This window comes from Bacillus sp. CH_48 (genome assembly GCF_038008465.1).
In the GTDB taxonomy this organism is placed as follows: Bacteria; Bacillota; Bacilli; order Bacillales; family Bacillaceae_G; genus Bacillus_A; species Bacillus_A thuringiensis_S.
Window position 1 is genome coordinate 1,370,001 of sequence record NZ_JBBOZF010000001.1, and the last position, 56,724, is coordinate 1,426,724.

Genomic DNA, 56,724 nt, shown 5'->3' on the forward strand with positions numbered 1-56,724 from the left:
ATTCAACTAGCACTTGTTCTTCCCTAACAACAGAGTTTTACGACCCGAAAGCCTTCATCACTCACGCGGCGTTGCTCCGTCAGACTTTCGTCCATTGCGGAAGATTCCCTACTGCTGCCTCCCGTAGGAGTCTGGGCCGTGTCTCAGTCCCAGTGTGGCCGATCACCCTCTCAGGTCGGCTACGCATCGTTGCCTTGGTGAGCCGTTACCTCACCAACTAGCTAATGCGACGCGGGTCCATCCATAAGTGACAGCCGAAGCCGCCTTTCAATTTCGAACCATGCAGTTCAAAATGTTATCCGGTATTAGCCCCGGTTTCCCGGAGTTATCCCAGTCTTATGGGCAGGTTACCCACGTGTTACTCACCCGTCCGCCGCTAACTTCATAAGAGCAAGCTCTTAATCCATTCGCTCGACTTGCATGTATTAGGCACGCCGCCAGCGTTCATCCTGAGCCAGGATCAAACTCTCCAATAAAGTTAGTTTGTCTAGCATCTAAAAATAAAAATTGACGTTTCACGTTGTTTGTTTCGTTCAGTTTTCAAAGAACTACTTGGTCGCTCATTTGCGACTTCCTTATGTTAACATCTTCATTTTTCAATGTCAACTAAGTTTTTCAATTTCTTTTTTGTCGTTTTCTGCGTTTCCGCATCAGCGACGTTTATTAATTTACCATATACAAACTATTAACGTCAATACTTTTTAATAAAAAGTTCTTCTTCTTACATAACGAATACATTCCTCTGCGTTAGCAACTCTCCGAAACAAACAAAAAATGATTTTATATCTTTCTTCCATCGCCTTTTTTACAACTTCATGAATACGCTCATCTTCAAAATCAAATAAAAGTTCCTCTAACTCTCTCTTTAATATGTATTCCATCTCTTTTCTCTCTTCTTTTGTCAACATCAGCCCAAGCAAATGATCACCTCAATAATTCCTTACGTAACAATAAACGTTCCGCTCATTTTCACTTATTACAATCCTATCATTCATTATATCCACTACTTACGATATTAATCCTTTGTTCTCTTTTTTATATTTCCAGCATATATGTAACTGAAAAGGATTGGACAAAGGGGCGTAATATTATGTTTTTCTTTTTTATTACGAGTAAAAGAACTTTTAAACACATTAGCTTAATAGTGATACTTTCCTTATTTACAGCATGGCTACTCTTTTTAAAAACATATTCACATGAATCTGCTTTTTCAACTGCTACAGGCCCTAAAGTAATTTACAAAGGAGATACCGCTAAAAAGCAAGTTGCATTTACGTTTGATATTAGTTGGGGAGACAAAAAAGCAATTCCAATCCTTGATACTCTTAAAGAAAGAGAAATTAAGAATGCAACCTTCTTCCTTTCTGCTGCATGGGCCGAAAGACACCCCGATATTGTAGAGCGCATCATGAAAGATGGACACGAAATCGGTAGTATGGGTTACAATTACACATCTTATACTTCTCTAGAGACGAATGAAATAAGACGAGACCTTTTACGAGCACAAGATGTTTTTACAAAACTTGGTGTAAAACAAGTCAAACTGTTACGTCCACCTAGTGGCGAATTTAACAAGGCAACCCTTAAAATTGCAGAATCACTTGGATACACCGTCGTGCATTGGAGTAATAATTCAAACGATTGGAAAAACCCAGGTGTAAACCACATCGTTTCCACCGTCTCTAATAATTTGAAAGGTGGAGATATTGTCTTATTACACGCATCCGATTCTGCCCTTCAAACAAATAGAGCTTTACCGCTGCTCCTGCAAAAATTAAAAAGTGATGGATATGAGCAAATATCCGTATCACAACTTATTTCCAACACAAGTACGAAAAGTGAAGATGTGAAATAGCTTCGTCCCTACTACTCTTCACGTATAAAAAGCTCTACTACCTTTCAAGAAGGTGGTAGAGCTTTTTTAATCACACCATTTCCAGTAATATAACTGCCGGTGTATAAAACCTCTCTCTATTAAGCAGGTTTACTCGTTTTTCCGATTAAACGATGTAATACAAGTAATTGATATGCATTACATAACAATAGCGGTATAACCATTAAATATAACCAATCTGTATCATTAATCCGAAGCGCCGGTACCCATTCAAGAATTGTTACAACAACCATAAAGAACAGAGCTGGCACAAATGCTTTTTTATTTGTTTCTTTACTTTTTACATAAGCAACAATTGCTCCAAACACAAATAAAATTCCAGCAACAAGTATGTTATTCCCCAATGAGACTTCCCCATTTGCAATAAGTACAGACCTTAAATACACAAAATCAAATAATACGAATGCAATAAAGAAGAGCTGGACTGCATTCCATAAAGACGATGAGCGAAACATCCCTAGTCCAAAACGATGGATTGTTAAATATGCAAAGAATCCCATTTGACTTATAACGCTAAAAATAAATCCTACACCCATCAACCAGAAAGATACCGCTAAAATCTCCTTAACGTCGAAATTTTGAAAAAATTCATTGTACCTGTCCCACTCCAAAACAAAACCAATAATAACTGTGCTAATCCCACCAAGAAACAACGTCGTTAAAAATAGTCGTACCCACTTGCGGCTATTCACAACACATCCCCCATTATCCTTATATTTCTAATTAAATTGTATCAATGACAATTTCAAAAAGCTAGCCATGTTCATGTATAAATTCCTTAAAGATATTTATATTAAAAAGAGAGAACTGTGCTGAAAGGAGTTCCAACTTATGAAACGGATACTATTCATTTTCGTTTCTTCTTTTCTACTTATCGCACTTGTAGCATGCGCACAAGGAAAAGAAACGAAATCCGAACTAGATTACGATCAAACAAAGAAAATGATTGTTGATATTTTAAAAACAGATCAAGGTAAGAAAGCTATTCAAGATGTATTAACTGATGAAAAAATGAAACAAGCACTCATACTAGATGAAACAGTAGTAAAGAAAACGATTGAAGATGCAATGGTATCCGATAAAGGGCAACAATTCTGGGAAAAGCTCTTTAAAGATCCTGAGTTCTCATCGAAGTTCGCTAAAAGTATGGGGAAAGAACAAACCCAATTAATGAAAACCTTATTAAAAGACCCTGAATACCAAGCAGGCGTTATAGAAATCATGAAAAATCCTGAAGTAGAAAAAATGATGTTACAAACAATGAAGAGTAAAGAATACCGTCAATATCTACAACAAGTACTAACAGAAACTGCTGAAAGTCCACTCTTCCAATCCAAGATGATTGATATCATTAGTAAAGGTGTACAAAAGGCTGAAAAAGGTGGATCTGATAAGAAAGAAGCAGGCGGTGACGGTGGTTCTCAAGGCGAGAAGAAGGAAGAACAGTGAAAATAATAACTATAATAACGAGTGGACAATGTATAAATTGTCCACTCGTTATTACTTTATCTTGCTATTAACAGACAAAATGGCCCTCTAGTTAAGCGAAAAGTTTACTAGTAACAAAACCCTTATTGTTGCCAGTAACAGATGAACTCCACTGATTAAAGTTTCACTTTATTTTTGTGTAACAGCTGTTTTATCAATTACCACTTCGGCTATTTTACTATAAATAATGCCGGTTGTATGTGTATCTTCATATACTGAAGGAGCAAAGTCTTCTTTATTCCAATCAGGTTGTTGCAGCGGAATACGACCAAGAACATTCGTTTGTAGTTCGGTAGCCAACTTATCTCCCCCGCCTCTTCCAAATACATATTCTTTCTCACCAGTTACCTTACTTTCAAAATATGCCATGTTCTCAACAACACCGAGAATACTATGTTCAGTGCGTAATGCCATCGCTCCAGCACGCGCTGCTACAAACGCAGCTGTTGGATGAGGCGTCGTTACAATAATCTCTTTGCAAGATGGCAACATTGAGTGCACATCTAACGCAACATCACCTGTTCCTGGTGGTAAATCTAGTACTAAATAATCTAAATCGCCCCATTCCACTTCTGTGAAGAAGTGGTTTAACATTTTCCCAAGCATAGGTCCTCTCCAAATAACTGGTGCATTATCCTCTACAAAGAAGCCCATTGAGATTACCTTTACACCTAAACGTTCCACCGGAATTATCTTGTCACCTCTTACGATGGGACGTTTTTCTATCCCCATCATGTCTGGCACACTAAAACCGTAAATGTCCGCATCAATAATACCAACTTTTTTTCCTAAACGAGCTAAAGCAACTGCAAGGTTAACGGAAACGGTTGATTTTCCCACGCCACCTTTTCCACTCGCTACTGCTAAGAATGTCGTTTTTGAATTTGGTGACAATAAAGATTCACTTTGCTCTGCTTCTTGTTCTGGTGCAAACTGAGCTAATTCCTCTTCTGTAAATTCTGCAAAACGAAGTCCAACTGTTGCTGCTCCAAGTTCTTTTACTAACTTTACAATTCCAGACTGCAACTGCATTTGTTCCGCTGTACCAGTTTTTACGATTGCAATTTTGACACTCACATGTTCCTTCTCAGGCTTGACTGTTACCTCTTTAATTGCACTTGTTTCTTTTAATGTTTTATGTAAAAACGGATCTACAATCCCTTCTAACGCTTCAACCACTTGTTCTTTCGTTACCATAATTAACCCAGCCCCCTGTATGAAAAATAACGTAATGTTAATTGAATTCATCTTTGTTTATTCTTCAAATTAATGCGTTTACATTTCCAGTATAACATATTTTCCGAAAACTTCGTTAACGAGAGAAACTCAAAAAAATCCTCCTTATTCTGGAGGATTTCCTTTTTCCGTGAAATAACGCAATATACCACGGTATATTGCAGCTGCTACCTTCTGTTGATATTTCTCCGAATTTAACATATACCTTTCGTTCACATTCGATAAAAAGCCGGCTTCAATTAAAGCACCTGGTGTTTTCGCATACTTCAATAAGTATACGTGAGAAATTGTTTTAGCAGAACGATTCGTATTTTCTAAACTCGTTCTCAATTCAGCCTGTATAAATTTAGCAGCACGTTCATTTTCAATTGAAGAGCGATAGTAGAATGTTTGTGCGCCTTTCGATCCACTACTAGTTAAAGCATTTAAATGAATGCTTGCAAAAAAGTCTATATCTGGTTTATTGATGATTTCTACACGTTTTTTTAAATCCTCCGCTTTACGTCTACTATATGACTTTGTATCTTTGTTAGCTAAATCATAATCTCCCTCACGCGTTAAAATAACTAGTGCACCTTGTTCTTGTAAATAGTCTTGTACCTTTTTTGTAATTTCAAGCGTAATATCCTTTTCTATAATATCCTTTCCACCAACAGCCCCTCCATCTGGTCCACCATGCCCAGCATCTAATACGATTACTTTCCCTGATAAGGGTAAATTCCAAGCTCGCCACGATTTTGTGATTTGAAATTCTTGTTTGACTAAAAAAAACAAAACAACCGCAGCGAGTGCAAAAGAGATAATTCGAATTCTCTTCATACCTTTCCTCCTCCAGCTAGTCCCTCTAATTACTTATATGGGACAAGAGGAAAGTTTATGCTTGTCTTAATGAAGCTTTAATCGATATCTTCTTTCACCTTTTTCATACCCTTCTTGCCACCACAATCCTATAAACTGCTGACAAGATTCAAAAAGTAATTCCTCATCTTTCAACTTTATTTCTCGCATAGTCATACTCGTTAAAAATTGAAATAGCGTTTCAGTTAATTGTTGTTCTTCTTCTAAAGCTCTATATTTCACATCAAAAAACGATTCACCATAATAACCAAATTTACTATATCTCGCTCCTAATAAATAAGATTCTATCCCTAATTCAATACAGTAATCTTCATACTGACGATGAAGCTCTTGCATTTGAAAGGCATCACGAATATTTGAGCGCAATGTTTTTAATGATAATTCTCGCAGCATCTTCCGCTCGTATTTTAACTGCTTTTCTTTTTGTTTTTCTTGTAAGCTGACAATGACATTCATAGTACTTATAAACCTCCCTAATACGTATTAGTCTAAACTTCTAAAGAAGAAGCATACGCGAGGCCGTAGCACTAAAATATTCCAAGCTAAAAAAATTGTAAAAGAGGAATGAAACACAAAAAAACCCCAACCAAAATGGTTGGGGTTTGTAGTTCGCAAAAATTAACGTTTTGAGAACTGAGGTGCACGACGTGCGCCTTTAAGACCGTATTTTTTACGCTCTTTCATACGTGCGTCACGAGTTAATAGACCTGCACGTTTTAGTGTTAGACGGTATTCTGGATCAGCTTTTAATAAAGCGCGAGAAATACCGTGACGAATAGCACCAGCTTGACCAGTGTATCCACCACCATTTACGTTTACAAGTACATCGTAGTTACCTAAAGTTTCTGTTGCAACTAGAGGTTGTTTCACTACTTCACGTAATGCAGCAAATGGGATATAGTTTTCAAAATCACGACCGTTAATGATAACGCGTCCTTCGCCTGGAACTAGGCGTACGCGCGCTACTGAACTCTTACGACGTCCAGTGCCATAGTATTGAACCTGTGCCAAAGTAAGCCCTCCTTTAATTAATTATCCGCGAAGTTCGTAAACTTCTGGTTTTTGTGCTTGGTGTGGATGCTCTGCTCCAGCATACACGTTAAGTTTCTTAGAAACTTGACGGCCTAAGCGTCCTTTTGGAAGCATGCCTTTAATTGCAAGCTCTAACATTTGTACAGGGTAGTTTGTACGCATTTCAAGAGCTGTTCTTTGCTTAAGTCCACCTGGGTGGTTAGTGTGACGGTAGTAAATTTTATCGTTTAATTTATTACCTGTTAAATGAATTTTCTCAGCGTTAATAATAATTACATGATCACCCGTGTCAACGTGTGGTGTAAATGTAGGTTTGTTTTTACCACGTAAAATGGATGCTACTTCAGTAGATAGGCGACCTAAAGTTTGACCTTCAGCATCAACCACATACCATTTACGCTCAACTTCGTTAGCTTTTGCCATAAAAGTCGTACGCATGTGTTTCCCTCCTCGTTATCTTTTCCATAGAAAAAATCTATTGTTTATCTTAAACACGATTTCCTTCCGGGGCTAATCGTGGTTTTAGAAACAATACCATATGTTATGATATACTTTTGAGTTTCTAATGTCAAGCAAATGTTACACCAGGATTAGTTGTTATAGTTTACCTCCCATAGGTAAAGCCCATGACCTGGAGCCATCTTTCCAGCAAACTGACGATTTTGTTTCGCTAAAATCTCTGGAATGCTATCAGGATCAAGCTTTCCTTGCCCTACGTTAAGTAACGTACCAACAATAATTCTGACCATATTATATAAAAATCCATTACCTACAAAACGAAAAATTAATTCATCATCTTGCTCAATTAACTCGATTTCATAAATTGTTCGCACTTTATCTTTTTTGTCAGTTTTTGCCGAGCAAAAAGAAGTGAAATCATGCGTTCCAATAAAATAAGGAATTGCTTTTCTTATAGAATTGATTTCGAGCGGATATGGATATTGATATACGTAATTTCTACGGAATACATCCGCAGTCTTTGATAATAATACACGATAACGATATTCTTTTTTCTCAACACCGTAACGTGCATGAAATTCTTCTGTTTTTTTCTCTACTCGCCTAATAACAATATCATCTGGCAACATTGTATTTAAAGCGTTATTCCATTGCCACTCCTCAAGAGACAAAGGAGTATCAAAGTGTATTACTTGCCCTTTTGCATGAACCGTAGAATCTGTTCTACCAGACGCCTGAACACGAACAAGTTCTCCCTTATGCAATTTCTGTAATGCTTTTTCTATCTCCTGTTGAACAGTACGATGCTTCGGCTGAATTTGATAACCACAAAAATGCATACCATCATATGCAACCGTACATTTTATTCTATCCATTTCTCTATTCTCCATTACGATCGCACCCATGCCAAAATACAAGCTAAACAAAATAAGCTTACAATCGTTACTGTATCGCTTGTTTTCCAGCGTAGTTGCCTAAATTTAGTACGTCCTTCACCACTTTGATATCCACGAGCTTCCATCGCAATAGCTAAGTCCTCTGCACGCTTAAAAGCACTGATAAACAGAGGAACGAGCAGTGAGATAATAGCTTTCATTCTATCTTTTATCGGTCCACCAGCGAAATCAATACCACGTGATGCTTGTGCTTTCATTATTTTACTCGTTTCATCCATTAATGTCGGGATAAAACGAAGAGAAATTGACATCATTAATGCGATTTCATGAACAGGAACCTTTATACGCTTCAATGGCTTTAATAACGTCTCCAAACCATCTGTAATTTCAATAGGTGTCGTCGTTAACGTTAATAATGTCGTCATTAAAATAATAACGAAGAACCGTACAGAAATGTATATCCCTTGCTCTAATCCTTTTTCATGTATCGAAAACCAACCAAGCTGGAGTAGTACATCCCCCTCTTTATTTGTAAAAATATGCAGGAAAAATGTAAAAAGAAAAATCCATAAAATTGGTTTTAAGCCCGAAAGTACATAACGAATCGGCACTTTTGCAAAAAATAAAGCAATGAGTGCATATAAAAATAAAAATCCATATGAAATCGCATTATTTGCTAAGAAAACAACAAATACATATAAAAAGACAATCAGCAGCTTCGTACGTGGATCAAGTTGATGAATAAGTGAATTCCCCGGGATATATCTCCCAATAATCAACTGCTGCATGATTCATGACCACCTTTTCGTAACACCTGCACAACTTCATGAGTAAGATCCTCTAAAGATAAGGTAGCCTTTGGAATTGAAATACCAAACTTCTCTTCAATTGCACGTTTATACTTTAATGACATAGGAAGATCCACACCAATTTTCTCTAGTTCATCAGCATGTGAAAATACTTCCTCTGCACTTCCTTGCAAAAAGACCGTTCCTTTATGCATAACTACAATTTGTTCCGCATACTGAGCAGCATCTTCCATATTATGCGTTACAAGGATAACTGTAAGCCCTTTCTCCTTATGCAACTTATAAAACATCTGCATAAGTTCGTTCTGCCCTTTTGGATCTAGACCTGCTGTAGGTTCATCTAATACAAGCACTTCAGGTTCCATTGCCAGTACACCCGCTATAGCAACACGTCTCATTTGTCCACCACTTAATTCGAACGGAGAACATGTTAACAGTTCCGGTTCTAGCCCTACAAGTTCTATTGCCTCTCTAGCCTTTTGCTTCGCTTCGTCTCCAGATACCCCGAAATTAGTAGGTCCGAAGCAAATATCTTTCTCCACAGTTTCTTCAAACAACTGATGTTCCGGGAATTGAAAGACAACCCCTACTTTTTTACGTAGTGGCTTTAGCTTTTTTTCTTTCTTTCCTGCCGAAATCAAATGTTCACCAATTTGAACTGTACCATTTGTCGGCTGCAATAAACCATTTAAATGTTGAATCATCGTCGACTTACCTGAACCAGTATGACCGATAATGGCATAATAGCCCCCACTTGGAAACGACACGTCTACATCATAAAGTGCGCGTCTTTCAAATGGAGTTTTATATTGATAACGATGTTCTACTTTTTGGAATGTAATCTCCAAAGTTCGTTCACCAAGCTTTCCATTGTAAGATGCGTATTTTGCAAAAGAATTTCATTTCTTTTTAATAATTCTGCTATTTTCACCGAAAACGGTACATCTAAGCCAATTTCTTGGAGCATATGAGAGGACTTGAAAATTTTCTCTGGAGTCCCTTCCTCTAATATTTCTCCCTTATTTAAAATAATGACACGATCTGACTGCGCCGCTTCTTCTAAATCGTGCGTAATTGATAACACGGTAATACCTTTTTGATTAACAAGTTGTCTAACCGTTTCTACTACTTCACGTCTTCCTTGAGGATCTAACATTGACGTTGCTTCATCTAATATTAAAATAGATGGCTGAAGTGCTAAAACGCCCGCTATTGCCACTCGCTGTTTTTGCCCACCAGATAAGGAATGAGGCTCATCATTAAGAAAATCTTCCATACGGACAAGTCGTAAGGCCTGTTCTAATCTTTCAATCATTTGTTCTCTTGGCATTCCGATATTCTCTAAACCAAATACAACATCATCTTGCACTGTTGTTCCAACAAATTGATTATCTGGATTTTGAAATACCATTCCAATTTGTTTTCGAACATCCCATACCGTTTCCTCTGATAAAACCATTGAATCATTTACTGTAATAGTCCCTGCTTCCGGCAAAAACAAACCATTCAATAATTTTGCAAGTGTAGACTTTCCTGAACCGTTTTGTCCAATAATAGATACCCATTCTCCCTCATATAAGGAAAATGAAACATCTTTTAATGCATACGTGGCTGCCCCAGGATATTGAAATGATATATTTCCTATCCGAAGTTTCTCTTTTTTCAATAGAAGGCACCCTTTCCTTCGCCAAGCTCGCCTATTTTTATATTTAAAAAAAAGGGCCATGACCAGTTTCTTGAAAAGAACTGTCCTGCCCTTTTAATTATCATTATACTAACTCGATAATTACCATTGGTGCTGCGTCTCCGCGACGTGGACCAATTTTTGCAATACGAGTGTATCCGCCTTGGCGCTCAGCATAGCGTGGAGCTACATCAGCGAATAATTTTTGAAGTGCATCTTGACCAGTCTCAGCGTTAGCTACTTCATTGCGAATGAAAGCTGCTGCTTGACGACGAGCATGAAGATCTCCGCGTTTACCTAAAGTGATCATTTTTTCCACTACAGAACGAAGTTCTTTTGCACGAGTTTCTGTCGTTTGGATGCGCTCGTTGATAATTAAATCAGTAGCTAAGTCACGTAACATAGCTTTACGTTGCGCACTTGTACGGCCTAATTTTCTGTATGCCATTCGTAGTTCCCTCCTTTGTTCATGGGTTTAAATCCTCAGTCGTCTTTACGTAAACCTAAACCTAATTCCTCAAGTTTATGTTTAACTTCTTCTAAGGATTTACGTCCTAAGTTACGAACTTTCATCATATCTTCTTCTGTTTTGTTCGCAAGCTCTTGTACAGTATTAATTCCTGCACGTTTTAGGCAATTATAAGAACGAACAGAAAGGTCTAGTTCTTCGATAGTCATCTCAAGAACTTTCTCTTTTTGATCTTCTTCCTTCTCGACCATAATCTCAGCATTTTGTGCTTCATCAGTTAAACCAACAAAGATATTTAAATGCTCAGTTAAGATTTTGGCACCTAAAGAGATAGCTTCTTTTGGCCCGATGCTTCCATCCGTCCATACATCAAGCGTAAGCTTATCATAATTAGCCACTTGTCCGACACGTGTCTTTTCCACTTGGTAAGTCACACGTGATACTGGAGTATAAATAGAATCAATAGGAATTACTCCTATTGGTTGATCTTCGCTTTTATTTGCATCAGCTGGCGTATACCCACGGCCACGCTTTGCAGTTAAACGCACGCGGAAATGCGCATCTTTTGCTAACGTTGCAATGTGTAAATCTGGATTTAAGATTTCTACATCACTATCGTGAGTAATATCAGCAGCTGTGACAATACCTTCGCCCTGCACATCAATTTCCAACGTCTTCTCTTCTTCAGAGTAGATTTTAAGAGCTAACTTTTTCAAGTTTAAGATGATCGTCGTAACGTCTTCTACTACGCCCTCAACTGTTGAAAATTCATGTAATACGCCATCGATTTGGATAGCAGTAACAGCGGCACCAGGGAGTGAGGATAAAAGAATACGACGTAAGGAGTTACCCAAAGTAGTACCATATCCACGCTCAAGCGGTTCAATTACGAATTTACCATATTTAGCATCTTCGTTAAGTTCAACCGTTTCGATTTTCGGCTTTTCGATTTCAATCATTAACTAAACCCTCCTTCAAAACGTCGAAACCCCGGTTAAACAAAGGTATAACCCCTGTCTAACCGAAAGTCCCCCTTAGGCAGTTCCCGATTGTGCACAACAAGCGATGTTTCTGTACGAAATTTCTCGATAATGCATCATATCCATTATAGACAAAAGGGAAAATTCTATACAGAAAAATTACACACGACGACGTTTTGGCGGACGACATCCATTATGAGGAACTGGAGTAACATCTCTAATTGCTGTTACTTCTAGACCTGCAGCTTGAAGAGCACGAATTGCAGCTTCACGACCAGCACCAGGACCTTTAACAGTAACCTCTAAAGTTTTTAAACCGTGCTCCATTGCAACTTTAGCAGCAGCTTCAGCAGCCATTTGCGCAGCGAATGGAGTAGATTTACGAGATCCACGGAAACCAAGTGCACCAGCACTAGACCAAGAAAGTGCGTTACCGTGAGTATCTGTAAGTGTTACGATTGTGTTGTTGAAAGTAGAACGAATATGAGCTATACCAGCTTCGATATTCTTTTTCACACGTTTTTTACGAGTGTTTGTTTTACGTGCCATTGTTAGTTCAACCTCCTTTACTTATTATTTCTTTTTATTTGCTACTGTACGACGTGGACCTTTACGTGTACGAGCATTGTTTTTAGAATTTTGACCACGAACTGGTAAACCACGACGGTGACGAAGACCACGGTAAGAACCGATCTCCATTAGACGTTTAATGTTAAGAGATACTTCACGACGAAGGTCTCCCTCAACTTTAATACGATCGATAACATCACGGATACGTCCTAATTCGTCTTCCGTTAAATCACGAACTCGTGTTTCTGAAGAAATACCAGCTTCAGTAAGAATTTTTTCAGCAGTTGTGCGACCAATGCCGAATACGTAAGTTAAAGAAATAACAACGCGTTTGTCTCGAGGAATATCTACACCTGCGATACGTGCCATTCTGAATGCACCTCCTTCTGATTAACCTTGTTTTTGTTTATGTTTAGGGTTTTCACAAATAACCATTACTTTTCCACGTCTACGAATAACTTTACATTTTTCGCAGATTGGTTTAACTGACGGTCTTACTTTCATGTCTCGAACCTCCTTAAAGATTACGGAGTGCTATATTATTTAAAACGGTACGTAATACGACCACGATTTAAATCGTACGGAGATAATTCTACCGTAACTTTGTCTCCTGGTAAAATACGAATGAAGTTCATACGGATTTTACCAGAAACGTGAGCCAATACGACATGCCCATTCTCTAATTCTACTTTGAACATAGCATTTGGCAACGTTTCAAGAACGGTACCTTCGACTTCAATTACATCATCTTTAGCCATTCAATAGTTCTCCCTTCTTCAAATCAGTAACATTTTACACTGCTCTGAAATCCCGGAGAGCCAGCTACTTATAAAGTGGTAAGGATTTCGTATCCTGCTTCTGTAAGAGCAATCGTGTGCTCAAAATGGGCACACCATTTACCATCTACCGTTACCACTGTCCAGTCATCAGATAGTGTTTTTACATATCGTCTTCCTTGATTCACCATCGGCTCAACACAGATGACCATTCCCGGCTTTAATCTAGGGCCTCTATTTGGTGGACCATAGTGCGGGATTTGAGGGTCCTCATGTAAGTCTTGCCCGATTCCGTGACCAACATACTCCCTAACGATCGAGAATCCATTCTCTTCAGCATGGGTTTGAACCGCATGTGAGATATTTGATAATCTCTCGCCTGGTTTTACTTGTTCTAGACCAAGATACAACGATTTTTCTGTGACATCAAGTAGCTTTTGAACAGATTCAGAAATGTTTCCAACTGGATACGTCCATGCAGAATCTCCATGGTACCCATTGTATTTCGCACCAATATCGATACTGATGATATCGCCCTCTTTGAGCTTGCGCTTTCCTGGAATTCCGTGTACAAGCTCTTCATTTACAGAAGCACATATGCTCCCCGGAAATCCGTTGTATCCTTTAAAAGATGGCGTAGCACCATATTTTTGAATCGTCTTTTCCGCTATTTGATCGAGCTCTTTCGTTGTAATTCCTGGAGTAATGTGCTGTTTCAACTCTTGATGAGTTAAAGCAACGATTCTGCCAGCTTCTCGCATGATTTCTATCTCGCGAGGAGTTTTGCAGATGATCATTACGCTAAGCCTCCGATGAGAACATCGATATCAGCAAATACTTTATTGATATCTTGCTCACCATTAATGCTTTTTAAGTAACCAAGCTCGTCGTAGAAATCAAGCAAAGGTTTTGTTTGCTTAATATTTACATCTAAACGATTTGCTACAGTTTCTTCATTGTCATCAGAACGTTGGTATAATTCGCCACCACATTTATCGCACACATCAGCTTTTGCTGGTGGATTGAATTCTAAGTGGTAAGTCGCACCGCACTCTTTACAAATGCGACGGCCTGTAAGGCGTTTTAATAACAACCCTGAATCCACATTAATGTTTAAAACATAGTCGATTTTTTTGCCAAGATCTTTCATAATCTCTTCAAGAGCTGATGCTTGTGCAACAGTTCGTGGGAAACCGTCTAGTAAGAAACCTCTTACGCAGTCTTCTTGACTTAAACGTTCACGAACAATTCCGATTGTAACTTCATCTGGAACAAGTGCACCTTTATCAATAAAAGATTTTGCTTGTAGACCCATTTCAGTTTCAGCCTTCATAGCTGCACGGAACATATCTCCTGTTGAAATGTGAGGGATGTTATACTTGGCTACAATCTGTTCGGCTTGTGTACCTTTACCAGCACCAGGAAGCCCCATTAAAATTAAGTTCATCCTTGTTCCCCCTCAGTACATGAGCATGTAGGGAAGATAGTTCTTCCCACTTACTCACTGCTTGATAAACCCTTTGTAATGGCGTTTTACCAGTTGGCTTTCTAGCTGCTTCATTGTTTCTAAAGCAACGCCGACAACGATTAACATACTCGTTCCACCAATCTGTGCAGATGGAGGAAGATTTCCCAATTTCGTAAAAATAACTGGTAAGATTGCAATCGCTGCTAGGAAAATTGATCCTACAAAGGTCAAACGATACAAGATTTTTGTTAGATATTGTTCTGTATTCTTACCCGGACGAATACCTGGAACATATCCACCTTGCTTGTTTAGATTCTCTGACATTTGCTCTGGATTAACCTGAACAAATGCATAGAAATATGTGAAGGCTACAATGAGCGCAACATATATGATCATTCCCACTGGGTGAGAATAGTTAAAGTTTGCAATAATCCACTGCGATACATCATGTTTCGGGAAGAACTGTGCAATAGTTGGAGGCGTAATTAAGAATGAAACAGCAAAAATGACTGGAATAACACCCGCACTATTTACCTTAAGCGGTAAATGTGTGTTTTGTGCTCCAGCATGATTCCCATTCCCTCCTGTTACACGCTTCGCGTATTGAATTGGGATCTTTCTAACAGCTTGTTGAATGAAAATAACACCAACAATAACTGCTAGCACAGCTAGTAAAATCAATGCAACTTTAACGATACTCATGAACAATTGATCTCCGATATTTTGAAACTGTTGTTGATACACTTGAGATATAACACTTGGGATCGCTGCAGCAATACCGCCAAAGATAAGGATGGAAATACCATTACCTACACCTTTAGCTGTAATCTGTTCGCCTAACCACATTAAAAATGCAGTACCAGCAGTCAGTACCGTAGCAATGTATAAATAAGTGCTCCAACCAGGATTCAAAATTAATTGCCCACCTACCATACCGTTAAAACCGATTGACATACCAAACCCCTGAATAAACGCAAGAACAATTGTAAAGTAACGCGTGAATTGCGTTAGTTTACGACGGCCCATTTCACCTTGCTTCGACCATTCCGAAAATTTAGGAACAACATCCATCTGCAATAATTGCACGATGATGGATGCTGTAATATACGGCATGATTCCCATCGCGAAGATGGAGAAGTTTTTCAAGGCGCCACCGCCAAATGTATTTAGGATGCCTAAAGCATTTAATTGGTCTTGTGCTTTCAGTACGTCTCCATTTGTAAATGGCACTGGGATAAACGTGCCAATCCTGAATACGATTAACATCGCTAAAGTGAATAATATTTTACGTCTTATCTCAGCAACGCGCATAAAGTTGGAGATTGTACGAAACATTAGATCACCTCAACTGATCCGCCAGCTGCTTCAATTGCTTCTTTAGCACTTGAAGAGAACTTGTGCGCTTTAACAGTTAGTTTTTTCTCTACTGCTCCGCTTGCAAGAATTTTAACACCGTCGTTTAACTTGCTGATAACGCCAGTTTCCAGCAATAATTCAGGTGTTACTTCTGTACCATCTTCAAAACGATTTAACGTTGATAAGTTTACAATAGTAAACTCTTTACGGTTAATGTTTGTGAAGCCGCGTTTTGGTAAACGACGGAATAATGGAGTTTGACCACCTTCGAAGCCAAGACGAACACCGCCACCAGAACGTGCGTTTTGTCCTTTATGACCTTTACCAGCAGTTTTACCGTTACCAGAACCGATACCACGACCGACACGGTTACGTACTTTACGAGAACCTTCTGCAGGTTTTAATTCATGAAGTTTCATTCCCAGGCACCTCCTTATATTAATGAGTTATCCTTAAGCTTCTTTTACAGTTAAAAGGTGAGAAACTTTGTTGATCATACCAAGAATAGCAGGAGTTTCTTCCTTAACTACAGTTGAATTCAACTTTTTAAGACCTAAAGCTTCTACCGTCGCACGTTGATCTTGTGGACGACCAATTACACTACGAGTGAGGGTAATTTCTAACTTTTTCGCCATTTGTTTTCCCTCCTTAACCTAGTAGCTCTTCTACAGATTTACCGCGTAATTTTGCAACATCTTCAGCGCGCTTAAGTTCGCTTAATCCGTTCACAGTAGCGCGAATCATGTTGATTGGTGTGTTAGAACCAAGAGATTTCGAAAGAATATCTTGTACACCAGCTAATTCAAGAACCGCACGAACAGGTCCACCAGCAATAACACCAGTACCCTCAGCAGCAGGTTTTAAGAATACTTCACCAGCTCCAAAGTGACCGTTGATTGTGTGTGGAATTGTTGTACCAACTAATGGTACAGCGATTAAATTTTTCTTAGCGTCTTCGATAGCTTTGCGAATTGCGTCTGGTACCTCTTGTGCTTTACCAGTACCGAATCCAACATGACCGTTTTTATCGCCAACTACAACTAGTGCAGCAAAGCGGAAACGACGACCACCCTTAACAACTTTCGCGACACGATTTATCGTAACTACACGTTCTTCAAGTTCTAATTTACTTGGGTCAATGCGATGCATCAATTTTCCCTCCTTTGACCATTAAAATTGTAATCCAGCCTCACGAGCAGCTTCAGCTAGAGCTTTAACACGGCCATGGTATAAGTAACCACCGCGATCGAATACTACTTCTTTAACGCCTTTCTCTACAGCACGCTTAGCAACTGATTCTCCAACTTTCGTAGCAGCTTCAGTATTGCTAGTACCGTTAAGAGCAAGGTCTTTATCAAGAGTAGATGCACTTACTAACGTTACACCATTCACATCATCAATAACTTGAGCGTAAATATGTTGGTTAGAACGGAACACGTTTAAACGTGGACGCTCTGCAGTACCAGTAAGTTTAGCACGTACACGTGCATGTCTTTTCTTACGAGTCGCATTTTTATCAGCTTTAGTGATCATTTTCTTGTCACTCCTTTCTCTCACCTAACGGGTTTACTTAGCAGTTTTACCTTCTTTACGACGAACAACTTCGCCTTCGTAACGAATACCTTTACCTTTGTAAGGCTCAGGAGCACGTACAGCACGGATGTTAGCAGCAAATTCGCCAACACGTTGCTTGTCGATACCTTTAATTACGATTTTAGTTGGTGCAGGTACTTCAACTTCAAGACCTGCTTCCGGAGTCATTTCTACTGGATGAGAATAACCTACGCTTAAAACAAGTTTATCTCCTTGTTTTTGAGCACGGTAACCAACACCGACTAATTCAAGTCCGCGTGCGAAACCTGCAGTTACACCTTCAACCATGTTTCCGATTAAAGCACGAGTTGTACCGTGTAATGCACGGTGTTCCTTCTGTTCAGATGGACGCTCAACTGTTAGTGTATTTTCTTCAATTTTGATAGACATATCAGCATTGAATTTACGAGTTAATTCACCTTTAGGGCCTTTTACTGTTACAGTATTGTCTTCTGCAATTGTAATAGTAACACCTGCAGGGATTTCAAGAATCTTTTTACCAATACGAGACATGTGGTCACACCTCCGTTCGTTTTAAATATATATTACCAAACGTATGCTACTACTTCTCCACCAGTTTGTAATTGACGAGCGTCTTTGTCTGTCATTACTCCCTTAGATGTAGAAACAAGAGCGATACCTAATCCGTTAAGTACACGTGGTACTTCGTCAGCTTTAGCGTAAACGCGTAAGCCAGGTTTACTGATACGTTTTAATCCAGTGATTACACGTTCATTGTTTGCACCATATTTCAGGAAAATACGAAGGATACCTTGTTTGTTATCCTCGATGTATTCTACATCACGAATGAAACCTTCACGTTTTAAAAGTTCAGCGATCTCTTTTTTGATTTTAGAAGCAGGAACCTCTAATTTCTCATGACGTACCATGTTCGCATTACGGATGCGAGTAAGCATGTCTGCAATTGGATCTGTCATCACCATGTGTTTTACCTCCTTCCCATTTGTGGGTTTTACCAACTAGCTTTTTTAACACCAGGAATTTGACCTTTATATGCAAGTTCACGGAAACAAATACGGCAAAGTTTAAATTTGCGGTATACAGAATGCGGACGACCGCAGCGTTCGCAACGTGTATACTCTTGTACTTTAAACTTAGGAGTACGCTTTTGTTTCGCTATCATAGATTTTTTAGCCACGTTTTCGCCTCCTCTACTTAGCGTTGGCTTCCATTATTTTTGGAATGGCATACCGAATTGTGTTAAAAGTTCACGAGCTTCTTCATCAGTTTTCGCTGTAGTAACGATTACGATGTCCATACCGCGTACTTTGCTTACTTTATCATAATCAATCTCAGGGAAGATAAGTTGCTCTTTAACACCTAATGTGTAGTTCCCACGACCATCGAATGATTTCTTAGAAACACCACGGAAATCACGTACACGTGGTAAAGAAACCGATACTAATTTGTCGAAGAACTCATACATTTGCTCGCCGCGTAAAGTTACTTTCGCACCGATTGGCATACCTTCACGAAGACGGAAACCAGCGATTGATTTTTTAGCACGAGTTACAACAGGTTTTTGACCTGCGATTTGTGTTAATTCTTCTACTGCATTGTCTAAAGCTTTTGAGTTAGATACCGCGTCACCAACACCAGTGTTGATTACGATCTTTTCGATTTTCGGTACTTCCATCACAGATTTATAGTTAAACTTGCTCACTAGAGCAGGAGTAATTTCCTTTTGGAACTTCTCTTTAAGGCGATTCAATGAAGTGACCTCCTTTCTTAAGAAAATTATTTATCTAATAATTCACCAGATTTTTTTGCAATACGAACTTTTTTACCATCTTCTACTTTGAAGCCTACGCGAGTAGGTTCACCTGTTTTCGGATCTAAAATCATAACGTTAGAAACGTGAATAGGTGCTTCTTTAGTAATAATTCCACCTTGTGGATTTAATTGAGATGGCTTAGAGTGTTTTTTAACGATGTTAACACCCTCAACGATAACACGGTTTTGCTTTGGGAAAGCCACAAGGATAACGCCTTGTTTTCCTTTGTCTTTACCAGTGATTACCTGTACTTTATCACCTTTTTTTACATGCATCTTAATTCTGCACCTCCTTAGCAAGGCAATACCTTAAATTATAGAACTTCTGGAGCTAAAGAAACGATCTTCATGAAGTTGCTATCACGTAATTCACGAGCTACTGGTCCGAAGATACGAGTACCACGTGGGCTCTTATCGTCTTTAATGATAACCGCTGCGTTTTCATCAAATTTGATGTAAGAACCGTCCGGACGACGAGCTCCGCTCTTCGTACGTACTACTACTGCTTTAACAACGTCACCTTTTTTAACAACGCCACCTGGTGTTGCTTGTTTTACCGTAGCAACGATAATGTCACCAATGTTAGCATATTTACGACCAGAGCCGCCTAATACTTTAATTGTTAAAAGTTCACGTGCACCAGAGTTGTCAGCAACTTTCAAACGAGATTCTTGTTGGATCATGTTATGAAACCTCCCTTCGGACTAAAAATTCCGATTCGTCTATTTAGATAATAACCGCTTCTTCAACGATTTCAACTAAACGGAAACGCTTAGTAGCAGAAAGCGGGCGAGTTTCCATGATTTTAACGATATCGCCAAGTTTCGCTTGGTTTTGCTCATCATGGGCTTTGTACTTCTTAGAATACTTAACACGTTTTCCGTACAAGGAATGAGTTTTGTAAGTTTCAACTAAAACTGTAATCGTTTTGTCCATTTTGTCAGACACTACACGACCAGTATAAACTTTGCGTTGGTTACGTTCGCTCACTATGCAAACCTCCCCTCAATTTATCGATTAATTCCGATCTCTCTTTCACGAACTACAGTTTTCATACGAGCAATTGCTTTACGCACTTCACGAATGCGAGTTGGATTCTCTAATTGTCCTGTAGCAAGTTGGAAGCGAAGATTAAACAACTCTTCCTTTAAAGCTTTAACTTTTGTTTCGATTTCGGCAGTGGTTAATTCACGAATATCATTAGTTTTCATTAGATTCACCACCATTTTCTTCACGTTTTACGAATTTACATTTCACAGGTAACTTGTGAGCTGCAAGACGTAATGCTTCGCGTGCTACCTCTTCAGATACACCCGCGATTTCGAACATAATTTTCCCAGGTTTTACTACTGCTACCCAGCCTTCTGGTGCCCCTTTACCGGAACCCATACGTACTTCTAGAGGTTTTGCAGTGTAAGGTTTAGAAGGGAAAATTTTAATCCATACTTTACCGCCACGTTTCATGTAACGAGTCATTGCACGACGAGCAGCTTCGATTTGACGGTTTGTAATCCATGAAGCAGCTTGTGCTTGTAAACCGAATTCACCGAAAGCAATTTCAGTTCCACCTTTAGCACGACCACGCATTTTACCACGATGCTCTCTACGATATTTTACGCGTTTTGGCATTAACATATTATTTTCCTCCTTCCTCAGAAGCTTTCTTTTTTGTAGGAAGGACTTCTCCACGGTAGATCCATACTTTTACGCCTAATTTACCGTATGTTGTATCAGCTTCAACTGCTGCATAGTCAATATCAGCGCGAAGTGTATGAAGTGGAACAGTTCCTTCACTGTAAGATTCTGCACGAGCGATATCAGCTCCGCCAAGACGACCAGAAACCTGTGTTTTAATACCTTTAGCACCTGCACGCATAGCACGTTGAATAACTTGCTTTTGTGCACGACGGAATGATACACGGTTTTCTAATTGACGAGCGATGTTTTCGCCTACTAATTTAGCGTTAAGATCAGCTCTCTTAACTTCTAAAATGTTGATGTGTACACGCTTGCCTGTTAATTGGTTAAGAGCTTTACGAAGTGCTTCAACTTCAGTACCACCTTTACCAATTACCATACCAGGTTTTGCAGTGTGAATTGTAACATTTACACGATTTGCTGCACGTTCGATTTCTACTTTAGCAACAGCAGAATCTTTTAAGCGTACATTAATGTACTCACGGATTTTGATGTCTTCATGTAATAATGTAGCGTAATCTTTCTCAGCGAACCAACGAGATTCCCAGTCACGGATAACACCGACACGAAGACCAATTGGATTAACCTTTTGACCCATCGATTATCCCTCCTTCTTTTCTGATACCACAACTGTGATGTGGCTTGTGCGTTTGTTAATTTGGCTTGCACGACCCATTGCACGTGGACGGAAACGTTTCAACGTTGGACCTTCGTCAACGAAGACTTTTTCAACAACTAGGTTGTTAATATCCATCTCATAATTGTGCTCTGCATTTGCGATTGCAGATTTTAAAACTTTTTCTACAACTGGAGAAGCAGTTTTTGGTGTGTGGTTAAGGATAGCAATCGCTTCACCCACTTGCTTACCTCGGATTAAGTCTACTACTAAACGAACTTTACGAGGAGCAATACGAACTGTTCTCGCTACTGCTTTAGCTTGCATTGAAGTGCCTCCTCTCATTATCTTCTAGTTTTCTTATCGTCAGCAAGGTGACCTTTATACGTACGAGTTGGTGCGAATTCACCTAACTTATGGCCAACCATATCCTCAGTGATGTACACAGGTACGTGTTTACGACCATCATATACAGCGATTGTGTGTCCGATGAACTGAGGGAAGATTGTTGAACGGCGAGACCAAGTTTTAACAACTTGTTTTTGCTCAGATGCAACTAATTTTTCCATTTTGCTCATTAAGTGATCATCGACAAATGGTCCTTTTTTTAAGCTACGAGCCATTTTGGTGCCTCCCTTCGTGATTGGCGTACGGTTCTAGAAATGAACCGTACTACAATCCCATTATTTTTTACGACGACGAACGATAAATTTGTCAGACGCTTTGTTTTTCTTACGAGTCTTGAATCCAAGAGTTGGTTTACCCCATGGAGACATTGGAGACTTACGTCCGATTGGAGAACGACCTTCACCACCACCGTGTGGGTGATCAACCGGGTTCATTACAGAACCACGAACTGTTGGGCGTTTACCTAACCAGCGAGAGCGACCTGCTTTACCGATTTTGATAAGTTCATGTTGTTCGTTACCTACTTGACCGATTGAAGCGCGACAAGCAGATAATACAAGACGTACTTCACCAGAAGTTAAACGTACAAGTACGTATTTACCTTCTTTACCAAGTACTTGAGCAGATGTACCAGCAGAACGAACTAATTGTCCGCCACGACCAGGCTTAAGCTCGATGTTATGAACAACAGTACCTACTGGAATGTTGATTAATGGTAATGCGTTACCGATTTTGATGTCAGCTTCTGGGCCAGACATAACTTCCATACCTACTTCTAAAGATTTAGGAGCAAGAATGTAACGTTTTTCACCGTCAACGTAGTTAATTAATGCGATATTCGCAGAGCGGTTTGGATCGTATTCGATCGTAGCAACGCGTCCTGGAATTCCATCTTTGTTACGCTTAAAGTCGATGATACGGTATTGACGCTTATGTCCGCCACCTTGATGACGTACAGTAATTTTACCTTGGTTATTACGACCAGCCTTCTTGCTTAAAGGAGCAAGTAAAGACTTTTCGGGTCTGTCAGTCGTGATTTCAGCGAAATCATTCGTAGTCATATTACGACGACCGTTAGTAGTTGGATTATACTTTTTAATTCCCATCTCAATTTCCCTCCTTCTTTAGTAAGAATTAAACACCTTGGAAGATTTCGATTTCTTTGCTGTCAGCAGTTAGCTTAACGATTGCTTTACGACGACGGCTAGTAAAACCAGCGTGACGACCAACGCGTTTTGCTTTCGGCTTGTAGTTCATGATGTTCACTTTTTCTACTTTAACACCAAAGATCGCTTCAAGAGCATCTTTAACTTCTGTTTTATTAGATTTAACGTCCACATCGAACGTGTATTTTTTTTCAGCCATCATTTCCATAGAACGTTCAGTGATAACTGGGCGCTTAATGATATCACGAGGATCTCTCATTATGCAAGCACCTCCTCTACTTTTTCCACTGCCGCTTTTGTCATGATTAGCTTATCATGATGAAGCACGTCTAAAACGTTTACGCCATCAGCAGTGATTACTGTTACTCCAGGGATATTGCGAGCAGATAACTCTACAGATTCGTTTGCATCAGCAGTTACGATAAGAGCTTTCTTCTCAACAGTTAATCCTTTAAGTACTGCTAGCATGTCTTTTGTTTTTGGTGCATTTAATACTAGGTCTTCAAGAACTAAAATGTTGTTCTCAACTACTTTAGTAGCTAATGCAGATTTAATTGCTAAACGACGAACCTTCTTAGGAAGTTTGTACGCATAGCTTCTTGGTGTAGGTCCGAATACCGTACCACCACCACGCCATTGAGGAGAACGGATAGACCCTTGACGAGCACGTCCAGTTCCTTTTTGACGCCATGGTTTACGACCACCACCGCGAACTTCAGAACGAGTTTTTACTTTGTGTGTACCTTGACGTAAAGATGCACGTTGCATCATTACAGCTTCGAAAAGTACAGCTTCATTTGGTTCGATACCGAAAATAGCTTCAGCTAATTCGATTTCACCAACCTGTGAACCAGTTTGGTTATATACAGTAACTTTTGGCATTGGAATTCCTCCTTCCTATTGTGAATTATTTGCTAACCTTCACAGCGCCTTGAACAACTACAAGAGATTTCTTAGCACCTGGAACGTTACCTTTTACTAGTAATAAGTTGCGCTCAGTGTCAACTTGAACGATTTCTAAGTTTTGGATAGTAACTTGGTCTCCACCCATACGTCCAGCAAGTTTTTTGCCTTTGAATACACGGTTCGGAGCAACTGGGCCCATTGAACCTGGACGACGGTGATAGCGAGAACCATGAGACATAGGTCCGCGAGATTGTCCGTGGCGTTTGATAACACCTTGGAAACCTTTACCTTTAGAAATTCCTGTTACGTCAACGATTTCACCTGCAGCGAAAACTTCAACTTTTACCTCTTGACCAACCTCTAATCCGTCCACGTCTGCATCGCGGATTTCGCGAATGAAGCGCTTAGGAGTTGTAGATGCTTTAGCAGTGTGGCCTTGTTCAGGTTTGTTAGTTAACTTTTCACGTTTATCTTCAAATCCTAACTGGATTGCATTGTAGCCATCAGTTTCAGTTGTTTTCTTTTGAAGAACAACGTTTGGATTAGCAGCGATAACTGTTACTGGGATTAACTCACCGTTCTCAGCAAATACTTGAGTCATACCGATCTTTCTTCCTAAGATTCCTTTGGTCATGAGTTACACCTCCTACATTTTTAAGTTATATAATTTATAGTTTAATTTCGATATCTACACCAGACGGTAAGTCTAAACGCATTAATGAATCTACTGTTTGTGGAGTAGGACTCACGATATCGATTAAACGTTTGTGTGTGCGCATTTCGAATTGCTCACGAGAATCTTTGTACTTATGAACAGCACGAAGAATTGTGTAAATAGTCTTCTCAGTTGGTAATGGGATCGGACCAGAAACTGTTGCCCCAGAACGCTTAGCTGTTTCTACAATTTTCTCAGCTGATTGATCAAGAATACGGTGATCATAAGCTTTTAAACGGATACGAATTTTTTCTTTTGCCATTATTTTCCCTCCTTCGTTCGCCTATTTCTAAAATAGACCTTCTCCATGGAAATTTCCCCACACCATGCCATGGCAAAGCGGCCGGGTGTGTCAGCAACCTTCCACTTCATCGCAGTCAAAGACCAACATTGTCTATTATACAATGTTATTAGTCTAGATGCAAGCATCTTTTTGTTTGCATCTGCTTTTCTCTACTTTTGCTATTATACATGGCACTTTAAAGAATTTCAAGTTTTCATCTACTAGAATTCATTTTACAGTTTTTGGGTTTCGTTTTAATGTTTTTATATACTATAGAAGAAACTCGTCAAAACATAAAGATATCATCCAATTCATTATATAAACACAAACAAAACCCCCCAAGGGAAATCCCTTGGGGGGGTTTTATATCAGTTAAGATTACTCAACGATAGTAGCAACTACACCGTAACCTACTGTACGTCCACCTTCACGAATAGAGAATTTAGTTCCCTCTTCGATAGCGATTGGAGCGATAAGTTCGATAGTCATTTCGATGTTGTCACCAGGCATTACCATTTCAGTACCTTCTGGTAATTGGATGATACCAGTTACATCAGTTGTACGGAAGTAGAACTGAGGACGGTAGTTAGCGAAGAATGGAGTGTGACGTCCACCTTCTTCTTTAGATAATACGAAAACTTCAGCTTTGAATTTAGCGTGTGCTTTTACAGAGCCAGTTTTAGCAAGAACTTGTCCACGTTGGATGTCTTCACGAGCAACCCCACGAAGAAGAGCACCGATGTTGTCTCCAGCTTGAGCTTGGTCAAGAAGTTTACGGAACATTTCTACACCAGTTACAGTTGTAGAAGCATTCTCTTCAGCAAGACCGATGATTTCTACTACGTCACCAACTTTAACGATTCCGCGCTCTACACGACCAGTTGCAACTGTACCACGACCTGTGATAGAGAATACATCCTCGATAGGCATTAAGAATGGTTTGTCAGTTTCACGTTCTGGAGTTGGGATGTAAGCATCAACTTCAGTCATTAATTCAATGATTTTTGCTTCCCAATCAGCTTCTCCTTGAAGAGCTTTAAGAGCAGAACCTTTGATTACAGGAATGTCGTCGCCTGGGAATCCGTATTCAGATAATAGGTCACGAACTTCCATTTCTACTAATTCTAATAATTCTTCGTCGTCAACCATGTCGCATTTGTTTAAGAATACAACGATGTAAGGAACACCTACTTGACGAGAAAGAAGGATGTGCTCACGTGTTTGAGGCATTGGGCCATCAGCAGCAGATACTACTAAGATACCGCCGTCCATTTGAGCAGCACCAGTGATCATGTTTTTAACATAGTCAGCGTGACCTGGGCAGTCAACGTGTGCATAGTGACGAGTTTCAGTTTCGTACTCAACGTGTGCAGTTGAGATTGTGATTCCGCGCTCTCTTTCTTCTGGAGCAGCGTCGATTTGATCGTATCCGCGTGCTTCAGCACCACCAGCTTTTGCAAGAACTGTAGTGATCGCAGCAGTTAATGTAGTTTTACCATGGTCAACGTGGCCGATTGTACCGATGTTAACATGGGGTTTAGAACGTTCGAATTTAGCTTTAGCCATTCTAAATTCCTCCTTAGTTTATATAGGTTATTTTATATTTAGACTAGAAAGCGAAACTTACGTCCCACTTTCTAAGCTTACATAAGTAGTTATACTCGAACAATTGATAAAAATCAATTATTCGCCTTTATTTTTTTTAATAATTTCTTCTGAAACAGACTTCGGTACTTCTTCATAATGATCAAATGTCATTGAGAATGTTCCGCGTCCTTGAGTGTTAGAACGTAATGCTGTCGCATAACCGAACATTTCAGAAAGCGGAACCATAGCGCGAACAACTTGTGCGTTACCGCGAGCTTCCATACCTTCTACACGTCCACGACGAGATGTTACGTCACCCATGATGTCTCCCATGTATTCTTCAGGGATTACAACTTCAACTTTCATCATTGGCTCAAGAATTACTGGGTTACATTTAGAAACCGCAGCTTTAAGTGCCATAGATGCAGCGATTTTGAACGCCATCTCAGATGAATCGACATCATGGTAAGAACCGTCAACTAATGCTGCTTTAATGTCAACTAGTGGGTAACCAGCTAGTACACCATTTTTAAGTGAGTCTTCAAGACCCGCTCCAACAGCTGGGATGTATTCACGTGGAACTACACCGCCGACGATTTTGTTTTCGAATTCAAATCCTTTACCTTCTTCGTTAGGTGCAAACTCAATCCAAACGTGACCGAATTGTCCACGTCCACCAGATTGACGAGCAAACTTACCTTCAACTTTCGCAGCAGCGCGGAAAGTTTCACGGTATGCTACCTGAGGAGCACCAACGTTTGCTTCGACTTTGAATTCACGGCGCATACGGTCAACGATGATATCAAGGTGAAGTTCACCCATACCAGCGATGATAGTTTGGCCAGTTTCTTGGTCAGTGTGAGCACGGAATGTTGGATCTTCTTCAGAAAGCTTAGATAATGCTGTACCCATTTTATCTTGGTCAGCTTTAGATTTTGGTTCGATAGCTACAGAGATAACTGGCTCTGGGAATTCCATAGACTCAAGGATAACAAGACTCTTCTCGTCACAAAGAGTATCACCAGTAGTAGTATCTTTTAAACCTACAGCAGCAGCGATATCACCAGCGTAAACTGTTGAAATCTCTTCACGGCTGTTAGCGTGCATTTGTAGGATACGTCCTACACGCTCACGCTTACCTTTAGTTGAGTTTTTCACGTATGATCCAGAGTTTAACACACCAGAGTACACACGGAAGAACGTTAACTTACCAACATAAGGGTCAGTCATGATTTTGAATGCTAGAGCTGCGAATGGTTCTTCATCGCTAGACTTACGTTCTACTTCTTCATCTGTATCCGGAAGAGTACCTTTAATAGCAGGTACATCTAATGGAGATGGTAGGTAGTCGATAACTGCGTCTAACAGGATTTGAACACCTTTGTTTTTGAATGCAGAACCACAGATTACTGGGAAGAATTCTACAGAAGTTGTAGCCTTACGGATACCAGCTTTAAGCTCTTCTACAGTGATTTCTTCACCTTCTAGGTACTTCATCATCATTTCTTCATCAAGCTCAGCTACCGCTTCAATAAGCTTTCCACGGTATTCTTCAGCTAGTTCTTTGTGCTCTTCAGGAATTTCGACACGCTCGATGTCTGTTCCTAAATCGTTACCGTACATGTAAGCACACTCTTCAACAAGATCAATGATACCATTGAACTCATCTTCAGCACCGATTGGTAACTGAATTGGATGTGCGTTTGCTTGTAAACGATCGTGGATTGTTCCTACAGAGTATAAGAAATCTGCACCGATCTTATCCATTTTGTTAACGAATACGATACGAGGTACACCGTAAGTAGTAGCCTGACGCCAAACAGTTTCTGTTTGTGGTTCTACACCAGATTGTGCATCAAGTACTGCTACCGCACCATCAAGTACGCGTAAAGAACGTTCTACTTCTACTGTGAAGTCTACGTGTCCTGGAGTATCAATGATGTTTACACGGTGACCTTTCCATTGAGCTGTAGTTGCAGCAGAAGTAATTGTGATACCACGCTCTTGCTCTTGCTCCATCCAGTCCATCTGAGATGCACCTTCATGAGTTTCACCGATTTTATGAATACGTCCTGTGTAATACAGAATACGCTCAGTTGCTGTTGTTTTACCAGCATCGATGTGAGCCATGATACCAATATTACGAGTGTTTTCTAAAGAGAACTCTCTTGTCATTTGGTGTCTTGCTCCTTCCATATATGGATTGGATTTTTTATTTTAAGTAGCAAAAAAGCCACTTTATATTGTTACATATGCCAGTGTCCAGTACCCTCATTATGTAAAACGAGCGCCCAACGAAAGGGAGAGGCATTCTCCCTCTCCACACTTCCATAAGCGACAAATAAAGCGGTTTATGCTTACATTTATTTTACGTTGAATCCTACCAACGGTAATGAGCAAATGCTTTGTTAGCTTCTGCCATTTTATGAGTGTCTTCACGTTTCTTAACAGATGCACCAGCGTTGTTAGCTGCATCTAAGATTTCGTAAGCTAGACGCTCTTCCATAGTTTTTTCACCACGAAGACGAGCATAGTTTACTAACCAGCGAAGACCTAAAGTTGTACGGCGTTCTGGACGAACCTCAACTGGAACTTGGTAGTTAGCACCACCAACACGACGAGCGCGTACTTCAAGAACAGGCATGATGTTCTTAAGAGCTTGCTCGAATACTTCCATTGGTTCTTTATCTGAACGTTCACGAACGATATCGAAAGCGTTATAAAGAATTGTTTGAGATTTACCTTTTTTACCGTCAACCATCATTTTGTTGATAAGGCGTGTTACTAGCTTAGAATTGTACATTGGATCTGGTAACACGTCACGTTTCGCAACAGGTCCTTTACGAGGCATATTGAGTTCCTCCTTTCATTATAAGTTTATTATTTTTTAGCAGGTTTTGGTCGCTTAGTACCATATTTAGAACGTCCTTGCATACGTTTGTCAACACCAGCTGTATCAAGCGCTCCACGAACGATGTGGTAACGTACCCCTGGTAAATCCTTTACTCGACCACCGCGAATTAATACTACGCTATGCTCTTGTAAGTTATGACCGATACCTGGGATGTAAGCTGTAACTTCAATCCCGTTTGTTAAACGTACACGAGCGTATTTACGTAACGCTGAGTTAGGTTTCTTTGGAGTCATTGTACCAACACGAGTACATACACCACGTTTTTGAGGTGCAGAGATATCAGTTGATTTTTTCTTTAAAGAGTTAAAACCTTTGTTTAACGCAGGTGATTTAGATTTCCATACTTTATCAGTACGACCATTTCTCACTAATTGGTTAATAGTAGGCATTTGATTATCCTCCCTTCGCATGTTTGTATGACCACATATCCAGGTGGTTCATTATTAGTTGAAAACAAAGTTTTTGCAAGGAAGAGCAAATGCTCTCTCCTCACAAAAACAGTTTTAACTTATTATTCCTATTGCTGAAGCTCCCACTTGAATCCCCGAAACTTTTCCAAGCTTACGAACTGATTCAACTTTTGTTATGGGTATGTTATGTTGCAAAGCAGTGCGAATGATAACATGGGTTAACCGCACATCAGCATCTTCTGCAATAACAACTTCTTTAACTATACCATTTTTGATTGCTTCCAATGTTCGTTTATGACCAACGACTACATTTTCAGCATTTGACACTTTTTGATAAGACATATAAATATCCTCCAAAGCATCGTTCAGGAGCAACCTTGATTATAGTAACATTTTGACTCATACAATGTCAACTAGGATTAGCTGTTTTTATACAAAATTTACGACGGAAAATTTTACTGTTCCACATAAACTTCATCGTTTTCTACATTCATGTTATCTTGTGTTGTTTTTACAAGATCCACTTTACGATAACGATTCATACCTGTTCCAGCAGGAACAAGCTTACCGATAATAACATTCTCTTTCAATCCTAGAAGCTCATCGCGTTTACCTTTAATTGCTGCATCCGTTAAAACACGAGTTGTTTCTTGGAACGAAGCTGCAGATAAGAACGAATCTGTTTCAAGTGAAGCTTTTGTAATACCAAGTAGAACAGGTCTAGCTGTCGCTGGTTGTTTACCTTTCAGTAACACCTTCGCATTCGCATCAGTAAACTGATGGATATCTAGTAATGTTCCTGGTAATACATCTGTTTCACCTGCATCACTTACACGAACTTTACGTAGCATTTGGCGTACCATTACTTCTACGTGTTTGTCACCAATTTCTACCCCTTGCATACGGTATACTTTTTGAACTTCACGTAATAAGTATTCTTGCACTGCTGTAATGTCCGTTACTTTTAGTAATTCTTTCGGATCAATAGAACCTTCTGTTAACTCTTTACCGTGGCTAATTGGCTGTCCTGGAGTTACTTTCAGACGAGCACCGTAAGGAATAGCATACGTACGAGCTTCAACTTCACCCTGTACAACTACTTCTTGGCGATCTTTAACATCGTTGATCGCTGCGATAACACCGTCGATTTCACTGATAACTGCCTGACCTTTCGGATTACGAGCTTCGAAGATCTCTTGGATACGAGGTAAACCTTGAGTGATATCATCTCCGGCAACCCCACCTGTATGGAATGTACGCATCGTTAACTGTGTACCTGGCTCACCGATAGATTGAGCTGCGATAATACCTACCGCTTCTCCTACTTCTACGTCTGTACCAGTTGCTAAGTTACGACCGTAACACTTCTTACATACACCGTGGCGAGTGTTACACGTGAACGCTGAACGAATGTTTACAGTTTCAACACCCGAATTTTCAACGATATGAGCGATATCTTCAGTAATTAATTGGTTTTCACTAACTAATACTTCACCTGTTTCAGGATGTTTTACAGTTTTTCTTGCAAAACGTCCAACAAGACGATCATATAATGACTCAATTACTTCATTACCCTCTTTAATCGCACCAATTAATAGACCACGATCTGTTCCACAATCATCTTCACGGACAATTACATCTTGTGCAACGTCTACAAGACGACGCGTTAAGTAACCAGAATCGGCAGTTTTAAGTGCTGTATCGGCAAGACCTTTACGCGCACCATGCGTAGAGATGAAGTACTCAAGTACTGTTAAACCTTCACGGAAACTTGATTTAATTGGAAGTTCGATAATACGACCAGATGGATTGGCCATCAGACCACGCATACCAGCAAGCTGAGTAAAGTTCGATGCGTTACCACGGGCACCGGAATCACTCATCATGAAGATTGGGTTGCGTTTATTCAAGGATTTCATCAGTTTTCCTTGGATAACATCTTTTGCATTACTCCAAATAGAGATAACGCGATCGTAACGTTCTTCTTCCGTGATTAAACCGCGACGGAATTGTTTAATTACATTATCTACTTTTGCTTGTGCTTCATGGAGAATTTCATCTTTTTCACCTAATACAAGAATGTCAGATACCCCAACTGTAATACCAGCCTTTGTAGAGTACTTAAATCCTAAGTTTTTCATACGGTCAAGCATGCGAGATGTTTCCGTAATTTGGAAACGTTTGAATACTTCCGCAATGATGTTACCAAGGATCTTCTTGCTAAATGGTGCCACTTCTTCGCGACTAGCAATAATTTCTTTAATGTTCGCACCTTTTTCAACGAAATATTCCGCTGGTGTTTCTTTTTCAAGGTTTGAGTTTGTCGGTTCATTAATATAAGGGAACGACTCTGGTAAGATTTCGTTAAATATTAATTTACCAACTGTTGTTAATAGAAGCTTACCCTTTTGCTCTTCAGTAAACGTTACGTTATTTACTGAACTTGCAGCAACTGCAACACGTGTGTGCAGATGTACATATCCATTTTGGTATGCAAGTATTGCTTCGTTTGCATCTTTGAAGACCATACCTTCACCGATTGCGCCTTCACGCTCAAGTGTTAAGTAGTAGTTACCTAATACCATATCCTGAGATGGAGTAACAACTGGTTTTCCGTCTTTTGGATTCAAGATGTTTTGTGCCGCTAACATAAGAATACGAGCTTCTGCTTGTGCCTCTGATGATAACGGAACGTGAACCGCCATTTGGTCACCGTCAAAGTCCGCGTTGTATGCAGTACATACAAGTGGATGAAGACGAATTGCGCGACCTTCTACTAATGTAGGTTCAAACGCCTGGATACCAAGACGGTGAAGTGTTGGTGCGCGGTTTAGAAGTACTGGATGCTCTTTAATCACAGATTCTAAAACGTCCCAAACTTCAGGGTGTACACGCTCAATTTTACGTTTCGCACTCTTAATATTGTGTGCTAAGCCTTTTCCAACTAACTCTTTCATAACGAAAGGTTTGAACAGTTCAAGCGCCATTTCTTTCGGTAATCCACACTGGTACATCTTTAAGTTCGGTCCTACAACGATTACAGAACGGCCAGAGTAGTCAACACGTTTACCTAATAAGTTTTGACGGAAACGTCCTTGTTTACCTTTAAGCATGTGAGATAGTGATTTTAATGGGCGGTTACCTGGTCCAGTAACCGGACGGCCACGACGGCCATTATCGATTAATGCGTCTACAGCTTCTTGTAACATACGTTTTTCGTTTTGAACGATGATGCTTGGAGCACCTAGGTCCAATAGACGTTTTAAACGGTTGTTACGGTTAATTACACGACGATATAAGTCGTTTAAGTCAGAAGTAGCAAAACGTCCACCATCTAACTGTACCATTGGGCGTAGTTCTGGTGGGATTACTGGTAGAACATCTAAGATCATCCAAGATGGTTCATTTCCAGAGTTGCGGAATGCTTCTAATACTTCTAGACGTTTAATAGCACGAGTACGGCGTTGTCCTTGTGCTGTTTTTAATTCTTCTTTTAAGAAGTCTACTTCTTTATCTAAATCGATGTCTTGTAGTAGCTTTTTAATCGCTTCTGCACCCATAGCAGCTTGGAATGTGCTACCATATCGATCACGATATGCACGGTATTCTTTTTCAGAAAGTAATTGCTTCTTATCAAGTGGTGTATCTCCACTTTCTGTTACAACATAAGAAGCGAAATAAATTACTTCTTCAAGCGCGCGAGGGGACATGTCTAAGACAAGTCCCATGCGGCTCGGGATACCTTTGAAATACCAAATATGAGATACAGGAGCAGCTAATTCAATATGACCCATACGTTCACGACGTACTTTTGCACGCGTTACTTCAACGCCACATCGATCACAAACTACACCTTTATAACGTACACGTTTGTATTTTCCGCAATGACATTCCCAGTCCTTTTGTGGTCCGAAAATACGCTCACAGAACAAGCCATCTTTTTCAGGCTTTAACGTACGATAGTTAATAGTTTCTGGTTTCTTAACTTCACCGTATGACCAAGAACGAATCTTGTCAGGTGAAGCAAGTCCAATCTTCATATATTCAAAGTTATTTACATCTATCAAGGGGCCTACCTCCCTTTTAGTCTACAGGTTATCCCAATTATTCCTTAGTTGTCTCAACTTCAACATTCAATTTATCTGCTGATTGATGATCATCATCATCTTCTGTATCACGCATTTCAATTTCTGTATCGTCGCTAGACATCATTTTAACGTCCATACCTAAACTTTGCAGCTCTTTAATCAATACTTTGAATGATTCAGGAACGCCTGGTTCTGGAACATTTTCGCCTTTAACAATTGCTTCATAAGTCTTAACACGTCCAACAACATCATCAGACTTCACTGTTAAGATTTCTTGAAGAGTATAAGCAGCACCGTAAGCTTCAAGTGCCCAAACCTCCATCTCACCGAAACGCTGTCCACCGAACTGAGCTTTACCTCCAAGAGGTTGCTGCGTTACAAGTGAGTATGGTCCAGTAGAACGAGCATGAAGTTTATCGTCAACCATGTGCGCAAGTTTGATCATATACATGACACCAACAGATACGCGGTTATCGAATGGTTCACCAGTACGTCCGTCATACAGGATTGTTTTCGCGTCATTTGCCATACCAGCTTCTTCAATTGTGCCCCAAACATCTTCCTCACGAGCACCATCGAATACTGGTGTTGCAATGTGAATGCCCAGGTATCTTGCTGCCATACCAAGATGAAGCTCTAATACCTGACCGATATTCATACGAGATGGTACCCCTAATGGGTTTAACATAATATCGATTGGCGTACCGTCTGGTAAGTAAGGCATATCTTCTTCTGGTAAAATACGAGAAATAACACCTTTGTTACCGTGACGTCCGGCCATCTTGTCACCTTCAGAAATTTTACGTTTTTGAACGATATATGCACGTACAAGTTGATTCACACCTGGTGGCAATTCATCGCCATCTTCACGGTTGAATACTTTTACGTCTAAGATAATACCGCCACCACCGTGTGGTACACGTAGTGATGTATCACGTACTTCACGCGCTTTTTCTCCAAAGATAGCATGTAATAGACGTTCTTCAGCTGTTAATTCTGTTACACCTTTAGGTGTTACTTTACCAACAAGTAAATCTCCATCTTTTACTTCAGCACCAACGCGAATGATACCGCGCTCGTCAAGGTTACGTAATGCGTCTTCCCCAACGTTTGGAATGTCACGTGTAATTTCTTCTGGTCCAAGCTTCGTATCACGAGCTTCTGATTCATATTCTTCAATATGAATAGAAGTGTACACATCATCTTTTACAAGGCGCTCACTCATGATAATCGCATCCTCGTAGTTATAACCGTCCCAAGTCATGAAGCCAACAAGTACGTTACGTCCAAGTGCTAGTTCACCTAATTCCATAGAAGGACCATCCGCAAGGATTTCACCTTTTACAACTTCATTTCCAACACTTACGATTGGACGTTGGTTGTAACAAGTTCCTTGGTTAGAACGAATGAATTTTTGCATTTTGTAGCGATCTAAGTCGCCTTTTACTGTTTGACCGTCAACTTCTACATAGCGACGTACCCAAACTTCACGTGCTTCTACGCGCTCAACAACACCAGGATGTTTACAGATTACTGCAGCACCCGAGTCTTTTGCTGATACGTACTCCATACCTGTACCTACAATCGGAGATTCCGGATTCATTAACGGAACCGCCTGACGTTGCATGTTCGCTCCCATAAGTGCGCGGTTAGAGTCATCGTTTTCTAAGAACGGAATACAAGCTGTCGCTGCCGACACTACTTGTTTTGGAGATACATCCATGTAGTCGATGCGTTCTCTATTTGTGACAATATTTTCGCCACGGAAACGAGCTACGATATCTTCACTTAGGAATTCACCTTCATCAGATAATTTCATATTCGCTTGGGCTACAACATAGTTATCTTCTTCATCTGCTGTTAAATAATCAACATGCCCTGTTACAAGACCAGTTTCTGGGTCAACACGACGGTATGGTGTTTCAATGAAACCAAACTCATTTACTTTCGCGAACGAAGATAATGAGTTAATCAAACCAATGTTTGGTCCCTCTGGTGTTTCAATCGGACACATACGACCATAGTGGGAGTAATGAACGTCACGTACTTCAAAGCCTGCGCGCTCACGCGTTAAACCACCAGGTCCTAATGCAGATAGTCTTCGTTTGTGAGTTAACTCTGCTAATGGATTTGTTTGGTCCATGAACTGAGATAACTGAGAACTTCCGAAGAACTCTTTAATAGATGCAATAACAGGACGAATATTAATTAGTGCCTGTGGTGTAATTGCATTTGTATCTTGGATCGACATTCTCTCACGAACAACACGTTCCATACGAGAAAGGCCGATACGGAATTGGTTTTGTAATAGTTCTCCAACAGAACGCAGACGACGGTTTCCTAAATGGTCAATATCATCTGTATCTCCTACTTTGTATAGTAGGTTGAAGAAGTAACTGATAGAAGCAAGGATATCACCTGGTGTGATGTGTTTCACATCACGAGTAATGTTTGCATTACCAATTACATTAATTACGCGTTCGCCTTCCGACTCAGGAGCATAAATCTTAATAGATTGCAGCTCAACATCGCCTTCTACCACTCCACCCATTGGTTTCGCTGTTTTGAATCCAATGTTTTTCTCTAAGTAAGGTAAAATGCGATCAAGTGTACGACGATCTAAGATTGTTCCTTCTGCCGCTAAAATTTCACCAGTTTCTGGATCCACTAATGTTTCAGCTAAACGTTGATTAAACAATCTGTTTTTAATGTGTAACTTCTTGTTGATCTTATAGCGACCTACATTTGCTAAATCGTAGCGCTTTGGATCGAAGAAACGAGACACAAGTAAGCTCTTAGCATTTTCTACTGTTGGTGGTTCACCAGGACGTAGACGCTCATAAATTTCAAGCAATGCTTTTTCTGTGCTATCTGTGTTGTCTTTTTCTAATGTGTTGCTTAAGTATTCGTTATCACCTAAAAGCTCGGTGATTTCTTGATCAGAGCCAAACCCTAATGCGCGTAACAAAACAGTTACAGGAAGTTTACGCGTACGGTCAATACGCACATATACAACATCCTTAGCATCTGTCTCATACTCTAACCAAGCTCCGCGGTTTGGAATTACAGTAGCAGTAAAACCACGTTTTCCGTTTTTATCCACTTTGCCACTATAGTATACGCTTGGAGAGCGAACTAACTGGGAAACGATAACACGTTCTGCACCGTTAATTACGAATGTTCCAGTCTCTGTCATGAGTGGGAAATCTCCCATGAACACATCTTGTTCTTTTACTTCACCAGTTTCCTTGTTGATTAGACGCACTTTTACACGAAGTGGTGCTGCATACGTCACATCACGCTCTTTGCATTCGTCTACAGAGTATTTAGGTTCACCTAAGCTGTAGTCGATAAATTCAAGCGATAGATTTCCCGTAAAGTCTTCAATCGGAGAAATGTCTTGGAACATTTCTCGCAAACCCTCATCAAGAAACCACTGATAAGAAGAGGTTTGAATTTCGATAAGATTTGGTAACTCTAATACTTCACTAATACGGGCATAACTTCTTCGTTGGCGGTGGCGTCCGTATTGAACTAGTTGACCTGTCAACTGCTTCACCCCTCAAATCATGAGTATTATAAATGCACAAAAAAATTTGTGCAAAATCACAAATAAATACAACTACTGCTATTAGCGTAGTCTTTTTCTCTTAAAGATAAATACGTTGAGTCTTTCTACCTGCTCAAAAAAGAAAAATGGCTTCTATAAGAAAACCATCATTCTGTTTCATAATCTGCTGATTTTACTATCTTTTCCAAGAGAAACAAAAATATACATCTTTCTCAACGCAGAAAATCATATATTGGCATTGTATAATGTTAACATAGCCAAAAATAACCGTCAACGTTTTTTTGATTTTATGATATAATATCCTTTTTTCTTTTCTACAACCTCAACTTCAGAAAATACTTCCTCTAGTTTTTTCAGCGCAGATGGTGCACCTTGCTTCTTTTGAATAACAATCCAAAGTTCTCCACCTGGAACTAAATACTCCACAGCTTTTTCTAAAATTTCATGTACGACATCTTTACCCGCACGAATTGGAGGGTTAGATAGAATAGCAGCATACTTGCCATCTACATTTTCATAGACGCTACTTTGAAAAATACGTATATTCTCGATTTTGTTATTAGCGGCGTTTTCTTTCGCAAGTCCAAGCGCCCTTTCATTCACATCCACCATGTGAACTTCACGACCTTGAAACTCTTTCGCTAGCGACAAACCAATAGGACCGTATCCGCAACCTACATCTAATATATTACCTTTAATATCTGGCATTTGAAAAGCTTCAATTAAAAGACGGGAACCAAAGTCCACTTCGTTTTTCGAGAACACCCCATGGTCGGATAAGAAAGTAAATTGAGATCCACGAAGTGCAAATTCCCATCGCTTACGATCACTTTTACTAGAAGGGTCGTTAGAAAAATAATGGTCTGCCATATGGCCACCTCTCTTCTTTACAGTTAAAAAAAAAGCTCGCATGAGAGCGAGCTTTTTTTAAAGCATCAAAAGTTAATTACTTAACTTCTACAGCAGCGCCAACTTCTTCAAGTTTAGCTTTGATTTCTTCAGCTTCTTCTTTAGCAGCAGCTTCTTTGATTACTTTTGGAGTGTTGTCAACTAATTCTTTAGCTTCTTTTAAGCCAAGACCAGTGATTTCACGAACAACTTTGATAACTTTGATTTTTTGTGCACCAGCGCTAGTTAGTTCCACATCAAATTCAGTTTTCTCAGCAGCAGCTTCTCCAGCGCCACCAGCAACAGCTACAGGAGCAGCAGCAGTTACGCCGAATTCTTCCTCGATAGCTTTTACTAAGTCGTTAAGTTCTAATACAGTCATAGATTTAACTGCTTCAATGATTTGTTCTTTAGTCATTGTAAATATCCTCCCTTAAATAGGTTTGTATTGTTTTATCGATAATACGTAATTATCTTTTAAAAAATTAAGCGCCTTGCTCTTCCTTTTGTTCTGCAACTGCTTTAGTAGCAAGTGCAAGGTTACGGATTGGAGCTTGAAGAACGCTAAGAAGCATAGAAAGTAAGCCTTCACGTGATGGAAGAGTAGCGATTGCTTTAACCTCATCAAGTGTTACAAGTTTACCTTCGATTACGCCCGCTTTAATTTCTAAAGCTTCATGATTTTTAGCGAAGTCGTTTAATACTTTCGCAGGAGCAACTACATCCTCGTTACTGAACGCGATTGCGTTTGGTCCTGTTAAGAATTCGTTTAACTCAGCCATTTCAGCAGATTCTGCAGCACGACGAGTTAGAGAGTTTTTGTAAACTTTGAACTCAACGCCAGCTTCACGTAATTGCTTACGTAATTCTGTTGCTTCAGAAACTGTTAAACCACGGTAGTCAACAACGATCGTAGATTTACTAGCACGAAGTTTGTCCGCGATTTCAGTTACAACTTGTTGTTTAGTTTCGATTACTTTGCTCATGTTATTACACCTCCTGTAGATTATATAGAAGATGTACCGAAAGTGCACTAAAAACCTCCATGCCCAACTTGTAGACATGGAGGCATATAGTCACAGAAAAAAATTCCGTTTCGTATATTAACACCTAGGTAGGAAATTAAGTCTATTGACACCTACTGTCTACGGTACACTATTTAAATTCACAACATAAATGATTATATTAAATCTTCTTTATGAAGTCAACTTCCAATTTTTACGCTAATGTAGAAACGTCTACACGTACGCCAGGTCCCATTGTAGAAGCAACTGTTACGTTCTTCATGTAAGTACCTTTTGCAGCAGATGGCTTAACTTTTAATAAAGTATCAGCGATTGTTTTGAAGTTTTCTACTAATTTAGCATCTTCGAAAGATACTTTACCGATTGGAACGTGGATGTTACCAGCTTTATCAACGCGGTATTCAACTTTACCAGCTTTGATTTCGTTAACAGCTTTAGTTACATCGAAAGTAACTGTTCCAGTTTTAGGGTTTGGCATTAAACCTTTAGGTCCTAATACGCGACCAAGTTTACCAACTTCACCCATCATGTCAGGAGTTGCTACTACTACATCGAAATCGAACCAACCTTGTTGGATTTTACCGATGTAATCAGTATCGCCTACGAAGTCAGCTCCAGCAGCTTCAGCTTCTTTAGCTTTTTCACCTTTAGCGAACACTAATACACGTTGTACTTTACCAGTACCGTGCGGAAGAACAACTGCACCACGGATTTGTTGGTCAGCTTTCTTAGGGTCAACACCTAAACGGAATGCAGCTTCTACAGTTGCATCAAATTTAGCTGTGTTTGTTTTCTTTACTAATTCTACTGCTTCTGTTGCAGAGTAAGCAGCTGCACGGTCAACAAGCTTTGCAGCTTCTACGTACTTTTTACCTCTTTTAGCCATTTTTATTTCCTCCTCGAATGTGGTTTTAGCGGAATAACCTCCCACGTTTACGCCTGTTTTCAGGTATAACCTGAGGATGAGCGCCATCCATTTATTTAAAAACGATAATCATTTACGATAATAAAGGTTGCGAATTGGAATTCCAGACCCGCAACCTTTTTTTAAAAACAAATCGAATTAGTCTTCGATAACGATGCCCATACTGCGTGCAGTACCTTCAACCATACGCATTGCAGCTTCTACGCTAGCAGCGTTTAGGTCAGGCATTTTAGTTTCAGCGATTTCGCGTACTTTATCACGCTTAACAGTTGCCACTTTATTACGATTTGGTTCACCAGAACCAGACTCAATACCAGCTACTTTCTTAAGAAGAACAGCAGCAGGAGGAGTTTTAGTAATGAAAGTGAATGAACGGTCCTCAAATACCGTAATTTCAACAGGGATGATAAGACCAGCTTGATCTGCTGTACGAGCGTTAAACTCTTTACAGAAGCCCATGATGTTAACACCTGCTTGTCCTAATGCTGGACCAACTGGTGGAGCTGGGTTAGCTTTACCTGCAGGAATTTGAAGCTTTACCATTTTAATTACCTTTTTAGCCACGAGACACACCTCCTTAAGTCCGTGATGTGGTCAATTGGACAGTGATTTGCCCTCCCACGTCATATTTTATCTGTAAGGATAAAATCTTTCAAAAAACGCCTCCGATAATGAAGACGTACTGACTTAAAAGATATTATCACTTTTTACAATTCATTTCAAGTTTCATTTTATAATTTTTCAATTTGATGGAAGTCAAGTTCAACTGGAGTCTCGCGACCAAACATGTCCACAAGTACACTAACCTTTTTCTTCTCCACATCAATTTCTTCAATAGCACCTGTATAATCTGCGAATGGCCCCTCATTTACACGTACTGTCTCATGAAGTTCAAAGTCGAAATCAACCACTTCGTTGTCCATTCCCATATGTTTCATAATGGTAACAACTTCCTCTTCTAATAGAGGCGATGGCTTAGATCCAGAACCAGAAGAACCAACGAACCCAGTTACACCCGGCGTGTTACGTACAACATACCAAGAATCATCAGTCATGATTAATTCTACTAATACATAACCTGGGAACACTTTTCTTTTCATTAATTTTTCTTTTCCGTTTTTCATTTCTACTTCTACTTCTTCCGGGACAACAACACGGAAAATTTTATCTTGCATACCCATTGATTCTACACGCTTCTCTAGGTTTGCTTTTACTTTATTTTCATATCCAGAATAAGTATGGACAACATACCAACTTTTTTCCATTCATTTAGGACGAGCGTCCTTCCCTCCCTGACGTACATTTTTTTGCGCAAATGAAAAAACCCGTTCACCGGGCTTTTACACAGTTCTTATAAATAACATTATATCATGGATAAGTGCTTCTTATTCAAGAATTAACCAAGAATTAACCGAATTAAAGAAGAAATGCCCATATCAACTACTGCGAAGAAAATCGCAAAGAACACAACTGTAGCAACAACAGTCGCTGTTGAGCGGAGTAATTCATCTTTTTTAGGCCAACTTACTTTTTTCATTTCGCGACCTACATCGCCGAAAAAGTTCGTTAAACGCATCTGCGGGACCTCCAGTGTATTATTTCAATTATTTATTTTGTTTCCTTGTGAACTGTATGCTGATTGCATGTTTTACAAAACTTTTTTATTTCAAGTCGCTCTATTGAGCTCGTATCTTTCATAGTAGAGTAGTTTCGATTTTTACACTCTTCACATGAGAGTACAACTTTTTTCCTCATTAGTTACACCAACCTTGTAACATTATGTCCCTAAAAATGTATCATACAATAAAAGACAATGTCAATGACATGCATTTTGTACGCTCTACAAAAGAAAACAGGTGATTTATTTTACACCTGTTGCACTTGTTATTTGTTATGAATTTAAAGTTGTACTTTCTCGCATTTCCATATATCGTTCCAATTTCCTCTTCACCCGCTGTAAAGCGTTATCAATAGATTTCACATGTCTGTTTAACTGTTCTGAAATCTCTTGATAAGAACGCCCATCTAGATATAAAGAAAGTACTTTTCTTTCTAAATCGCTTAATAATTCTGATATTTTTGATTCTATGTCTGTATATTCTTCTTGGCTAATAATCATCTCTTCAGGATCAGTTACCTTCGCTTCAGAAATAACATCCAATAATGTTCGATCAGATTCCTCATCGTAAATCGGCTTATCTAAAGACACATATGAATTTAAGGGAATATGTTTTTGTCTTGTTGCCGTTTTAATAGCGGTAATAATTTGTCGAGTGATACACAGTTCAGCAAATGCTTTGAATGAAGACAGCTTGTCCTCTTTATAATCACGAATTGCTTTAAACAACCCTATCATACCTTCTTGAACAATGTCTTCTCGATCGGCACCCACTAAAAAGTAAGATCTTGATTTCGCGCGAACAAAGTTCTTATACTTGTGAATTAAATATTCTAGAGCGTCAGTATTACCTTTTCGAACTAACTCAACGATTGCCTCATCCTCTAAATCACGAAATGTAACGTCGCCTACACTTACGAAGCCTGCTTCCACCTTGATCCCTCCGACCGCTATTTATTTAGCAATATTATACAGTAAAAAGACAAAGAGCGTCAATGCTTCAACGCTCTCCTCTTCTTAATTTTTCTAATTTTTCTGTAATATCTTTACTAAATATCTTTCGCATGGCGGGTTGCTGTTCTTTCGTGTCTTTTGTACGCCTTCTTACTTGTTGCTCCATTGCCTGTACTTCCAACTCTAATTCACGCGCAGATTTCCGAAGGGCACCTTGCGCAAATATAACCCATTGTTCCGTGTAATCAGAAGTCGCAACATATATTCGTGTATTTATATTTCTAAGCTCTATCGCAAGTTGCTCTATCTTTTCATCTGCAGTTTGATTCTTTCGTGTGAATATTACTTCCACACGAGATTGTTTCATCTTTTTTTCAATACCATGTACTGTATAGGCATCAAAGACTATCATCACTTTTGTGCCTGTATAACCTTGATAATCCGCCATCTTATCAATAAGTGCATCTCTTGATGATTGTAAATCTACATCCCGCAGTTTCTTCAAATCTCCCCAAGCTCCGATAATGTTGTAACCGTCAACGATTAAAATATCGTTCATCTTTTATTTACCAATTTCGTGACGTTTACGATATACCTCATACATTAACAAACTTGCGGCTACGGAAGCATTTAAGGATGTAACTTTACCAACCATCGGTAGAGTGATTAGGAAATCACACTTTTCACCAATAATACGGCTCATACCTTTTCCTTCACTACCAATTACTAACCCAATCGGCATTTTACCATCTAAATTACGATAATCCGTTTTTCCTTTGGCATCTGTACCAGCAATCCAAAGTCCACGTTCTTTTAATTCATCAATTGTACGGGATAAGTTCGTTACGCGTGCAACAGGAATGTATTCAATTGCTCCTGTTGATGCTTTCGCAACTGACGCTGTAAGCCCCACAGCCCTTCTCTTTGGAATAATAATCCCATGAGCTCCTGTCGCATCAGCAGTACGCATAATAGAACCTAAGTTATGCGGATCTTCAATCTCATCTAAAATTAAGAAGAATGGATCTTCATTACGTTTTTCTGCCACTTTGAATAAATCTTCTAACTCCGCATACTGATATGCAGCTACTTGAGCGATTACACCTTGATGATTACCCTCAACTAATTGATCTAACTTTTTCTTTGGTGCATGTTGTAAAATAACCTTATTCTCTTTCGCTAACGCTAGTACAATCTGCACTTGTCCTTTGGCAGCACCTTCTGCGATCCAAATTTTATTAATATCTCTCCCTGATCGTAACGCTTCAATTACAGGGTTACGTCCGATAATATATTCACTACTCATGATGATGTGCCCCCTTCCTTTTCTTCTAAAACTGCAATTGCCTTATATACAATTTCGTCTAATCTTTCACGGTTATTTAATAAATGATGATAACCAATTAGCGCTTCAAAGGCTGTACTATGTCGATATGTTTGTACATCCGTATTTTTCGGAACCGTACCTGAATTTGCATTACGTCCTCTTCTTAATACCGCCTCTTCTTCCTCTGTCAAAAACGACGTCTCTAATAAATGATAAACAACTTTCGCCTGTGCTTTTGCTGAAACAAAGCTCGTCCCTAAGCGATGTAATTGATTAGGGCGAACCTTTCCTTTTTGAAGGAGGTGATAGCGGATATATTGTTCATATACCGCATCACCCATATACGCTAACGCCAAGCTGTTTAATTGCTTTGCATCAATCATCCTTATCCTCTTTTCCATCTTGTACCTTGAGCGGTATCTTCTAAAATAATATTACGTCCTTTTAAATCGTCACGAATTTGATCAGACAATGCGAAATCGCGATTTTTACGAGCCTCAATGCGCTTTTGGATAAGTTCTTCAATTTCTTCATCCAGCAATTCTTCTTGCGTTAATTCTAATCCTAAAATATCAAATAACGTTTCCAATTGTTTTACGTATGCTTCGATCACAACTTTAGATGTATGCTCTTCAAGTAAATATTGATTTGCATGATTGGCTACATTGTATAATTCGGTAATTGCATTCGCAGTGTTAAAGTCATCATTCATTGCCTCTTCAAATGCAGTCTGGAATTTCTCTATTTCAACTAACCATTTCTCATTATGGTCTGTTAAATCCGTACTGCTTTCCATACGATGCTTTAAGTTTCCATAAGCTGTTTTAATTCTTTCCAGCCCATTATTCGTACTTTGTAATAACTCTTCACTAAAGTTAATCGGATGACGATAGTGTACTGATAACATAAAGAATCTAATTAACTGTGGGTCGTATTGCTTAATAATATCGTGAACTAAAATAAAGTTACCAAGCGATTTAGACATCTTCTCATTGTTAATATTAATATATCCATTATGCATCCAGTAACGTGCAAACGTTTTTCCAGTCAATGCTTCCGACTGCGCAATTTCATTTTCATGATGCGGGAACGCCAAGTCTTGACCACCAGCATGAATGTCAATTGTATCCCCTAAGTACTTACGTGCCATTGCTGAGCATTCAATATGCCACCCTGGACGCCCTTGCCCCCAAGGGCTTTCCCAGAAGATTTCTCCTTCTTTCGCAGCTTTCCATAAAGCAAAATCAAGAGGGTCTTGTTTCTTTTCCCCCACCTCAATACGAGCACCGTGACGTAAATCTGCGATTGGTTGATGTGATAATTTACCGTAACCTTCGAATTCCTTCGTTTTAAAGTACACATCTCCCTCTGATTCGTATGCATACCCTTTATTCACAAGTTCTTGAATAAATTCAATAATGATATCCATATTTTCTGTTACACGAGGATGGACTGTTGCGTGTTTGCAACCTAGCGCTGTTACATCTTCAAAGTACGCTTCAACAAAACGATCAGCAATTGTCGGTACATCTTCACCTAATTCATTTGCCGCTTTAATTAATTTATCATCTACGTCCGTAAAGTTCGATACGTATTGCACATCGTACCCTTTATATTCTAGATAGCGACGTACTGTATCGAATACCATAGGAGGTCTTGCATTGCCAATATGAATGTAGTTATAGACTGTAGGTCCGCATACATACATCTTTACCTTATTTTCTTCTAATGGAACAAACTCTTCTTTTTGACGTGTTAACGTATTATAAATGTGAATAGTCATTTTTATCCTTCCTTTCTACCTTTACTTCCAGTTGTTTCTTCAATTTATCAAGTTCTACTTCCATAGCCTTTAATTTATCAAAAATTGGATCCGGAAGGTCAGAGTGATTTAATTCTTGACCAATCTTTACTCCATTTTGAATAACGACTCGGCCAGGTATACCTACAACTGTAGAATGTGCAGGAACTTCTTTTAATACGACAGACCCTGCCCCGATTTTAGAATTCTCTCCCACAGTAATAGAACCAAGGACTTTAGCACCCGTCGCAATTAATACATTATCCTGAATTGTTGGATGCCTCTTGCCTTTTTCTTTTCCTGTACCACCTAATGTAACCCCTTGATAAATTGTTACATTATCACCAATTTCACAAGTTTCTCCAATTACAACTCCCATTCCATGGTCTATGAAAAAGCGTCGACCAATAGTTGCTCCTGGATGAATCTCAATGCCAGTAAAAAAACGACTAACTTGTGAAACAAAACGTGCAAGAAAGAAAAAATCCCTTTTATAAAAAGCATGTGCAATTCGATGAGCCCAAACTGCATGTAATCCAGAGTAAGTTAAAATGACTTCGAAATAACCTCTTGCCGCTGGATCCTGTTCAAAAACGACTTCAATATCTTCCCGAAGCCTCTTAAACATCGATGTTCCCTCCCCTTTATGGGCTGCTTTTTCGAGTGAACTAACTCCCTACTTATCTCCCTAAATCTTTATACACGTAGATAAAATTTATACTCATACCCAGTTTTACGGTATAAAAAAAGACGCCTCTGTCATATTGACAGAGACGCCTTTTAAGCGCGGTTCCACTCTGTTTAGGCTAAAAAAGCCTCAAACTCATCTCTGATAACGGTGTACACCGCTTCTGCTTACTTTAACGCCTTAAGATGTTTCACAAAACATTTTGCTGTTCAGCAGAAGACTCGAAGGGGCATTTCAAAAACCCGCTTATAAACCACTTCCAGCCTAAAGGTGGTTCTCTCTGTAAAAAGCCTGATTTTCTACTTCTCCTTCTCGTCGCTTTTCCTTATTAGGTTTTAAGTATACTTATTATATTTCTAAACCTAGAAAATGTTAACCAATTACTTTTTGAAGACGATTTAAAACTTTTTCTTTTCCAAGAAGTGCAATAGCATTAGGAAGCTCTGGGCCATGTGTTTGACCAGTAGTTGCAACACGGATTGGCATAAATAAGTTTTTACCTTTATGACCTGTTTCCTTTTGAACTGCTTTAATAGCCGCCTTAATTGCTGCTGGTTCCATCGCCTCTAGTGCTTCTACTTGACCAGCAAATGCACGAAGTACTTCTGGTACTTGTTCACCTTTTAATACTTCTTGTCCTTCTTCTTCATGATCAACATGATCTTTGAAGAACATTTCAGAAAGCTCTACAATTTCAGCTCCAAAACTCATTTGTTCATGATATAACGCAATTACATCACGAATCCAAGCTTGCTCTTGTTCACTTAAAGTTTCACCTATACGTCCAGCTTTCACTAGATGCGGTAAGCTTAATTCTACCACCGTATCTAAATCTTGCTTTTTCATATATTGGTTGTTCATCCATTTTAATTTTTGAGAATCAAATAATGCAGGTGATTTTGATAAACGAGCTGCATCGAACATTTTGATAAACTCTTCTTTAGAGAAGATTTCTTCTTCTCCTACCGGCGACCAACCTAGTAGTGCAATAAAGTTAAAGATTGCTTCTGGAAGATATCCAAGCTCTTTATATTGCTCAATAAATTGAATAATAGATTCATCACGCTTACTTAATTTTTTACGGCTTTCATTTACAATTAAAGTCATATGGCCAAATTGCGGGATATCCCAACCGAAAGCTTCATAAATCATCATTTGTTTTGGCGTATTTGAAATATGGTCATCACCACGAAGTACATGTGTAATTTCCATTAAGTGATCATCTACTGCTACCGCAAAGTTATAAGTTGGAATTCCATCTTTTTTCACGATAACGAAATCACCGAAATCATTTGAATGGAATGCTACTTCATCTTTTACGATATCTTTAAATGTGTAATCACGATCAGCTGGTACACGGAAACGAATACTTGGAATACGTCCCTCAGCTTCAAATTCTTTCATTTGTTCTTCAGTTAAATCACGGTGGTTACCTGCATAACGAGGTGTTTCACCACGAGAAATTTGTCCTTCACGCTCTGCTTCTAGCTCTTCTTCTGTCATATAACATTTGTAAGCTAAACCACGCTCTAATAAATCTAGATATAATTTTTTATAAATATCTAAACGCTCTGTTTGACGATATGGTCCAAATTCACCACCAACATCAACACCTTCATCCCAGTCCATACCGAGCCATTTCAAGTATTTTAATTGGCTTTCTTCTCCACCAGCCACGTTACGTTTTACATCAGTATCTTCAATACGAATAATAAACTTGCCATCTAAATGACGAGCAAATAAATAATTAAATAATGCCGTACGCGCATTTCCGATATGTAAGTGTCCTGTTGGACTTGGCGCATAGCGCACTCTCACTTGCTTTTCCATAATTGGTACACCTTCCATTCTTAATGTCTACACATTCTATAATTGTACAACAAAAAAATGTGATTATCCATCTTACGAATTAAAAACCATTATTTTTTCTGTAATAATACCACTGCTTGAGAAGCAATTCCTTCTTCTCTACCTGTAAATCCTAATTTCTCTGTTGTTGTTGCCTTTACATTAATGTTATCTATAGACGTTTCTAACAGTTCACTAATACGTTTACGCATACTTTCAATATGCGGTGCCATTTTTGGCTTTTGAGCAATAATTGTACAATCTAAGTTCCCTAACTCGTAACCTTGTTCACGCACAAATTCCCAAACTTTTTGTAACAATACAGCTGAATCTGCATCTTTAAAAGCTGGGTCTGTATCAGGAAAATGCTTTCCAATATCTCCTGCTGCAATGGCACCTAAACATGCATCAGCAATCGTATGTAACAATACATCTGCATCTGAATGACCGATTAATCCTTTCTCGTGTGGAATTGTAATTCCGCCAATAATTAACGGTCTACCTTCCGCAAATTCATGCACATCAAAACCTTGTCCAATTCGAAACATTCTTTACATCCTCCTTGAGCTAAACCACTGAGCTTTATGACTCTATATTATATTGATATCCCTACAAAGAAAAGCCCGGCCATTGCCGAGCTTTCCTTTGTTATACACCATCACGGCTATTTTTTCTGAACATGAAGGAAACTTTCAGCAATTAGCAAATCCTCTGGAGTCGTCACTTTAATATTATAGTAACTCCCCTCTACTACACCTACTTGCTTACCAATACGTTCCACGAGACTTGCATCATCTGTACCAAGAAAACAACTCTGTTTTGCACTTCTATGAGCTTCTAACAAAAGAGAAACAGAGAACCCTTGCGGTGTTTGTACAGCCTTAAGCTGAGATCGTTCTACCGTTTCGACAACAACACCTTGCTCTACTTTCTTAACTGTATCCTTTACTGGCACTGCACAAATGGAAGCTCCATATTTTTCTGCTGCTGTTAATACGTCTTGAATCACTTTATTCGTTACGAATGGGCGCGCTCCGTCATGTACAAGAACGTATTCAACATCACTCGCATGCTGAATCGCGTTATATACACTATCTTGTCTTTCGGCTCCACCCTGAATAAATTGTACCTGTTTTTCAATCGGATACTTCTGCATTAATTCCTCAAAATACGGGCGTTCCTCTTCGTTAATTGCCATAACAATACTTTTGCACTCTTTATCTCTTTCAAAAGCACGTAATGTATGAACGATAATCGGTACTTCGTTTATAAGTAAGAACAACTTATTTTTGCCAGCACCCATCCGCTTTCCTTGGCCGGCTGCCGGAATAATTAATGTATACATATTAATAATCCTCTACCTATAATGCTTTTTCTAATAATTTACGTTTTGCGAAAATCATACGACCAGCCGATGTTTGTAATACGCTAGTAACCAGTACATTAAGTTGCGAACCTACATACTCTCTACCATCTTCTACTACAATCATCGTACCATCATCTAAGTACGCAACACCTTGGTTTTGCTCTTTACCATCTTTCACAACATAAACATTTAATTCTTCGCCAGGGAGTACAACTGGTTTAATTGCATTAGCTAAATCATTAATGTTTAACACCGTTACTCCTTGTAATTCAGAAACTTTATTTAAGTTGAAATCATTCGTTACTACAGTTCCACCGGTGATTTTTGCTAACTTTACAAGTTTGCTATCCACCTCTTGGATATCCTCGAAATCGCCTTCATAAATTTCTACCGGAATCGGCATCTCTTTTTGAATACGATTTAAAATGTCTAGTCCTCTGCGACCACGATTACGCTTTAAAGCATCGGAAGAATCGGCAATATGCTGAAGCTCTTCTAATACGAATTGTGGAATCACAATTGTTCCTTCCAAAAACTTCGTTTGGCAAATATCAGCAATACGTCCATCGATAATTACACTCGTATCGAGAATTTTCCAATGAGTCGTAGATTTTTCTGCTTCTACCTCTTCGTTCTCGCTATTATTTTTCTTCTTACCTCCGCGTTGGGGTAATGTAAATAATCCTAGCAATTCATTCCTCTTTTTAAATCCTACTTGGAATCCTAAATATCCAAGTAAAAGAGTGAAGAACACTTGCAACACCGTACTAATAACCGGAATTGTAAATTCACGAATCGGTATTAAAATTAAATATGCAACAATAAGACCAGAGATCAATCCTAATGTACCAAATAAAACATCTGCTACAGGCGCCTTTACAAGAGCCTCTTCAATATGCTTAATAAGTTGAACAATATAATCTACAAGCCAAAATGTTGTTAAAAATAAAATAATTGCACCAATAATCGCACGAACATAAGATCCTTCCAATAAAGGAACAGCACCGATGTCTAATACATTAATAACTTTTGGGATTAAGTAAATCCCTAACGCTCCCCCGATTACTAGAAAGAAGAGCTGTACGATCCGTTTTAACATCCAACCACCTCCTACTCATTATTAACCATTGTTTCGCTAATCAAAACGCCGAATGCAAAAGCGGACGTGTTTTTTTTTATAAATAGTTTTATTTACCAATATATCATATCATATACCAAAAATGTTCTAGTGTCGTTATATTATGGAATCAATGTAATATTCTTAATTGTGTCTACTCATATAGAGATGCTCTTGAATTCTTTTTAGGCCTTCTCGTATTTTCTTCGCCCTTACTTCCCCAATTCCTTCCACATCATCCAATTCATGAATAGTCGCGCGACAAACTCCTTGCAACGTTTTGAATCGATTAATTAAATTTTCAATGATAAGTGGCGGAACACGAGAGATTTTGCTTGTAATTCGATATCCCCTTGGCGTCACACTTTCTTCTAAACTGGTTTGCCCTGGATAGCCAAGTAATTTAACTAAATCACTATCCTCTAAAAGTTGTGTATTTGCAAGGTCCTGTAACTTTTTCAAAATTTGATGATGGTCTTGTGTTTTCTCCTGATGGTAATCTTTAATTAACAATGCTGCCTCTGCTTCTAAATCAGCTAGTAATTCTGTAAGCTGTAAACGAATTAACCTACCTTCTGTTCCTAGCTCATGAATATAGCTCAATATTTCATTTTTAATACGCAGTACCATTTCAACACTATGTAAAACGTGAACTACCTCAGACATTGTAACGACCTCTTCAAATTCTAGAATGCCCAAATTCGTAATACCATCATTCCATACAGCCTTATATTTTTCTAACGTTTGAATAGCTTGGTTTGCCTTTGTTAAAATAACCCCTATATCTTTTAGTGTATAACGTAAGTTCCCTTGATATAGCGTAATTACGTTACGTCTTTGTGAAATGGCCACAACAAGGCTGCCCGTCTGCTTCGCTACACGTTCTGCTGTTCGGTGACGCATACCGGTTTCAATAGAATCAATAGATGCCTCTGGAACTAACTGTGCATTCGCTATTAAAATTTTACTTCCCGTTTCATTTAAAATAAGTGCCCCGTCCATTTTTGCTAATTCATATAAACTAGCAGGAGAGAATGCACAATTAATGTGAAAACCACCATCCACAATACTTTTAATCTGCTCATTATATCCAAGAACAATTAGCCCCCCTGTTTGTGCGCGAAGTACATTATCTATCCCTTCACGCAGTGGTGTTCCTGGGGCCACGAGCTGTAAAATATTAATCATACTTTTGACACGTTGCTTATTTTCTTCCATAGCCTAGCCTCCTAATGTCAAACGAAGCGCTTCTCCTAAATTAGAAACACCTACAACCTCAATCCCATCCGGAATTGTCCATCCTCCTAAGTTTTTTCTAGGAATAATAACACGTTGAAATCCTAATTTAGCCGCTTCTTGTACACGTTGTTCGATTCTTGATACTCTTCTTATTTCTCCAGTTAATCCTACTTCTCCTATTACTGCATCAGTTGGTGCCGTAGATTTATCCCTAAAACTTGAGGCTATACTTAAAGCCACTGCTAAATCAATTGCCGGTTCGTCTAATTTCAAACCACCAGCTACTTTTAAATATGCATCTTGATTTTGCAATAGTAAACCTGTTCTTTTTTCTAATACTGCCATAATAAGCGAAACACGGTTATGATCAATTCCCGTCGCCATTCTTCGAGGATTTCCAAAACTAGTAGGGGAGATTAATGCTTGTATTTCTACTAAAACCGGTCTTGTTCCTTCCATTGAAGCAACTACTGTTGATCCTGCAACACCAACCGGCCTTTCCTCAAGGAAGATTTCAGAAGGATTTAAAACTTCCGCAAGACCAAGCTCTTTCATTTCAAAGATACCCATTTCATTCGTGGAACCAAAACGGTTCTTCACAGCCCGTAAAATACGATACGTATGGTGTCGATCTCCTTCAAAGTAAAGAACTGCATCGACCATATGTTCTAACATACGAGGTCCTGCAATTGCTCCTTCTTTTGTCACATGCCCGACAATGAAAATAGGGATTCCTTTTGTTTTTGCAAGTTTCATTAATTCCGCTGTACATTCACGTACTTGTGCCACACTTCCTGGTGCTGACGTCACTTCAGGTAAATGTATCGTTTGAATAGAATCAATAACAACAAAAGCTGGATTCATCTCTTCAATATGTGCTGCAATACGCTGCAGGTCTGTCTCTGCTACAACAAATAGATTGCTACCCTTTACATGCAAACGATCTGCACGAAGTTTAATCTGCTTTGCCGACTCCTCACCCGATATGTATAATACATCATATGAAGAATCTGCTAATTGTGATGAAATCTGTAATAGTAATGTTGATTTTCCAATCCCAGGGTCTCCACCAATAAGCACTAAGGACCCATCTACAATTCCACCACCAAGCACACGATTAAACTCTTGAAATTCCGTTTCAATACGTGCCTCAGACTTTGTTTCTACTTCGGTAAGACGTCTTGGTTTTGTTACTTCCGTTTGAATTGCATTCGCGTAATTAAGGCGCCTAGATGATACAACTGGCTCCATTTCTTCAACAAGTGTATTCCATTGACCACATCCAGGACATTTACCCATATATTTTGGTGACTGATAACCACATTCTTGACATATAAATTTCGTTTTCTTTTTAGCCATACCTTTTTATAGTTCACTTCACTTTCGTCTATAAACGTTTATCCTTCTCGTACAAGAAAGAGGGCTATCGCGTAGCCCTCTTTGTTTGTCTATACTTATTTTACCTTTTCCGCACTATGAATGACAAATGATTCTCCTTCTACATCAAAGATAACTTTTTGTCCTTTCTCAATAGCACCTTTTAAAAGTTCTTCTGATAGTCTATCTTCTACATGTTTCTGAATTGCTCTGCGAAGTGGACGAGCGCCATACTCACGATCAAATCCTTTATCTGCAATAGCTGAAATTGCCCCTTCCGTTAAGTGCAATTCGATTTCTTGTTCTTTTAAGCGATTTACTAACTGATTTACCATAAGAGTTACAATCTCTTGAATATGTTTTTTCTCAAGCATATGGAATACGATAATTTCATCAATACGGTTTAAGAATTCTGGACGAAATGCCTTTTTCAACTCATCCATTACTTTACCTTTCATATCCGAATAATCACGGCTTTCATCTTGGACATTAAATCCAAGATGTTTGTTACGTTTTAACGCCTCGGCACCAACGTTAGACGTCATAATAACAATTGTATTACGGAAATCAACTGTACGTCCTTTAGAATCTGTTAAACGACCATCTTCTAATACTTGTAGTAGAATATTAAATACATCCGGATGAGCTTTCTCTACCTCATCTAATAATACAACTGAATATGGCTTGCGACGAACTTTCTCTGTTAATTGTCCACCTTCTTCATATCCAACATATCCTGGAGGAGAACCAACTAAACGGGAAGTAGAATGCTTCTCCATATACTCTGACATATCGATGCGAATCATTGCATCTTCATCACCGAACATAGATTCTGCTAGTGCTCTTGCAAGTTCTGTTTTACCTACACCTGTTGGTCCTAAGAAAATAAATGAACCAATCGGGCGCTTCGGATCTTTTAATCCTGCTCTTGCACGACGAACAGCTTTTGCTACTGCTACTACTGCTTCATCTTGACCAATCAAACGATCATGAAGAATGGATTCTAAATTTAATAATTTATCAGTCTCTGTTTGTGCAAGTTTAGAAACTGGGATACGCGTCCATGTAGAAACGACATTTGCAATATCTTCTACCGTAACCTCTGAATTTTCTTTTCCTTGTTGCTCTTTCCATTGACGTTTTGTATCTTCTAACTTCTCACGTAAGCGTTGCTCCATATCACGTAAGGATGCAGCCTTTTCAAATTCTTGACTTTGTACAGCTGCATCTTTTTCTTTTCGAATCTCCTCAAGCTTCACTTCAAGCTCTTTTAAGTTTGGTGGTGTTGTATAAGAACGTAAGCGAACTTTTGAAGCAGCTTCATCAATTAAATCAATTGCTTTATCCGGTAAAAAGCGATCTGTAATATAACGATCTGAAAGTTTTACAGCTGCATCAATAGCGTCATCTGTAATAGATACACGGTGATGCGCCTCATAACGATCACGTAAACCTTTCAAGATTTGAATCGATTCTTCTAAACTTGGCTCATCAACATGAATTGGTTGAAAACGTCTTTCTAAAGCCGCGTCTTTTTCAATATATTTACGATACTCATCTAAAGTTGTTGCCCCAATACATTGTAGCTCTCCTCGTGCTAAAGATGGTTTTAAAATATTCGATGCATCGATTGCACCTTCTGCTCCACCTGCACCAATTAATGTATGAAGCTCATCAATAAATAGAATAATATTGCCTGCTTGGCGAATTTCATCCATCACTTTCTTTAAACGATCTTCAAATTCACCGCGATATTTTGTTCCAGCTACCACTGTACCCATATCTAGTGTCATAACACGCTTATCTCTTAAAGTTTCAGGAACTTCATTATTTACAATTTGCTGTGCTAATCCTTCTGCAATTGCCGTTTTACCTACACCAGGCTCACCAATTAATACTGGGTTATTTTTCGTTCTACGGCTTAATACCTCAATTACACGTTGAATTTCTTTACCGCGTCCAATAACAGGGTCTAAGCGATTTTCACGTGCAACAACTGTTAAGTCCCTTGCTAAACTGTCCAGTGTCGGTGTATTTGCATTTGTTGCTGAACCACCTTGATGACCTGAACTAGCTTCATTACTTCCAAGAAGTTGTAACACTTGTTGTCTTGCTTTATTTAGACTTACACCTAAATTATTTAAAACACGTGCGGCTACACCTTCACCTTCACGGATTAAACCGAGTAAAATGTGTTCTGTTCCAACGTAAGAATGGCCTAGCTTACGCGCTTCATCCATAGATAATTCAATAACCTTTTTAGCACGAGGTGTATAATGTACAGTTTGAGAAGCTTCTGTTCCTCGCCCAATTAACGCTTCTACTTCTTTTTGAACTTTCTCTGGACTTAATCCAAGAGCAATTAATGCTTTTGCTGCAATTCCTTCACCTTCGCGTACAAGCCCAAGTAAAATATGTTCTGTTCCAATATTATTATGCCCAATACGAATTGCTTCCTCTTGAGATAAAGCTAACACTTTCTGTGCTCTTTCTGTAAATCTTCCAAACATCATAGAAATCGCCTCCTACTTGCGCTTAGTTTTTTTCAATACGTAATCGCTCACGGATTAAGGTTGCTCTTCGATAATCTCTTTCTTCTGGCCCTAAAGGTCCACCTGCGTATTGTTGTAAAATACCTGGTTGCGTAAGAACCATTAGCTCAGTCAAAATATTTCTCGATATACCTTTTATATATCCTAGATCAATACCAAGTCGTACATCTGATAAGCAATTGGCTGCTTCTGCAGATTGAATTAAACGACTGTTTGCTAGTATGCCGTAAGAACGATAAACCTTATCTTCAAGTTCAATACTTGAATTTTGTACA

72 protein-coding genes, 1 rRNA gene and 2 other annotated features (2 of these 75 running past the window's edge) are annotated in these 56,724 nt (G+C 39.1%); of the genes, 2 read left to right on the top strand and 71 right to left on the bottom strand.

Features of this window, described 5'->3' with window-relative positions; translation table 11 throughout:
- A 16S ribosomal RNA gene (locus N2V92_RS06635) occupies nt 1-476 on the bottom strand; it reaches 1,076 nt to the left of the window's first position.
- 225 nt (nt 477-701) lie between these two features.
- The gene (locus N2V92_RS06640) at nt 702-920 is read right to left on the bottom strand and encodes a hypothetical protein (RefSeq protein WP_000901146.1); all 219 of its coding nucleotides are present in this window, start codon (nt 918-920) and stop codon (nt 702-704) included.
- A 170-nt stretch (nt 921-1,090) separates the two neighbouring features.
- On the opposite strand from N2V92_RS06640, the gene pdaB reads away from it, so the two are divergent.
- The gene (gene pdaB, locus N2V92_RS06645) at nt 1,091-1,855 is read left to right on the top strand and encodes a polysaccharide deacetylase family sporulation protein PdaB (RefSeq protein ID WP_000464716.1); all 765 of its coding nucleotides are present in this window, start codon (nt 1,091-1,093) and stop codon (nt 1,853-1,855) included.
- 119 nt (nt 1,856-1,974) lie between these two features.
- Here the strand turns inward: pdaB and kbaA are convergent, their stop codons facing one another.
- Nucleotides 1,975-2,586 (bottom strand): KinB signaling pathway activation protein KbaA, encoded by a 612-nt coding sequence (gene kbaA, locus N2V92_RS06650; RefSeq protein WP_001088533.1) that lies wholly within the window; start codon nt 2,584-2,586, stop codon nt 1,975-1,977.
- Between the two features lie 139 nt (nt 2,587-2,725).
- On the opposite strand from kbaA, the gene gerD reads away from it, so the two are divergent.
- The gene (gene gerD / locus N2V92_RS06655; RefSeq protein WP_000821601.1) at nt 2,726-3,343 is read left to right on the top strand and encodes a spore germination lipoprotein GerD; all 618 of its coding nucleotides are present in this window, start codon (nt 2,726-2,728) and stop codon (nt 3,341-3,343) included.
- 168 nt (nt 3,344-3,511) lie between these two features.
- On the opposite strand, the gene N2V92_RS06660 is transcribed toward gerD, so the two are convergent.
- The 68 genes from N2V92_RS06660 to N2V92_RS06995 form a co-directional block, all read right to left on the bottom strand.
- Nucleotides 3,512-4,579 carry an Mrp/NBP35 family ATP-binding protein gene (locus tag N2V92_RS06660; protein ID WP_000256626.1) on the bottom strand — a complete coding sequence of 356 codons (1,068 nt, stop codon included), beginning with the start codon at nt 4,577-4,579 and terminating at the stop codon, nt 3,512-3,514.
- Between the two features lie 144 nt (nt 4,580-4,723).
- Complete coding sequence (gene cwlD, locus N2V92_RS06665) at nt 4,724-5,437, bottom strand: N-acetylmuramoyl-L-alanine amidase CwlD (protein ID WP_000822437.1); 714 nt, start codon at nt 5,435-5,437, stop codon at nt 4,724-4,726.
- Between the two features lie 66 nt (nt 5,438-5,503).
- Nucleotides 5,504-5,932 (bottom strand): DUF2521 family protein, encoded by a 429-nt coding sequence (locus N2V92_RS06670; RefSeq protein ID WP_001101005.1) that lies wholly within the window; start codon nt 5,930-5,932, stop codon nt 5,504-5,506.
- Nucleotides 5,933-6,094: 162 nt separating this feature from the next.
- Complete coding sequence (gene rpsI, locus N2V92_RS06675; RefSeq protein ID WP_000079986.1) at nt 6,095-6,487, bottom strand: 30S ribosomal protein S9; 393 nt, start codon at nt 6,485-6,487, stop codon at nt 6,095-6,097.
- A 21-nt stretch (nt 6,488-6,508) separates the two neighbouring features.
- Complete coding sequence (gene rplM / locus N2V92_RS06680; protein WP_001260795.1) at nt 6,509-6,946, bottom strand: 50S ribosomal protein L13; 438 nt, start codon at nt 6,944-6,946, stop codon at nt 6,509-6,511.
- 152 nt (nt 6,947-7,098) lie between these two features.
- On the bottom strand, nt 7,099-7,842 hold the full coding sequence (gene truA / locus N2V92_RS06685; protein ID WP_002084072.1) for a tRNA pseudouridine(38-40) synthase TruA: 744 nt from the start codon (nt 7,840-7,842) through the stop codon (nt 7,099-7,101).
- A 14-nt stretch (nt 7,843-7,856) separates the two neighbouring features.
- Nucleotides 7,857-8,651, bottom strand: coding sequence for an energy-coupling factor transporter transmembrane component T family protein (locus N2V92_RS06690; protein WP_001186530.1), 795 nt, complete (start codon nt 8,649-8,651; stop codon nt 7,857-7,859).
- Complete coding sequence (locus N2V92_RS06695) at nt 8,639-9,520, bottom strand: energy-coupling factor ABC transporter ATP-binding protein (protein ID WP_000406528.1); 882 nt, start codon at nt 9,518-9,520, stop codon at nt 8,639-8,641. Before N2V92_RS06695 ends, N2V92_RS06690 begins: the two co-directional genes overlap by 13 nt.
- Nucleotides 9,496-10,338, bottom strand: a complete 843-nt coding sequence (locus tag N2V92_RS06700) for an energy-coupling factor ABC transporter ATP-binding protein (protein WP_000711763.1) — start codon at nt 10,336-10,338, stop codon at nt 9,496-9,498. Before N2V92_RS06700 ends, N2V92_RS06695 begins: the two co-directional genes overlap by 25 nt.
- A gap of 103 nt (nt 10,339-10,441) precedes the next feature.
- Nucleotides 10,442-10,804, bottom strand: coding sequence for a 50S ribosomal protein L17 (rplQ, locus tag N2V92_RS06705; RefSeq protein ID WP_000331490.1), 363 nt, complete (start codon nt 10,802-10,804; stop codon nt 10,442-10,444).
- 35 nt (nt 10,805-10,839) lie between these two features.
- Nucleotides 10,840-11,784 (bottom strand): DNA-directed RNA polymerase subunit alpha, encoded by a 945-nt coding sequence (locus tag N2V92_RS06710; RefSeq protein ID WP_000569643.1) that lies wholly within the window; start codon nt 11,782-11,784, stop codon nt 10,840-10,842.
- A 180-nt stretch (nt 11,785-11,964) separates the two neighbouring features.
- Nucleotides 11,965-12,354, bottom strand: coding sequence for a 30S ribosomal protein S11 (gene rpsK, locus N2V92_RS06715; RefSeq protein ID WP_000101797.1), 390 nt, complete (start codon nt 12,352-12,354; stop codon nt 11,965-11,967).
- Nucleotides 12,355-12,378: 24 nt separating this feature from the next.
- Entirely contained in the window at nt 12,379-12,744 is a 366-nt protein-coding gene (gene rpsM / locus N2V92_RS06720) for a 30S ribosomal protein S13 (protein WP_000090792.1), read from the bottom strand.
- A 21-nt stretch (nt 12,745-12,765) separates the two neighbouring features.
- Entirely contained in the window at nt 12,766-12,879 is a 114-nt protein-coding gene (gene rpmJ, locus N2V92_RS06725) for a 50S ribosomal protein L36 (protein ID WP_000868344.1), read from the bottom strand.
- Nucleotides 12,880-12,914: 35 nt separating this feature from the next.
- Nucleotides 12,915-13,133, bottom strand: a complete 219-nt coding sequence (gene infA / locus N2V92_RS06730; protein ID WP_001029884.1) for a translation initiation factor IF-1 — start codon at nt 13,131-13,133, stop codon at nt 12,915-12,917.
- Nucleotides 13,134-13,201: 68 nt separating this feature from the next.
- Nucleotides 13,202-13,948, bottom strand: coding sequence for a type I methionyl aminopeptidase (gene map / locus N2V92_RS06735; protein ID WP_000582539.1), 747 nt, complete (start codon nt 13,946-13,948; stop codon nt 13,202-13,204).
- On the bottom strand, nt 13,948-14,598 hold the full coding sequence (locus N2V92_RS06740) for an adenylate kinase (protein WP_001048995.1): 651 nt from the start codon (nt 14,596-14,598) through the stop codon (nt 13,948-13,950). Before N2V92_RS06740 ends, map begins: the two co-directional genes overlap by 1 nt.
- Before the next feature lie 54 nt (nt 14,599-14,652).
- Entirely contained in the window at nt 14,653-15,954 is a 1,302-nt protein-coding gene (secY, locus tag N2V92_RS06745) for a preprotein translocase subunit SecY (protein WP_000490118.1), read from the bottom strand.
- Nucleotides 15,954-16,394, bottom strand: coding sequence for a 50S ribosomal protein L15 (gene rplO / locus N2V92_RS06750; RefSeq protein ID WP_000766083.1), 441 nt, complete (start codon nt 16,392-16,394; stop codon nt 15,954-15,956). The genes secY and rplO overlap by 1 nt, the downstream gene beginning before the upstream one ends.
- A 33-nt stretch (nt 16,395-16,427) precedes the next feature.
- Nucleotides 16,428-16,610 (bottom strand): 50S ribosomal protein L30, encoded by a 183-nt coding sequence (gene rpmD, locus N2V92_RS06755; RefSeq protein ID WP_001085233.1) that lies wholly within the window; start codon nt 16,608-16,610, stop codon nt 16,428-16,430.
- Nucleotides 16,611-16,623: 13 nt separating this feature from the next.
- The gene (rpsE, locus tag N2V92_RS06760; protein ID WP_000554646.1) at nt 16,624-17,124 is read right to left on the bottom strand and encodes a 30S ribosomal protein S5; all 501 of its coding nucleotides are present in this window, start codon (nt 17,122-17,124) and stop codon (nt 16,624-16,626) included.
- A gap of 21 nt (nt 17,125-17,145) precedes the next feature.
- Entirely contained in the window at nt 17,146-17,508 is a 363-nt protein-coding gene (gene rplR / locus N2V92_RS06765; protein ID WP_000628818.1) for a 50S ribosomal protein L18, read from the bottom strand.
- Nucleotides 17,509-17,541: 33 nt separating this feature from the next.
- The gene (gene rplF / locus N2V92_RS06770) at nt 17,542-18,081 is read right to left on the bottom strand and encodes a 50S ribosomal protein L6 (protein WP_000086551.1); all 540 of its coding nucleotides are present in this window, start codon (nt 18,079-18,081) and stop codon (nt 17,542-17,544) included.
- A 32-nt stretch (nt 18,082-18,113) separates the two neighbouring features.
- On the bottom strand, nt 18,114-18,512 hold the full coding sequence (rpsH, locus tag N2V92_RS06775; protein WP_000245511.1) for a 30S ribosomal protein S8: 399 nt from the start codon (nt 18,510-18,512) through the stop codon (nt 18,114-18,116).
- Between the two features lie 29 nt (nt 18,513-18,541).
- Nucleotides 18,542-18,727 (bottom strand): 30S ribosomal protein S14, encoded by a 186-nt coding sequence (gene rpsN / locus N2V92_RS06780; protein ID WP_001085700.1) that lies wholly within the window; start codon nt 18,725-18,727, stop codon nt 18,542-18,544.
- Nucleotides 18,728-18,760: 33 nt separating this feature from the next.
- Complete coding sequence (rplE, locus tag N2V92_RS06785; protein WP_001080829.1) at nt 18,761-19,300, bottom strand: 50S ribosomal protein L5; 540 nt, start codon at nt 19,298-19,300, stop codon at nt 18,761-18,763.
- A 26-nt stretch (nt 19,301-19,326) separates the two neighbouring features.
- Nucleotides 19,327-19,638 (bottom strand): 50S ribosomal protein L24, encoded by a 312-nt coding sequence (gene rplX / locus N2V92_RS06790; protein WP_000558200.1) that lies wholly within the window; start codon nt 19,636-19,638, stop codon nt 19,327-19,329.
- A gap of 38 nt (nt 19,639-19,676) precedes the next feature.
- Nucleotides 19,677-20,045, bottom strand: a complete 369-nt coding sequence (gene rplN, locus N2V92_RS06795) for a 50S ribosomal protein L14 (RefSeq protein ID WP_000615912.1) — start codon at nt 20,043-20,045, stop codon at nt 19,677-19,679.
- Nucleotides 20,046-20,088: 43 nt separating this feature from the next.
- On the bottom strand, nt 20,089-20,352 hold the full coding sequence (gene rpsQ, locus N2V92_RS06800) for a 30S ribosomal protein S17 (RefSeq protein WP_000004106.1): 264 nt from the start codon (nt 20,350-20,352) through the stop codon (nt 20,089-20,091).
- Between the two features lie 20 nt (nt 20,353-20,372).
- Nucleotides 20,373-20,573: a 50S ribosomal protein L29 gene (gene rpmC / locus N2V92_RS06805; protein ID WP_000855718.1), complete on the bottom strand. Its 201-nt coding sequence runs from the start codon at nt 20,571-20,573 to the stop codon at nt 20,373-20,375.
- The gene (rplP, locus tag N2V92_RS06810) at nt 20,563-20,997 is read right to left on the bottom strand and encodes a 50S ribosomal protein L16 (RefSeq protein ID WP_000928969.1); all 435 of its coding nucleotides are present in this window, start codon (nt 20,995-20,997) and stop codon (nt 20,563-20,565) included. The genes rpmC and rplP overlap by 11 nt, the downstream gene beginning before the upstream one ends.
- A gap of 1 nt (nt 20,998) precedes the next feature.
- Nucleotides 20,999-21,658 (bottom strand): 30S ribosomal protein S3, encoded by a 660-nt coding sequence (gene rpsC / locus N2V92_RS06815; protein WP_000529956.1) that lies wholly within the window; start codon nt 21,656-21,658, stop codon nt 20,999-21,001.
- Nucleotides 21,659-21,661: 3 nt separating this feature from the next.
- On the bottom strand, nt 21,662-22,003 hold the full coding sequence (gene rplV / locus N2V92_RS06820; RefSeq protein WP_001148024.1) for a 50S ribosomal protein L22: 342 nt from the start codon (nt 22,001-22,003) through the stop codon (nt 21,662-21,664).
- A 17-nt stretch (nt 22,004-22,020) separates the two neighbouring features.
- Complete coding sequence (gene rpsS, locus N2V92_RS06825) at nt 22,021-22,299, bottom strand: 30S ribosomal protein S19 (RefSeq protein ID WP_000124454.1); 279 nt, start codon at nt 22,297-22,299, stop codon at nt 22,021-22,023.
- A gap of 60 nt (nt 22,300-22,359) precedes the next feature.
- A complete protein-coding gene (rplB, locus tag N2V92_RS06830; protein ID WP_000511583.1) occupies nt 22,360-23,190 on the bottom strand; it encodes a 50S ribosomal protein L2 in 831 nt (276 codons plus the stop codon).
- 28 nt (nt 23,191-23,218) lie between these two features.
- Entirely contained in the window at nt 23,219-23,509 is a 291-nt protein-coding gene (gene rplW, locus N2V92_RS06835; RefSeq protein WP_001205558.1) for a 50S ribosomal protein L23, read from the bottom strand.
- On the bottom strand, nt 23,509-24,132 hold the full coding sequence (rplD, locus tag N2V92_RS06840) for a 50S ribosomal protein L4 (protein WP_042596835.1): 624 nt from the start codon (nt 24,130-24,132) through the stop codon (nt 23,509-23,511). Before rplD ends, rplW begins: the two co-directional genes overlap by 1 nt.
- Before the next feature lie 25 nt (nt 24,133-24,157).
- Entirely contained in the window at nt 24,158-24,790 is a 633-nt protein-coding gene (rplC, locus tag N2V92_RS06845) for a 50S ribosomal protein L3 (RefSeq protein WP_000160209.1), read from the bottom strand.
- A 34-nt stretch (nt 24,791-24,824) separates the two neighbouring features.
- Nucleotides 24,825-25,133, bottom strand: a complete 309-nt coding sequence (gene rpsJ, locus N2V92_RS06850; RefSeq protein ID WP_001040595.1) for a 30S ribosomal protein S10 — start codon at nt 25,131-25,133, stop codon at nt 24,825-24,827.
- Nucleotides 25,134-25,532: 399 nt separating this feature from the next.
- Nucleotides 25,533-26,720, bottom strand: a complete 1,188-nt coding sequence (gene tuf / locus N2V92_RS06855) for an elongation factor Tu (protein ID WP_001029617.1) — start codon at nt 26,718-26,720, stop codon at nt 25,533-25,535.
- 117 nt (nt 26,721-26,837) lie between these two features.
- Nucleotides 26,838-28,916 (bottom strand): elongation factor G, encoded by a 2,079-nt coding sequence (fusA, locus tag N2V92_RS06860; RefSeq protein WP_000196384.1) that lies wholly within the window; start codon nt 28,914-28,916, stop codon nt 26,838-26,840.
- A 205-nt stretch (nt 28,917-29,121) separates the two neighbouring features.
- Nucleotides 29,122-29,592 carry a 30S ribosomal protein S7 gene (rpsG, locus tag N2V92_RS06865; protein WP_001137492.1) on the bottom strand — a complete coding sequence of 157 codons (471 nt, stop codon included), beginning with the start codon at nt 29,590-29,592 and terminating at the stop codon, nt 29,122-29,124.
- Between the two features lie 29 nt (nt 29,593-29,621).
- Nucleotides 29,622-30,044, bottom strand: a complete 423-nt coding sequence (gene rpsL, locus N2V92_RS06870; RefSeq protein ID WP_001142341.1) for a 30S ribosomal protein S12 — start codon at nt 30,042-30,044, stop codon at nt 29,622-29,624.
- A gap of 114 nt (nt 30,045-30,158) precedes the next feature.
- Entirely contained in the window at nt 30,159-30,407 is a 249-nt protein-coding gene (locus N2V92_RS06875; protein WP_000121833.1) for a 50S ribosomal protein L7ae-like protein, read from the bottom strand.
- Nucleotides 30,408-30,520: 113 nt separating this feature from the next.
- Nucleotides 30,521-34,132, bottom strand: coding sequence for a DNA-directed RNA polymerase subunit beta' (gene rpoC / locus N2V92_RS06880; RefSeq protein WP_000567944.1), 3,612 nt, complete (start codon nt 34,130-34,132; stop codon nt 30,521-30,523).
- A gap of 37 nt (nt 34,133-34,169) precedes the next feature.
- Entirely contained in the window at nt 34,170-37,703 is a 3,534-nt protein-coding gene (rpoB, locus tag N2V92_RS06885; RefSeq protein WP_000147553.1) for a DNA-directed RNA polymerase subunit beta, read from the bottom strand.
- 291 nt (nt 37,704-37,994) lie between these two features.
- Complete coding sequence (locus N2V92_RS06890) at nt 37,995-38,594, bottom strand: class I SAM-dependent methyltransferase (protein ID WP_000763259.1); 600 nt, start codon at nt 38,592-38,594, stop codon at nt 37,995-37,997.
- Between the two features lie 76 nt (nt 38,595-38,670).
- Nucleotides 38,671-39,030 (bottom strand): 50S ribosomal protein L7/L12, encoded by a 360-nt coding sequence (gene rplL / locus N2V92_RS06895; protein WP_000159736.1) that lies wholly within the window; start codon nt 39,028-39,030, stop codon nt 38,671-38,673.
- 67 nt (nt 39,031-39,097) lie between these two features.
- Complete coding sequence (gene rplJ / locus N2V92_RS06900) at nt 39,098-39,598, bottom strand: 50S ribosomal protein L10 (protein ID WP_000048717.1); 501 nt, start codon at nt 39,596-39,598, stop codon at nt 39,098-39,100.
- 39 nt (nt 39,599-39,637) lie between these two features.
- Nucleotides 39,638-39,781 (bottom strand) — a sequence feature (ribosomal protein L10 leader region).
- Nucleotides 39,782-39,830: 49 nt separating this feature from the next.
- Complete coding sequence (rplA, locus tag N2V92_RS06905; RefSeq protein ID WP_002084079.1) at nt 39,831-40,523, bottom strand: 50S ribosomal protein L1; 693 nt, start codon at nt 40,521-40,523, stop codon at nt 39,831-39,833.
- 177 nt (nt 40,524-40,700) lie between these two features.
- Nucleotides 40,701-41,126, bottom strand: a complete 426-nt coding sequence (gene rplK / locus N2V92_RS06910; RefSeq protein ID WP_001085872.1) for a 50S ribosomal protein L11 — start codon at nt 41,124-41,126, stop codon at nt 40,701-40,703.
- A gap of 167 nt (nt 41,127-41,293) precedes the next feature.
- Nucleotides 41,294-41,827 carry a transcription termination/antitermination protein NusG gene (nusG, locus tag N2V92_RS06915; RefSeq protein WP_000415794.1) on the bottom strand — a complete coding sequence of 178 codons (534 nt, stop codon included), beginning with the start codon at nt 41,825-41,827 and terminating at the stop codon, nt 41,294-41,296.
- A gap of 131 nt (nt 41,828-41,958) precedes the next feature.
- On the bottom strand, nt 41,959-42,138 hold the full coding sequence (gene secE, locus N2V92_RS06920) for a preprotein translocase subunit SecE (RefSeq protein ID WP_001241323.1): 180 nt from the start codon (nt 42,136-42,138) through the stop codon (nt 41,959-41,961).
- Nucleotides 42,139-42,170: 32 nt separating this feature from the next.
- On the bottom strand, nt 42,171-42,317 hold the full coding sequence (gene rpmG, locus N2V92_RS06925) for a 50S ribosomal protein L33 (protein ID WP_014481927.1): 147 nt from the start codon (nt 42,315-42,317) through the stop codon (nt 42,171-42,173).
- Between the two features lie 136 nt (nt 42,318-42,453).
- Nucleotides 42,454-43,113, bottom strand: a complete 660-nt coding sequence (locus N2V92_RS06930; RefSeq protein ID WP_000387198.1) for an RNA polymerase sporulation sigma factor SigH — start codon at nt 43,111-43,113, stop codon at nt 42,454-42,456.
- 67 nt (nt 43,114-43,180) lie between these two features.
- Nucleotides 43,181-43,693 carry an NYN domain-containing protein gene (locus N2V92_RS06935; protein WP_000997887.1) on the bottom strand — a complete coding sequence of 171 codons (513 nt, stop codon included), beginning with the start codon at nt 43,691-43,693 and terminating at the stop codon, nt 43,181-43,183.
- 3 nt (nt 43,694-43,696) lie between these two features.
- On the bottom strand, nt 43,697-44,440 hold the full coding sequence (rlmB, locus tag N2V92_RS06940; protein ID WP_000093762.1) for a 23S rRNA (guanosine(2251)-2'-O)-methyltransferase RlmB: 744 nt from the start codon (nt 44,438-44,440) through the stop codon (nt 43,697-43,699).
- Nucleotides 44,437-44,844: a Mini-ribonuclease 3 gene (locus N2V92_RS06945; protein ID WP_000564265.1), complete on the bottom strand. Its 408-nt coding sequence runs from the start codon at nt 44,842-44,844 to the stop codon at nt 44,437-44,439. The genes rlmB and N2V92_RS06945 overlap by 4 nt, the downstream gene beginning before the upstream one ends.
- A gap of 2 nt (nt 44,845-44,846) precedes the next feature.
- Complete coding sequence (gene cysS, locus N2V92_RS06950) at nt 44,847-46,244, bottom strand: cysteine--tRNA ligase (RefSeq protein ID WP_000152279.1); 1,398 nt, start codon at nt 46,242-46,244, stop codon at nt 44,847-44,849.
- On the bottom strand, nt 46,225-46,890 hold the full coding sequence (cysE, locus tag N2V92_RS06955; protein ID WP_000476495.1) for a serine O-acetyltransferase: 666 nt from the start codon (nt 46,888-46,890) through the stop codon (nt 46,225-46,227). The genes cysS and cysE overlap by 20 nt, the downstream gene beginning before the upstream one ends.
- Nucleotides 46,891-47,028: 138 nt before the next feature.
- Nucleotides 47,029-47,275, bottom strand: a binding site (T-box leader).
- Nucleotides 47,276-47,322: 47 nt separating this feature from the next.
- Nucleotides 47,323-48,780 (bottom strand): glutamate--tRNA ligase, encoded by a 1,458-nt coding sequence (gltX, locus tag N2V92_RS06960; RefSeq protein ID WP_000415148.1) that lies wholly within the window; start codon nt 48,778-48,780, stop codon nt 47,323-47,325.
- Nucleotides 48,781-48,869: 89 nt separating this feature from the next.
- Nucleotides 48,870-49,346: a 2-C-methyl-D-erythritol 2,4-cyclodiphosphate synthase gene (ispF, locus tag N2V92_RS06965; protein WP_000488386.1), complete on the bottom strand. Its 477-nt coding sequence runs from the start codon at nt 49,344-49,346 to the stop codon at nt 48,870-48,872.
- Nucleotides 49,347-49,462: 116 nt separating this feature from the next.
- Nucleotides 49,463-50,143 (bottom strand): 2-C-methyl-D-erythritol 4-phosphate cytidylyltransferase, encoded by a 681-nt coding sequence (gene ispD / locus N2V92_RS06970; protein WP_000288312.1) that lies wholly within the window; start codon nt 50,141-50,143, stop codon nt 49,463-49,465.
- Nucleotides 50,144-50,159: 16 nt separating this feature from the next.
- On the bottom strand, nt 50,160-51,263 hold the full coding sequence (locus N2V92_RS06975) for a PIN/TRAM domain-containing protein (RefSeq protein WP_000919681.1): 1,104 nt from the start codon (nt 51,261-51,263) through the stop codon (nt 50,160-50,162).
- A gap of 162 nt (nt 51,264-51,425) precedes the next feature.
- The gene (disA, locus tag N2V92_RS06980; protein ID WP_000392164.1) at nt 51,426-52,499 is read right to left on the bottom strand and encodes a DNA integrity scanning diadenylate cyclase DisA; all 1,074 of its coding nucleotides are present in this window, start codon (nt 52,497-52,499) and stop codon (nt 51,426-51,428) included.
- A gap of 3 nt (nt 52,500-52,502) precedes the next feature.
- Nucleotides 52,503-53,879 (bottom strand): DNA repair protein RadA, encoded by a 1,377-nt coding sequence (gene radA, locus N2V92_RS06985; protein ID WP_001085199.1) that lies wholly within the window; start codon nt 53,877-53,879, stop codon nt 52,503-52,505.
- Nucleotides 53,880-53,974: 95 nt separating this feature from the next.
- Nucleotides 53,975-56,410: an ATP-dependent protease ATP-binding subunit ClpC gene (gene clpC, locus N2V92_RS06990; RefSeq protein ID WP_000971173.1), complete on the bottom strand. Its 2,436-nt coding sequence runs from the start codon at nt 56,408-56,410 to the stop codon at nt 53,975-53,977.
- Nucleotides 56,411-56,432: 22 nt separating this feature from the next.
- Nucleotides 56,433-56,724 carry the 3' portion of a protein arginine kinase gene (locus tag N2V92_RS06995; RefSeq protein WP_000050837.1) on the bottom strand. Its footprint extends 773 nt past the window's final position, so only the last 292 of its 1,065 coding nucleotides appear in the window; its start codon lies beyond the right edge, outside the window — the gene reads right to left on this strand; it ends in the stop codon at nt 56,433-56,435.

Coding starts and splice junctions, on each gene's coding strand:
- pdaB (WP_000464716.1), top strand. CDS start 1,091: ATGTTTTTCTTTTTTATTACGAGTAAAAGAACTTTTAAACACATTAGC.
- gerD (WP_000821601.1), top strand. CDS start 2,726: ATGAAACGGATACTATTCATTTTCGTTTCTTCTTTTCTACTTATCGCA.
- N2V92_RS06660 (WP_000256626.1), bottom strand. CDS start 4,579: ATGGTAACGAAAGAACAAGTGGTTGAAGCGTTAGAAGGGATTGTAGAT.
- cwlD (WP_000822437.1), bottom strand. CDS start 5,437: ATGAAGAGAATTCGAATTATCTCTTTTGCACTCGCTGCGGTTGTTTTG.
- N2V92_RS06670 (WP_001101005.1), bottom strand. CDS start 5,932: ATGAATGTCATTGTCAGCTTACAAGAAAAACAAAAAGAAAAGCAGTTA.
- rplM (WP_001260795.1), bottom strand. CDS start 6,946: ATGCGTACGACTTTTATGGCAAAAGCTAACGAAGTTGAGCGTAAATGG.
- truA (WP_002084072.1), bottom strand. CDS start 7,842: ATGGATAGAATAAAATGTACGGTTGCATATGATGGTATGCATTTTTGT.
- N2V92_RS06690 (WP_001186530.1), bottom strand. CDS start 8,651: ATGCAGCAGTTGATTATTGGGAGATATATCCCGGGGAATTCACTTATT.
- rplQ (WP_000331490.1), bottom strand. CDS start 10,804: ATGGCATACAGAAAATTAGGCCGTACAAGTGCGCAACGTAAAGCTATG.
- N2V92_RS06710 (WP_000569643.1), bottom strand. CDS start 11,784: ATGATTGAAATCGAAAAGCCGAAAATCGAAACGGTTGAACTTAACGAA.
- rpsK (WP_000101797.1), bottom strand. CDS start 12,354: ATGGCACGTAAAACAAACACTCGTAAAAAACGTGTGAAAAAGAATATC.
- rpsM (WP_000090792.1), bottom strand. CDS start 12,744: ATGGCACGTATCGCAGGTGTAGATATTCCTCGAGACAAACGCGTTGTT.
- rpmJ (WP_000868344.1), bottom strand. CDS start 12,879: ATGAAAGTAAGACCGTCAGTTAAACCAATCTGCGAAAAATGTAAAGTT.
- infA (WP_001029884.1), bottom strand. CDS start 13,133: ATGGCTAAAGATGATGTAATTGAAGTCGAAGGTACCGTTCTTGAAACG.
- map (WP_000582539.1), bottom strand. CDS start 13,948: ATGATCATCTGCAAAACTCCTCGCGAGATAGAAATCATGCGAGAAGCT.
- N2V92_RS06740 (WP_001048995.1), bottom strand. CDS start 14,598: ATGAACTTAATTTTAATGGGGCTTCCTGGTGCTGGTAAAGGTACACAA.
- secY (WP_000490118.1), bottom strand. CDS start 15,954: ATGTTTCGTACAATCTCCAACTTTATGCGCGTTGCTGAGATAAGACGT.
- rplO (WP_000766083.1), bottom strand. CDS start 16,394: ATGAAACTTCATGAATTAAAACCTGCAGAAGGTTCTCGTAAAGTACGT.
- rpmD (WP_001085233.1), bottom strand. CDS start 16,610: ATGGCGAAAAAGTTAGAAATTACCCTCACTCGTAGTGTAATTGGTCGT.
- rpsE (WP_000554646.1), bottom strand. CDS start 17,124: ATGCATCGCATTGACCCAAGTAAATTAGAACTTGAAGAACGTGTAGTT.
- rplR (WP_000628818.1), bottom strand. CDS start 17,508: ATGATCACTAAAGCTGATAAAAATGCGACTCGTAAGAAAAGACATGCA.
- rplF (WP_000086551.1), bottom strand. CDS start 18,081: ATGTCTCGTATTGGTAAAAAGATTCTTGAAATCCCTGCAGGTGTTACT.
- rpsH (WP_000245511.1), bottom strand. CDS start 18,512: ATGGTGATGACAGATCCAATTGCAGACATGCTTACTCGCATCCGTAAT.
- rplX (WP_000558200.1), bottom strand. CDS start 19,638: ATGCATGTAAAAAAAGGTGATAAAGTACAGGTAATCACTGGTAAAGAC.
- rplN (WP_000615912.1), bottom strand. CDS start 20,045: ATGATCCAACAAGAATCTCGTTTGAAAGTTGCTGACAACTCTGGTGCA.
- rpmC (WP_000855718.1), bottom strand. CDS start 20,573: ATGAAAACTAATGATATTCGTGAATTAACCACTGCCGAAATCGAAACA.
- rplP (WP_000928969.1), bottom strand. CDS start 20,997: ATGTTAATGCCAAAACGCGTAAAATATCGTAGAGAGCATCGTGGTAAA.
- rpsC (WP_000529956.1), bottom strand. CDS start 21,658: ATGGGTCAAAAGGTTAATCCAATTGGTCTTCGTGTCGGTGTTATCCGT.
- rplV (WP_001148024.1), bottom strand. CDS start 22,003: ATGCAAGCTAAAGCAGTAGCGAGAACAGTTCGTATTGCTCCTCGTAAA.
- rpsS (WP_000124454.1), bottom strand. CDS start 22,299: ATGGCTCGTAGCTTAAAAAAAGGACCATTTGTCGATGATCACTTAATG.
- rplB (WP_000511583.1), bottom strand. CDS start 23,190: ATGGGAATTAAAAAGTATAATCCAACTACTAACGGTCGTCGTAATATG.
- rplW (WP_001205558.1), bottom strand. CDS start 23,509: ATGAGAGATCCTCGTGATATCATTAAGCGCCCAGTTATCACTGAACGT.
- rplD (WP_042596835.1), bottom strand. CDS start 24,132: ATGCCAAAAGTTACTGTATATAACCAAACTGGTTCACAGGTTGGTGAA.
- rplC (WP_000160209.1), bottom strand. CDS start 24,790: ATGACCAAAGGAATCTTAGGAAGAAAGATCGGTATGACTCAAGTATTT.
- rpsJ (WP_001040595.1), bottom strand. CDS start 25,133: ATGGCAAAAGAAAAAATTCGTATCCGTTTAAAAGCTTATGATCACCGT.
- tuf (WP_001029617.1), bottom strand. CDS start 26,720: ATGGCTAAAGCTAAATTCGAACGTTCTAAACCCCATGTTAACATCGGT.
- fusA (WP_000196384.1), bottom strand. CDS start 28,916: ATGACAAGAGAGTTCTCTTTAGAAAACACTCGTAATATTGGTATCATG.
- rpsG (WP_001137492.1), bottom strand. CDS start 29,592: ATGCCTCGTAAAGGACCTGTTGCGAAACGTGACGTGTTACCAGATCCA.
- rpsL (WP_001142341.1), bottom strand. CDS start 30,044: ATGCCTACTATTAACCAATTAGTGAGAAATGGTCGTACTGATAAAGTA.
- N2V92_RS06875 (WP_000121833.1), bottom strand. CDS start 30,407: ATGTCTTATCAAAAAGTGTCAAATGCTGAAAATGTAGTCGTTGGTCAT.
- N2V92_RS06890 (WP_000763259.1), bottom strand. CDS start 38,594: ATGGCAGACCATTATTTTTCTAACGACCCTTCTAGTAAAAGTGATCGT.
- rplL (WP_000159736.1), bottom strand. CDS start 39,030: ATGACTAAAGAACAAATCATTGAAGCAGTTAAATCTATGACTGTATTA.
- rplJ (WP_000048717.1), bottom strand. CDS start 39,598: ATGAGCAAAGTAATCGAAACTAAACAACAAGTTGTAACTGAAATCGCG.
- rplA (WP_002084079.1), bottom strand. CDS start 40,523: ATGGCTAAAAGAGGTAAAAAGTACGTAGAAGCTGCAAAGCTTGTTGAC.
- nusG (WP_000415794.1), bottom strand. CDS start 41,827: ATGGAAAAAAGTTGGTATGTTGTCCATACTTATTCTGGATATGAAAAT.
- secE (WP_001241323.1), bottom strand. CDS start 42,138: ATGCGTTTAACGAACTTTTTCGGCGATGTAGGTCGCGAAATGAAAAAA.
- rpmG (WP_014481927.1), bottom strand. CDS start 42,317: ATGAGGAAAAAAGTTGTACTCTCATGTGAAGAGTGTAAAAATCGAAAC.
- N2V92_RS06935 (WP_000997887.1), bottom strand. CDS start 43,693: ATGAACGATATTTTAATCGTTGACGGTTACAACATTATCGGAGCTTGG.
- rlmB (WP_000093762.1), bottom strand. CDS start 44,440: ATGAGTAGTGAATATATTATCGGACGTAACCCTGTAATTGAAGCGTTA.
- N2V92_RS06945 (WP_000564265.1), bottom strand. CDS start 44,844: ATGATTGATGCAAAGCAATTAAACAGCTTGGCGTTAGCGTATATGGGT.
- cysS (WP_000152279.1), bottom strand. CDS start 46,244: ATGACTATTCACATTTATAATACGTTAACACGTCAAAAAGAAGAGTTT.
- cysE (WP_000476495.1), bottom strand. CDS start 46,890: ATGTTTAAGAGGCTTCGGGAAGATATTGAAGTCGTTTTTGAACAGGAT.
- gltX (WP_000415148.1), bottom strand. CDS start 48,780: ATGGAAAAGCAAGTGAGAGTGCGCTATGCGCCAAGTCCAACAGGACAC.
- ispF (WP_000488386.1), bottom strand. CDS start 49,346: ATGTTTCGAATTGGACAAGGTTTTGATGTGCATGAATTTGCGGAAGGT.
- ispD (WP_000288312.1), bottom strand. CDS start 50,143: ATGTATACATTAATTATTCCGGCAGCCGGCCAAGGAAAGCGGATGGGT.
- N2V92_RS06975 (WP_000919681.1), bottom strand. CDS start 51,263: ATGTTAAAACGGATCGTACAGCTCTTCTTTCTAGTAATCGGGGGAGCG.
- disA (WP_000392164.1), bottom strand. CDS start 52,499: ATGGAAGAAAATAAGCAACGTGTCAAAAGTATGATTAATATTTTACAG.
- radA (WP_001085199.1), bottom strand. CDS start 53,879: ATGGCTAAAAAGAAAACGAAATTTATATGTCAAGAATGTGGTTATCAG.
- clpC (WP_000971173.1), bottom strand. CDS start 56,410: ATGATGTTTGGAAGATTTACAGAAAGAGCACAGAAAGTGTTAGCTTTA.